This window comes from Streptomyces sp. MUSC 14 (assembly GCF_001866675.1).
In the GTDB taxonomy this organism is placed as follows: domain Bacteria; phylum Actinomycetota; class Actinomycetes; order Streptomycetales; family Streptomycetaceae; genus Streptomyces.
The window spans coordinates 1-56,886 of record NZ_MLYN01000034.1 but is presented as its reverse complement, the minus strand read 5'-3'; the positions used below and the strand labels follow the sequence as shown (position 1 = coordinate 56,886).

The following is a 56,886-nucleotide window of genomic DNA, read 5'->3' as shown; positions in this document are numbered from 1 at the left end:
ACTGGGCACCGGAGGACTCCCGTGGTCCGCCGCCCGCCTTCGACCGTTTCCTCGCTCTCTTCAGTTTCTTCCGTTGTTTCGAATCCCCTGCATCCGGGGCCTTGCTCTGCGCTCCGTCGTCCGGTGCGTCGGTACTCCGGGCCGCCGACTCCTCCATCACCGCGGCGTAGGTGTGGGAGTGGATCGAATCGCGGTAGCGAGCCGCCCAGTCCCGATCGGGATGAAGGTCGAAGGCCTGGAAGACATCCGCCCAGTCGTCGTAGCCGAAGAACTCCAACGCGTAGTGCGACGGGCCGAAATACGCGGTGCGGCCACCCGGAGCAAGGACCAACAGGCGATCGCACAGATGGAGGTTGGCGACGCTGTGCGTGACCACCGCGACGCGGCGGCCACCGTCCGCGAGACCGCGCAACATCTGCATGACCTGCCGGTCCAGCCCCGGGTCGAGGCCGGAAGTCGGCTCGTCGAGCAGCAGCAGCGCGGGTTTGGTCAGCAGTTCCATAGCGACCGAGACACGTTTGCGCTGCCCGCCGGAGAGCGCGGTGATCCGGGTGTCCAAACGGTCCGAGAGGCCCAGTTCCTCAAGCACCTCCTTGACGCGCTCTTCCCGGGCTGCCGCATCGGTGTCGCGCGGGAAACGCAGCCTGGCTCCGTAGCTCAGTGCTCTGCGTAGGGTGAGTTGCGGGTGGAGGACGTCGTCCTGCGGGACAAGAGCCACGCGCTGGCGGAGTTCCGCGAAGTGCGTATAGAGGTTGAGGCCGTCGTAGAGCACTTCGCCCTCGTCGGCGGGCTGGTAGCCCGTCAGCGCCCGCAGCAGCGTGGACTTACCACAGCCGGACGGGCCCACGATGCCCACCAGGGACTTCTCGGGGAGGTCGAGGCTGACCTGGCTGAGCAGTGTCTTCGCTTCACCGCGCTGACGCACCCGGACTGTCAGGTCCCGGGCGGTGAAAGAACCTGTGCCTGCGTCGGCGCGCACCAGCCGACCGTCGGTCAGATGAAGTCTGGAATGGCCGATCATCACGGCGTCGCGCGGGCCGAGCACGTGCCGGTCAACCTGATTGCCGTTGACATACGTGCCGTTGGAACTGTCGAGATCCGTTATTTCGGGCTCGCCCTCGACCGTCTGCCGCAGCACCGCATGGTACTTGGAAACCATGGGGTCCGGTACGACGAGGTCGTTGTCGGGTGCGCGGCCTATCCTGAGGACCCGCTCGGCGTTCGACGACGTCTTATCTGTCATTCCCTGAGCGCCAGTCCTGTTCAGCGGCATATAGAGGCGTGCATGGCGCGCGTCGATCAATCCGCGCCACCGGGACGCGTGACCGCCCACGGCGTCTGCGGCCGACAGAGTAGCCCTTCATCTGACAAGGAAAGTTCATAGATTTACTTACGCTTCACAATCCGGCGACATTTCCCAAAGCGGACATGTGGCGTGGACGCGGGCCTGCCCACCTGGGTGTCGCGGCCCGTACCATGCCGCGGACCGTGCGGCCGGAGAAGTCGCCGTCGCCTTCCTGCAGCTCCGGGGCACGTGGACGCCGCGCAGTGCATGCCCCTCAACTCACGTCATTCTCACCGACTGCCCACCCAAGATCCGACCGGTCCGGACCGAGGCATCGCTCGAAGCCCCGCTGACCGCCTCGCCTGTTGCGACTGCGCTTGGCGCAGTCCCGTTCCTCAAGGTTCGGCAATGGCTGGTGTGGCCGTTGAACACTCCGTGGGGTCCGGCACGTACCGCAGGTGGATCCGTCGTGCGCCCGCGCGACCGTAAGTCGCTCCCCACGGAGGGACACACAGTGAGGAGCAGCTCAGTGGCCCGCAAAGACTTGGCACAGCCGTCGCGACGGGAGCACGCCCGACGCTGGAAGCGGTCGAAGGTGTCGATCGCGCTGATCGGCGGGCCGGTGATCCTCGCCGTCGTCGCGGGTTCGGTGTTCGCGGCGGAAGGACGTGACCACCGCGGCCCGCGACAGAACCAGGCAGCCGCCGCGCAGCCCGTAGCGGCTGCCACACCCGATCCGAAGTGCACGCTGCTGGTGCCCGACAACCCGCTCACCGCCGGTGGCCTGGCCACGCCCTACAGACTCGTCGCGAGCGATCCGGCGCAGGGACCCTGCCGCGAGGCCAACCCCGATCAGTCGGCGTTCGTGGAAGCCGCGATCCTCACCCCGAACGGCAAGCTGAGCGTCTACAACCCGTTGGTCACCGACAAGGGAACGAGACCGGCCGCGCGCACCGCCCGGCCCTCGGTGCCGCGCGGGTCGACCGTGGGCATCTGGTTCGGTTTCAACAGCGCCGATCTGACCTTGCGAACAAGCGGCCGTGCCGACAGCCTCGCCCAGGGCAAGTGCGTCAACGGCCTGCCGGGGTCGGTCTTCGGTCAGTTCGCGTACTGCAATGCGCCGGCCTTCTTCCGGGCCGCCAACACCCAGATCGCCAGGGGGCACCTCAGGATTCCGGCGCTCGGGAGAGCCAGGGACGGCTTGCCGTGCCCGACCACGCGGGACTTCTCCGTCGTGGACCAGGACGGAAGCGACAACGTGGTGACCCACTACCTCGCCGACGCACACGGCCGTATCGCCCAGAACAACGCCGCGAGCAGGGCCGCCCTCAGGAAGGGCACTCGGCTCGCCAACCACGGCGACCGGCACCACCGGCACAACGGCAAGGCCGGATCGGCGACCCACGGCGGCCCCAAGGATCTGGCCAACGGCAGCGACAACCTGCTGCTGACCCAGTTCATGGACCCTGCTCTTGGCTGCAAGCCGTTCACCGCGCCCGACCAGTCCAGCGACGGCCATGCCACCTCCGCCCTCGCGCTCGACGAACTGTCCGCTGCCGCAGACCAGAAGACGCCGATCGCGCTGGTCCCGCAGAACGACCCGATGACGCTCGTCGACGGCCGCACCAGCGTCGCGAAGACCAACGCGTACCGCGCGGGAGTCGACATGCCCGCGGTCGGTGCCGGCGCCGACGGGGACGGAGCCGCCTTCTGCGCCACTCTCTTCCGCGACCCCGCCGGCATCCAGCGCGTCTTCAAGGACAAGACGCTCTTCGAGAAGGCGCCCTCGCCGGACCCGGCCATGGCACCGAACCTCTTCGGCTTCCTCGCTTCACGGGCCAACCAGACGTTCACCAACCTGGGCTGCGATCGGCTTCTGGGTGCCGCCGACCCCGTCATCCTCACCACGAACGCGAACGGCCTGGTCACCGACGCGGTGCTGACAGCGCTCAGCCGCACGCCTACCCCGGCCGGCACCTCCCCGTCCGCCTCGCCGAGCACCCCGTCGGCCGACACGGACACCAGTCCGGCCGCCGCCAAGGCCACCTCGCCGACCAGCGCCTCCGGCTCCCCGTCCCCGAAAGCACAGCAGCCCCATGGAGACCACCGTTACGGCTCCTGACTCTTGGTCTTCGCCGGTCCGGTCATCGGCGCGACGCCGGGGGCCGCATCGCGACCGCCACAAGCCACGAGCCGAACGCGCACGTGTCGCGGAGATCGTCCAGGCGGTCCACCGCGCGTATGAGCCTCTCCTGTACGGCGTGGGCCACGTCCGGGGGCCTGTCCAGGGCGCGGCCGACGATGTCGGGCTGAAGCGCCGGGCAGGCCGGGAAACCGCACGTCGGGAGGGAACCGCCGCCGGGAACCCGGTCACGGTGACGCCGGTCCCGGACTGGATGATCGTGCTGTTGTGGAGGGCGATCTTCGCGTATGCGGCGGTACTGGCGTCGCCGTCGAGGCTGACGTTGCTCAGGGTCAGCTCCAGCGGCTGTCCGGCGCTGTAGCCGTTGAAGACGGACCGGGTGTCGGACGGCGAGTTCACCACGCGCAGGCCCGGCACCGTGACGCCGGTGAAGGACGGGATGCGGGAGCCGCTGCCGTTCGCGTAGTGGGTGTCGAAGACGAGCGGGTACCGGGGTGCCGTAGAAGTGGTTGCCGGCGATGGCGACGTTGCGGACGGGGCTGCCGCCGTTGACGGCGATGCCGTCGTCGCCGTCCTGGATCCAGGAGTCCCTGATGGTGACGTCGGTCGCCCGACCCGGGTCGATGCCGTCGGTGTTACGCACGTCGGCCGGCGACTTGATGCGCACGCCCCAGACGGTGAAGCCGGTGCCGCCCCGGTAAGTGACGTGGAAGTCGGGAGAGTTGAGCAAGTCGATGTCGTGGAGCGTGAAGTCGTCCGCGTTCTTGACCTGGATCAGCCGTGGGTCCTGCTGGTTCCTGCCCTCCGTCTCTGGGCCTGCCTGGCCAGCGCCCACCAGGTGGTGGAGGTGCCCAGGATGTCCTGGTCGCCGCGGCCGTCGAGCCGTCCCTGGCTGCCGCTGGATGACCGTAGGCCCTCGATGCCCGCGTGGGCTCCGGAGACGGAGATCAGCGGTACGCAGCCGCCCTCGGCGGCGGACAGCGTGCCGCAGGCCGGCTTGCCCTGTGCCTGGTAGGAGGCCGGATTACGGGGGCCGTAGGGAGTGCCATCGCTGTCGATGGGCAGCACCTCGCCCTGGTGCACGGTCAACAGCCCGGTGCGGAAGGCGTTGTGCGAGCCGGATGCCGTCAGCTCCACGGCCACGGGGGCCGGGCGGTTTCCGGCGCAGGACGTACTCGCGCCGGAGCAGCAGGAGTTACTTCCGCCGGCGGACGCCCCGGGCTCTCGGGCGGGAGAGCCTGGTTGCACGCCTGTGGCCCGCGACCTGATCGAGGTGTATATATGCCCTTCTCCACCGAATCATCGACGGTGGCGTCATCCGCCGACGGCGGGGCGCTGCGGCGGCCGGGCCGCCGACTGTCTGTGCGGGTCCGTCACAGCGTGGTCGTCGTCCACGTGGTCGCCTCGGTCAGCTGGCTGGCCCTGATGCTGTGTCTGCTCACCCTCGGGACGACGGCACTGGCGACACACGATGCCGACACCGTGCGCACCGCCTACCGGGCGATGGGAATGCTGGGTGACGCGCTGATCATCCCGCTGAGCCTGCTCACGCTGGTCAGCGGGGTGGTTCTCGCGGTCGGCACACCGTGGGGACTGTTCCGGTTCTACTGGGTCGGCACCAAGTTATGGCTGACCCTGGTCGCGACGGTGGCTTCGGTCTTCGCCCTCACGGCCAGGCTCCACGACGCCGTACACGCGGTGGCTCTGCATCCCGCGGGCCCCGTCTCAGCCATGCATCTGGGGTTCATCCGCTACAACATGGTGATCGTCCCGGCCGTCGCGCTGCTGCTCTACCTCGCCAACGTCGTGTTGTCCGTCTTCAAGCCATGGGGCAGGCGGTCGGCCGGGGGAAGCGGAACCGGACAGCGGCGTCGCCGGGTTCGAGTGATTTCACGTGGTCGCCGACCCGGCCTCAGCCTGCGTCGCGTCCGTGGCGCGCGATGAGCCACGCGGCGCCTCGCTCGGCCAGCGCCTTCCGGCGGTCTCGGCGTGAACGCCGTGGGCGCACACGCGAAGCGCCCCGCCCCTGCCGCTCCCGGCCGGGCACGGCGGCGAGCACGGCGAGGCGCTCGGCGGCACGGAACAGTTCGGCACGGAGCGGCCGGCGCCGTCCGGGAGTTGTGGTCTTCAACAGGGCCGTGTGGAGCCCCTCGATCTCGGCCACGGCGGCTGCCAGTCGTAGATCCGCCTTGCGCCGTTGAACGTCGCCGTGCGTCATGAATGCCCTTCCTCCCCGAGGGCGCGCGACCCCAGGCAGACTTCGGTTGTGCTGCGCGGCAGCCTTCTCGCCGACCAGGACCGTCAGGTGCTGTCCGAGGTCGACAGGGCGATCCGGTCGGGGTCGTAGACCACCCACCGTGGCCTCGGGGCGCCGGACAGGCGCAGGTGGCACAGGATGGCGCCGTCGGGACCGGTCCACCAAGCGGTGATCGTGCCCGGTCGCGGCCACCCGGCCTGGTCGGTCACGATCACCGGCCGGTAGGTGAGCTGGACCAGGCCGTCCTGGGGAGGCGGTGGACATCCCTGCGCCAGCGCTTCCAGTAGGCGCTCCGCCACGGACGTGTCTCGCATGATCCGGCCCTCCCCTGGCTCTACCCCGACAACGATTTCATTATTGCGCAACTAATGAACAACATTCGAGGTCCGGTGCGGTGAAGGCGGTCGCGGCAAGAGAGGGCGAACCGACGTGGTGGCACACACGCCGATGTCTGCCGGCACGCGCGCCGAAGCCGGCTGCGATCGCCGACTACAGGGCCGCGCCCGAGACTCCCAGCCGATCCGGCTGCTCACCATGTGGATCCTGACCAAGGCGAGAGCGACGTCAGCCACCTCGCCGCCCGGGCGGGAGGAGCATCGTCGACGGTCAGCGGGCACCTGTCGAGGCGGAGACTCACGGGTCTCGTCCGTCCCGGCGCGAGGGACGCCGGCAGGTCCGTCGCGTCGACACCCCGGGCGGCTTCGTCGCTGTCATCCATGTGAGGGGGGCAGTTGGCCGGACGCACGGGCGAGACGTCGCCGCACCCGGGCTCGCGGCTGGAAAACGCCGTCGGGTGACCAGACGGGCGGCACATCGAGCGGCCCTCAGCTGCCCGAGGCACCATCCGAAGGCGCGCCCCACCCTCGGCAGCAGGTTTTCGAGCCGGTATCCGCCCCGCAGGGGCGGATCGGCCGAGAGGGGCCGCCGGCAGGAGCGCGCGTGAAGCGGGGGAACGGGGCACGGCGGCTGCCGTTTCCCGTCCCCCCGCCCATGCCGCCGGGGAAATCCGCGTCGCCTTCTGACGGCGGCTCCCCGTGACCCGAGGGGGAGGTCGTACGGTGCGGATCAGCCGGCGCTGAAGGCGCTGACGCCCTCGGGGGTACCCCAGCCGGTCGGACCGTCGTAGCCGGTGCCCGCGGTGCAGAAGTAGTCCGTGTCGCAGGTACCGTTGCTGCCGCTGGTCACGTCGTTCAGCGCCGATGTGCCGGCCTTGCCGTACGGGTACTGAGCCGGGTAGTCACCGGAGCCCGGCGAACCGGCGAGGGCGTAGACACCCGCGATGATCGGCGAGGACGCGCTGGTGCCGCCGTAGGTGTTCCAGCTGCTGCTGGTGCCGTACGTGTCATAGACCGAGACGCCGGTGGCCGGGTCGGCGACCGCGGAGACGTCGGCCTCCATGCGGTTGGAGCAGCCGGTGTCGGTCTGCCAGCTCGGCTTCGGGTCGTACGCGGAGCAGCCGGATCCGGTGCCCTCGGTGCTGGAGGTGTTCCACACGGACTCGCTCCAGCCGCGGCTGTCGGAGGACGTGGACAGGCTGGTGCCGCCCACGGCCGTCACGTACTGGGAGGTCGCCGGGTACTCGGCACCGTAGCCGCTGTCACCGGCGGAGACGGTGATGGCGACGCCCGGGTGGTTGAAGTACTCGGAGTCGTACGTCGTGTCGGTGGAGTCCTCCGAGCCTCCGTAGCTGTTGGAGACGGACGTGGCACCCAGGCTGACGGCCTCGTTCACGGCCGTGCCGAGGTCGTCCATCGAGGAGGAGTTGGCCTCGACGAGCGTGATGTTGCAGTTGGGGCAGATGGCGGAGGCCATGTCGAGGTCGAGCGAGATCTCGCCGGCCCAGCCGCTGTCGGCGGTCGGGAGGTTGGCGGAACCGTCCTGGGCGACCTTCGTGAAGCAGCCGTTGGACGACGTGCAGTCGGACAGGCCGTAGTTCGAGCGGTAGGCGGCCAGGTCCGACTCGGCGTTCGGGTCGTCGTAGGCGTCGACGATGGCGATGGTCCTGCCGGAGCCGCTGGAGGAGGCGGCGGAGGCCAGGCCGTAGGCCGACTGGAGATCGCTCGGGCCGTAGCCGGTGGGCGAGTCCGAGGCGGCGTTCGGCTTCACGGTCAGGGGCGCGACGCCCTTCTTCGCCGCCTGCTCCTCCTGGAAGGCGGTGGTGCCGCTGGTGACGCGCAGGGCGTGACAGGCCGCGTAGCCCTTCTTCGGGGTGTCGCCGCACTGTCGGGTGTACTGCACATGGGCCCTGGCGACGGCGGCGGCGATCGTCTTCGTGCTCACCGGCGTGGGGACCGTCGGGGTGACCGCGCTCGCGTGGGCCGCGGTGCCGAGTCCGGCGAGGGCGAGAGCGGCGACGGTGACGGCTGCGGAGCCGACGCGGCGCCATCTGCCGTGCGTATGGGGGGATTCGAGGGACGACGTACGCAAGGTAGAGCCTCCTGCTGGTGGGTGACAGAGGCGTGCACATGCGGGGTCCACCGGTGTGGTTCCTGGTGGGGGCGGCGGCCCGCGACGACGATGACTTGTTGAGTACGCGACAAACAAGGCGGGTTCCGGATTCCTGACTGCTGCGTTACCGAAGGAGGCGGCGGGCTTACCGGTCAATGGCCGTGCACTGGTCGACACTTGACCCTGGGCGCAGGCAAGGTGAGGCACGGGCAAGGTGAAGCGCGTACAGGAACAGGGGCGTGCGGGATCGCCGTAGGCCGTGCCACAAGGCACGGATCCGCGATCTGCGGAACAGTGCCCCGAGCCCCGGTCGGCACTGCGAACTGCGGCACAGCCGAAAGCCCCCATGGCGACACAAGGACGGCATCCGGCATGGCGTACCGCACGAGCGACTCCACGGACCACCCGGCGAGGCCGTCGGGTACACCGGCCGAACCGCACTCGTCCTCGGCCGCCGCGCCAGACACCCCCTCCAGCTACCCCCTGGACCAGCAGGCCACCGCCCGCACCTGACACACCTGGGCATGCGCTCCACCCGCTTCGGCTCCCCACCCGCCGAAAATCGCAGCCCGCCGCGCACCGACCGGTCTCGACCAGGACACCGGCGCCTCCTCGAAGGGGTCGCCCACGACTTCTCCGCTCGTCTCCCGTGCGGCATCTGCGGCCCCGTCGGAGGCTTCACCGTCGTCGACGACCTCACCGCCGACCTGCGTCACAGGCTCGGCATCTCCGCCGCCCGGACCAAAACCGGTCCGGAGCCCGAGTGGATCAGCCACTCCCCGACCGTCCGGACCGGCCGACTCCCGTCGGTGCGCACCACACCCGGCCCCGCCCTTCCCCGACGCCCGGAGAGTGGCGGGCGCACCCCACCGCCGTATCCGCGGACGGTTCGTCCCGCAGAGCCCGCTCGCCGCTCGGATCCACGACTGGGGTACGACCACTTGCGATTGCTCACTTGCGCAGTAGGTAAAGTATTTACACTTGCCCGTCTCGGAGGACCAGGAGGCTCTCCCCTTGCTCACCTCTCTCGCACGGACCCGGTACCTGGCCCGGCCGCTGGCCGCGCTCGCCGTGACAGCCGCGGTGACGCTCACGTTGCCGACAGCCGGCGCATCGGCCGCCGAAACCGGCCCCGCCGCCGTGGCGGACGCGTTCCGCAAAGGACCGGTGTACGTCGATCCCCGGGCCAGCGGTGAGTTGCCGAAAGCGGAGGCCGACCAGCTCGCCGAGAAGATCAAGAAGGCGGACAGGCCGGTCTTCGTCGCCGTACTGCCCGAGACCCCTGAGTATCCGCGGGCCACTGTACTGCGGGACCTGCGCTCCCTGACCGGCATCACGGGCGTGTACGCGGTCCGGCTCGGCGCCGGGTTCAACGCGGGTGCCGACCGCCAGGTGATGCCGAAGGCCGCGGTCGACAACCTCAAGGCCGCGGTCAGGCGTTCGTACGCCTCCGACGCCTCCGCCGAGGTGAACGCCTTCGCGGACCAGGCGCTCCGGCAGGCCAAGGGGCATGCCCCCGCGTCCTGGGAGGCATCGGGAGGCGGCGGTTCGGCCACCGGCATCCTGGTCGGCGGGCTGGTCGCGGTCGGTGCGGCCGGCGGCGGATACGCGCTGTACCGGCGATCACGGAAGAAGCAGGAGGAACGCGAGCGGGCTGAACTGGAGGCGCTGCGCGTGGTGGTGGACGAGGACATCACGGCATTCGGCGAGGAGTTGGACCGCCTCGGCTTCCAACCGTCCGAGCCGGGTGCCACGGACGCGATGCGTGACGACTACACCCGCGCCCTGGACGCCTACGACCGCGCCAAGCAGCACATGGCCGCGGCAACGCGCCCGCAGGAGGTGCAGCCGGTCACCGAGACCCTTGCCGAGGGCCGGTTCGCGCTGGCCGTCCTCGCCGCCCGGCGCACCGGTGCGCCGCTGCCCCAGCGGCGCGTCCCGTGCTTCTTCGATCCCCGCCACGGCCCGTCGGTCAGCGATGTGAACTGGTGCCCGCCGGGTGGAGTACTGCGCATGGTGCCCGCCTGCGCCGACGACGCGCTGCGGGTGAGCCAGGGCGGCCGGCCGCTGACCCGGATGGTGCCCACCGGCCAGGGCGCCCAGCCCTACTGGAGCGCGGGCCCGGCCTACGCCCCGTGGGCGGGCGGCTACTTCGGCGGCGCCGGCGGTGTGGTCGGCGGCCTGCTCGCCGGCACTCTGCTCGGCAGCGTGCTCAGCGCGCCCTCGGCCTTCGCCGACGGCGGCGACGGCTTCCCGGGTGCTGTCGAAATGCCGGAGGGCGGTGAGTTCTCCGGTGCGGACTTCAACGCCTCCGACTTCGGGGGCAGCTTCGGTGACTTCGGCTCCGACGGTGGGGGCGACTTCGGCGGTGGCGACTGGTGACCTCACACCACGCAGCGCCGGCCGAAGCGTCCCGTACATCACCGGAGTGTCCGGTGGTGTACCGCAAGGGTCTGTCGGCAATGGCGCCGCGCACGGCCCGCGGTGGGCCAGGTCCGCCTGGCGCCGACGAGGGGGAACGGACACGACTGCGCGACCTGACCCGCCTCGACGCACCGTCACGCCCGGATGGGCACGGCCGGCAGAGCGTCCCTTGACCGCCGTGCACAACACACCGCAAAGCACAGCGACTCGAAAGGCCACAGGTACATACGATGACCCATCCCCATGACATGGCCGCCCCGCTCCTGGCGGGCGACGGGCTCCGGATCATCCTCGTCGTCGCGATGGTGGGCATCGCGACGACGGTGGCTGTCCTGCTGCGCGCCTACCGCAAGTAGAACGGACATCTCCCGGGCCATGGTGACGGCGTGGGGGTGTGGATCGCGTCCCACGTATCGCCCAGCTTCTCCGCCGGCCGACGGTGGGCGGCGACGGCGAGCCCGGGAACTCGCCTCCGCGCCCCACGCCGCCGCGAGTCCTTCACCGAGGGTCTGTGACGGCAGGCGACGCGCTCGCCGAAGAGGCCCACCGACTGAAGACCGCATTCGCCCGGGGCCGCTGTGCGGAGTCGTACGACGACGTCGACAGCGCCGGACCGGTGTCGGCCCCCGAAGCCCGGAAAACGCCTGTCGACGAAAGCGGTCAGTGCCGCTCTCACTGGGCTCGGCGGTGGCGGTGCACCACCACCGCGATCACCACGAAGGTCGCGGTGACGGCCCCGAGCAGGGTGCCGACGGCGATCGGCCGGTCGGCGCGCGGGGCGGCGGCCGGCGCGGTCGGCTTCGGCACCGTCGGCAGCAGAACGCCGAGTACGGTGGCGCCCTCGCCGGTGTGCGAGTGGGGCAGGGGCCTCATCGGCGTTTTTCTTCCTGTCCGTCTTTCATCGTGGTCCGCCCGGTCAACGCGTGTCCAGGTCACGCATGCCCAGGAACTGCTGGACGCGGCCGTCGGGCGTGGCGAGCCGGCAACGACCCCGGGCGGCCGGCACCGGCGGCCTGGGAATCTCCCTCATGCCGAGCGCGCCGGTGCAGAGGGCGCGCGGAATCTCCTCGCTGTCGGGCGGGGCTGCGAGCCGGACGCGGTCGAGAGCGGCGAGCGACGGTGTGCCTCCCCTGTCCGGTACGCGACAGTGGATGGTTTTCGGGCTGTCCGGGGCACTGGGTGCGCGTACCCCGGACAGCGCGGGCTCAGTGGCCGAGGGCGACCTCGACGATCTTGATGACGACGAGGATCATGGCGATGAGCAGATAGGTCCGCAGGGCGCCCATGCCGATCTTGCGGGCGGTCGACATGGCAGGCCGGGTCAGGGTCTGCAGTGGCGGCATCCGCCAGTTGTCGCGGCCGGTGCGGTCGATCGGGTCTTCCTTGGTGCCGGTGCGGCGGCGGGTGAAGGCGTATCCGGCGGCGAGTACCCCGACGATGCCGCAGGCGGCCATGATGTCGAGGATCGCCTCGGAGGAGATGTCGGGGAAGAGGACCGAGGCGGTCAGGATGATCGACAGGGCGACCAGGACCCCGACGACGGCCGCCGTGAACGCGTTGGTCTTCGGTCCGTTCACCCAGGGGCCGAGGACGGCCTTGTCGTTGCACAGCAGGAGCAGGAACACGCTGGCGGAGGGAAGCAGGACCCCGGCCAGCGTCTGGACGCCTTCGGTGAGCAGGCCCAGCGGCGAACCCGGGATCAGGACGATGGCAGCGGCAGCCGCGACCAGGCCGGCGTAGACGGCGTAGAAGCCCTTGGCTCCCTTGACGCCTCGGTGGAGGGAGTGCCTGATGCCGAAGACGTCGCCGATGGCGTAGGCGGTGGACAGGGAGACGGCGAAGGCGCCGATGATGGAGGCGTCCAGCAGCGCGATGGCGAACAGCACGCCGGCGAGCTTGCCGGCCTTGTGCTCCAGGCCGGTGGCGATGGCGCCCGCGTCGGTGAAGTTGCCGAAGTCGTGGGTGCCGGCGAACGCGGCGGCGGTGAAGCCCATCATCGCGGCCGCGCCGATGACCACGACGGCGATGCCGATCCACAGGTCGATCTTCTCGTACTTCATGAAGCGCGGGGTGATCCGCTTGTCGATCACGTAGGACTGCTGGAAGAACAACTGCCACGGGGCGACTGTCGTGCCGACGATGCCGATGATCAGCAGCATGACGGTGGACAACTGGCCGGTGCCGCCGGGCATGTTCGGGACGACGAAGTCGCGGGCCGTCTGCGAGGCGCGCGGGTGGACCATGAAGTAGATGGGCACCAGCAGCAGCGAGGCCGCGCACAGTGCGATGGCGACCCGCTCGAAGCGGCGGAAGGAACCGGTGAAGGCCGAGGCGATGATGATCGCGGCGGCGAGCACCACGGAGGCGGCCTTGGGCAGGCCCAGGTAGCCGGTGGCCAGGGTGATGCCGATGAACTCGGTCACCAGGGTGAGCGCGTTGAGCAGGAACAGGTCGATGACGCTGAACGCGCCCCAGAACTTACCGAAGCGCTCCAGGATCAGGCGGGCGTGGCCGACGCCGGTGACCGCGCCGAGCCGCAGCACCATCTCCTGGTTGACGTACAGCACGGGCACGAGCAGGAGCAGGGTCCACAGCAGGTGGGTGCCGTAGTTCTGGCCGGCCTGGCCGTAGGTGGCGAACGCCCCGGCGTCGTTGTCACCGACCATCACGATCAGGCCCGGCCCGACTATGGCGAGGAGCGTCTTCAGCTTGGCGGACAGCCCGGCGCGGGGCGCGGTGTCGTCGAGCCTGATGGTGCCGAGCGCGCCCTGGATGTCGCCGACATGCGCGTCGTCCAGGACCGCGGAGCGCGGCGCCTCGGACACATGGGAAACGGTGGTCATGATGCACGTACCTCCCGAATCCCCCCAGAAGGGGGAGGTAGGGGGCACGCGTAAGCCATCCCCCCTGCGCGAGCGCGCAGGACGGCGACCCGTCACGGCGCAGGGCCGTACGGGGCTCAGGACGCGGCATGGATCCGCGCAGGGGAGGTGGTTACCGCGTGCCGGAAGAATGCGAGGACAAACGGTTCAGGGGCCGACTATGGCCCGGACTACTGCTGCTGCAGTCCATGTCTCTCGCCTCCTTCCGGCCGGGGACGCGACCTGTGCGCGTCGGCAACGACTCGGCATGGAGCGGACCGGCCCGCACCAGAGCGGCCGGTACACCCCAACTCGTCAGAGCTTTGGCACTCCACGGCGTAATCCCCTTGCCGGGGAAGCCACTTGGCCTCACCCCTTAGGCCGGGGAGAGGTGTCCTGACCCTGGGCGTCTCTCGACGTCGTGGGGTCAGTGGCCTGTGTCCGTGAAGACGCCTCACCGAACGAGGTGCCCTTTTCAAACCTCCGACAGCATAGCCTCATAGTTGCGAGATCACGCAACTGATTGACGAAGTCTTGACACGGGGCCGGTCTCATGCGTCCACCAGGATCACCGAGGAATCATGCGAGCCTGGACCAGGGTGCCCGGCGGCCGTATGGGGTTTCACAGGAAAATCTCCGTTAAGTCGGAGCGCGTGCGGCACCTTCGTGAGGCAGAGTGATCACTGATGGAGCGCATCTCACGCATCTTGGTCACCTCGCGTCCCGCGTTGCTCGCCGCTGTGGTGATGCTCACCCTGACCTCGTCCATGGCGGCCGCCGAGGTCAGGACCAGGCCCTCGCGGTCCGTGTCGCAAGTCCCGGCGTCCGGTGCATGCGATCACAAGGCGGAGGGGCACCCGGCAGCGCAGCGCGCGTGCGTGGAGGGCATCGCGGGGCAGGCGGGACCCCCGGCACAGGCCCTCGGAGCCACCGGCGACGTGGTCGCCGATCGACAGACGGCGCGGGTCGGCGCGCTGTTCGGCGCGGACCGGGCCGACGACCTGTCCGGTGGGCACGTCTGCACGGCCTCGGTCGTGCACAGTCCCCGGGGCGACCTCATCGTCACCGCCGCGCACTGCGTGAGCGACACCGGCACCGACCTGGTGTTCGTGCCGGGCTACCGGGACGGGCACGCGCCGTACGGGGCATGGAAGCTGGGGCACCGCTATCTGCCCGACGCATGGACCAGGGATCAGGACGAGGACAGCGACCTGGCCTTCGCCACCGTTGACGACCAGGACGGCAAGGCGATCGAGGAGGTGGTGGGAGCCAACCGGTTCACGCCCGGAACGACCACCGGCGCCACCGCCGTCACCGTCATCGGCTACCCCGGCTCCCGCGAGGCGCCCATCAGCTGCACCAACAAGGCGACGTCACACAGCAGCACCCAGCAGCGCATCGACTGCCCCGCCTTCACCCACGGCACCAGCGGCAGCCCCTGGATCAACGGCGAGGGCCAGGTCGTCGGCGTGCTCGGCGGCTATGACGCGGGCGGCGACACCGCGGACGTGTCCTACAGCGTGACACTGGGCAGCCAGGCGGCCGACCTGTACAAGGCCGCGATCAGCGAGCCGTGACCCGTGTGGTGTCCCGCACTTTCCGCGCCCGTCGCCTTCCGCGCGAACAGGGCCTGACCACACGGCCGCGGTCGTCAGCCCCGCGCCCCCGTCGCCGGTGACAGCGGTGGTTCCTGGTGGGAGCCGTAGCGCTCCATGCGCTGCCAGCGCAGGCGGCTGCCGGACAGGGCCGTGGCGACCGACTGGACCACCACGAGGTACATCAACTGGCGGTAGACGAACTGCTGGAACGGCAGGCTCCACAGCGGTCCGAGCCGTTCGCCGTCGAGACGGAACGCATAGGCTCCGGTGACGACCTGGACGAGCAGGAACGAGCACCACAGCAGCAGTACGTGGACGGGGTCGAGGAAGATCAGCCCGTACACGCTGAGCACGTCGACCAAGGGTGCGAACAACGGCAGCAGCACCTGGAAGAGCAGCAGGAACAGCAGCCCGCGACGGCCGAAGGTGCCGGCTGCGCCGCTCTGGCGGGCGGCGCCGCGGTGCTTCCACATCGCCTGCAGGGTGCCGTAGCACCAGCGGTAACGCTGCCGCCACAGTGCGCCGAGGGAAGCGGGAGCCTCGGTCCAGGCGATGGCCTTCTCCTCGTAGACCACGCGCCAGCCGTCACGCCAGATCGCCATGGTGAGGTCGGTGTCCTCGGCGAGTGTCGCCTCGGAGACGCCGCCGACACGCTCCAGCGCGGCCCGGCGCCAGGCACCGATCGCGCCCGGCACGGTGGGCATGCACCGGGCCAGGTCGAAGAGCCGCCGGTCCAGGTTGAAGCCGACGACGTACTCGATGTGCTGCCAACGGCCCAGCAGGCCACCCCGGTTGACGACCTTGGCGTTGCCGGAGACCGCTCCGATCCCCTGGTCGGAGAACGGCTGCACGAGATGGCGGACCGCGTCCGGCTCGAAGACCGTGTCGCCGTCCATCATCACCACGATCTCGTACGAGGCGGCGGCGATCCCTGTGTTGAGCGCGGCGGGCTTGCCCGCGTTGCGCTGGCGGATCACCCGCACGCCCGGCAGGCCGAGTGCCTCGACGATGTCGGCGGTGCCGTCGGTGGAGCCGTCGTCCACGACGATGATCTCGACCGGGTGGTCGGACGCGATCAAGGAACGGACAGTCGCCTCGATACCGGCCGACTCGTTGTAGGCCGGGACGATCACCGACACCGGTTCGGTGACCAGCGCTCCCCACGCCTTCCTGGCATGCCGCCGGTGCCTGGCCGCGGCGATCATGGAGATCACCGCGCGCAGGATGCCCAGGAATCCGGCGACGAGCAGCAGCAGGTCGAGTGCGTCGAGTCCCCAGACCGCTCCCTTGAGCAGCCATAGCAGCCCGAGGCCGAGCAGGTGCTCACTGGCGGAGGCGGGGCGGTTGGCACCGGTGAGGCGGAAGGCCTGGCTGACCGTCCGGAAGCGGTAGCCGCGTGCCTTGAGGCGCGGGATCAGTGTGTCCAGCGCGGCCACGGTCTGGGCGCGGTCACCGCCGGCGTCGTGGAAAAGGATCACCTGGCCGGAGGACCCGGAAGGGGTGGAGTTACGGACGATCCTCGGCACGCCCGGCCTCTGCCAGTCCTCGCTGTCCTGGGTGACGAGCACGCTCAGGTATCCCTGCCGGCCGAGCTGTCGCATCACGGCCCAGTCGGCGTTGCCCACCGCGTCGGCGCTGGACGAGTACGGCGGCCGGAAGAGGCTGCTGGTCACTCCCGAGGCGCCAGCCACCGCGAGCTGGTCCTCCCGCATCTCCAGCGTGCGCTGCCAGCCTGGCAGGGCGGGCAGGTACGGGTGGGTGAAGCTGTGCAGGCCGAGTTCGTCGTGGTCCTTCGCCATCCGCTCGACCAGCTCGGGGTGCGTGGTCACGCCGGTGCCCACGAGGAAGAAGGTCGCGGGCACGTGGTGCCGTTCCAGCGCCGCCAGGACCCTGGGGGTCCAGGTCGGGTCCGGGCCGTCGTCGAAGGTGAGGACCACGGTGCGTGCCGGTGGGGTGAGGGAGGTCGGTGTGGATCCGCTCGCCGAGATGACCGGGCCACCGCTCTCGACTGAGGGCGGCACCTGGTCGACGGGTCCCTGCGGTGGGTTCCCGCCGTCGTCCTGGAAGCCGAACATGTGCTGTGTGTAGCCCTCGATGAGCAGGGTGAGGGTGAGGGTCAGCACCATGGTCACCAGCAGCACCCAGTGGGTGCGCACCGGCGTTTCGCGGGCACTGCGGCCACGCCATGGGGAAAGGGTCACTTCGGGCATTTCTGGATGAGTGGCGGTTCTGGAACTGGAGTGCCGGGCGCGGCCCAGAGCGTGGGGCCCTGGAGGTCCGGGGCCGGCCGTCAGCCGAGCCCGAGCGGGGGCGCTGTAGAAGGCGTCGCGGTCGGAGTCCGCGTGGGGTGCGGGGACGGCTTGTGGCCCTTGGACCGCGTCGGACTCGGGGACGGCTTCGCAGTCGGGGATGGCTTCGGGGAGGACGTCGCGGTCGGGGACGACGTCGCGGCCAGGGACGGCTTCGCCGTCGCGGACGACTTCACATCGGCGGACGTGCGGTCGACGGTCTTCGCCCCGGCCGTCGTCGCCAGGCTCGGGATCCCCTGCCGCCGGGCGGTGCCGGCTGTCCGGGAGGTCCGGGCCCGCGGCGCCACGTGCGTGTGCGCGACGGCGGCGCCCGGCTTGGGCCGCAGAGGGTGCGGCAGCAGTGCCGGCAGGGTCGGGCCGCCCACGAGCGTACTGATGAGCAGGGCGACGTAGGCCGCTGCCGGAGTCACCAGCGCGGCCACCAGGATGCGCAGCCGCCTGCGGCGACCTCCTGATATGTCGACGAAGACGGGTTTGGGGGTGGGGTGTCGTATCGGCAGGCCACTCGGGCTCGGTATGTCGACGGCGGGCTCGGCCGGGCAACCAGCCACGGCAGGCCTCTGGGTCGGCTCCTGAACGGGGAGATGGGGAGACGTGGACGCGTCACGCGTCGCTTCGTCTCCGGCGGGCGCCTGGCCCTCCGGAATGATCTGCACGAGATCCGGACACTACTGGCTGAAAATCTACTGCAGTACTGGAGACGTTGAAGCGCGTGGAAAGAGTCCGCAAAGCAAACGAACAGGCCGGCCTGGGGTTGCGGTGAAGTACGTCAGTCCTGCGGCTTGTTGATGGTCAGCCCGAAGTCGGCGCCCACGGTCAGCGGAGCCTTCAGATCCCACTCGCCGCGGTCCGCGAGCTCCTGCAGAGCCTGCGACCGGTCGACCGCCTGCGGCCAGTCGCTTTCGCGGCCGGCGGTGCAGGGGTGTTTCATGTGTTTCCGGCGGACGGTGTTGAACCGGGCCAGCCACGTTGCCTCGTTAACACCAGAGGCCGGGTTGCCTCCAAGTGATGTGTCGGTCTCGTGGGCGATCTTCACCATGCCGTCGCAGTCGTCGGAAGTCTGGCCCATCATCAGGGCGGTGTCATAGAGGTTCTCCAGACCCAGCTCGCTCTTGAGCCCCTCCTGTGCGCTCAGCCTCATGGCGGGGGCGAGGTACGTGTCGTGTCCCACCTGGATCTGCAGCGACCGGAAGGCCGGGTCCAGGGCGGCCTTCTTCCAGTCGCGCACGAAGGCCCCGCCCAGCGCGCCGGTGTCGTCGCTGCCCGAGTCGGCCAGTCGCTGAAGGACGGTGGTGTACTTCGCGAGCGCGTTGCGCGGTGCGACGGCGTCGTACTTCCTGACCAGCCCGAGCATGTCGCCGCTCTGGGTGCAGAACCCGATCCACCCCGCGGTGTAGCCGCAGCCGTCGTGCAGATCGGTGACGTACGCGTACTGCGGGACTGTGGCGCTGTTCTCGAACACCGCGGTGATGTCATCCATCATCGGCATCGCCGCTGGAGCCGCGGCGGGCGTCGGCGGAGTACCGGCCGTACCGCCGGCATGACCGGCCTTGGCGGCCCTGCCAGCCGTACCTGACGTGCAGCCGCCCACGGTGAGCACCGTGCCGAGGACGACGAACAGGGTGCGACGTATCCCGGTCAACTCACGAACCTCTCCGGCCTGTTCCGTTCCGACTGAGCCGGCTCGCTGACGTGCCACCTGCTCGCGGAGAACCGTGAGCGGGAAGCCTGATCAAACATCGCTCACGTCTTCTCGCTCCGAGTCCTGCCGGGATCCTAGCGTGCCGGGTCTTTGCCGGTGAGGAGCGGAGGGCCGATGAGCCTGGTGGTCGTCGGTCATCTTCGGCCGCTGTCGAGCGGCCTCGGACTGCCCCTCAGGCGGCCCGGCCATGGGACACATGAACGGCGTCAGCCGGGCGTGCCGCACGGTCTGCGGCCGTCGCGGGCGCCCCGGAGACCCGGATCGGGGCGCTCGCCACTCTCGCGCGGGCGCGGTCCCTGGCCGGCGTACCGTCGGCGGCGGACGTCGCGCTGGAGGAGGCGCCCGCCCCGGCCGGGGGTGCCGAAGACGGTCAGCAGAGTTGGCGGCTGATCCGGATGCGGGCGATCCTGGCACTGGATTCCGACAGGGTGACCGAGGCCCGGGAGCAGGTCGTCGAACTCCTGGCAGCCATGGAGGAGTTCGCCGACGTCGAAGAAGTCATGGCCACCTTGGTGTCGCTGCCCCGGATCCAGGTGCGGTCCGGACACTGCCAGGAGGCACTGCACACCGCGGAGCGCTGCTCACACGTCATGGCCCGCACGGCTCCGGCGCTGTACGCGGCCGCGCTCGCGGCTGCCGCAGGCGGCACCGCCGAGGAAGCCCGGCAGCTGGCCGAGCAGTCGGCACGCGCCGCGGAAGCCGACGGTGACCAGCTGTTCCTGCTGCGCTCGCTGGCCGTGCTCGGACAGGCCGGACTGCTCGCCGGCGACCCGAGGGGCGGCCTTCGCGGTCGACGCGTTGCAGCGCGTCAGACAACTCGGCGCTGCCATGTGCGCCGCGGACCCGCCCTTGCTGCACTGGTACGGCGACCTGGCCGAAGCCCTGGTGTTCCTGGGTGAGACGGTGAGACGGAAGAGGGTGAGGCCGTCGTCCGCGAGGCTCGCGCCCATGTGTCCGGCGACACCCCTGGCAGCGTGCTGGCGGCTCTGGATCGGGCCGAGGGGCTTCGGGAGGCGGCGGTCGGCCGGGCGAAGGACGGGGCGGCGCGACTGCGCGCGGCGGTGGACCGGAGCGTGAACTGCCGTTGCCCATGGAGCTGGTGCGCACCCTGATCGCGCTCGGCGCGGTCGAGCGCCGCGCACGCCGCAGAAGCGCGGCGTGGGCGGTTCTCGGCGAAGCGCTGACACCGCCGAACGGATCGGTGCCGCCCCGCCGGCGACGCGGGCCAGGGACGAGCTGGCCCGGCTGGACGCCGTGGACCGCAGCGGTGGCGAGGCGGGCGCGGGCGGGCCCGGACTCACCCCCGCGGAAGCCAGGATCGCCAGGCTGGTCGGGGGCGGGGCCACCAACCGGGAAGTCGCCGCGGAGCTGTTCATCAGCGTCAAGTGGAAGGGGCCCTGTCGCGGGTCTACCGCAGGTTCGGGGTCCGCTCGCCCACGCGATGGCCGTCGCCGTCATCGCGTCCGGGGCGACGGTCGTCGACTCCGAGAACGCAGGCCAAGTGAACCCTGCGGGCGAGCTGATGACAGTCACTCAGCAAAGCGGTACCTGGCCCCGTCGCGCTCCCGGCGTATGCCGTTGGCTCGGCTTCTACGCGGCCTCCGGCGACAGTGGCTCCGACGACGCGGGCGACGGCGGCACCTCCGTCGGCTACCCGTGCGTCACCGGCGTCGGCGGCACCAGGCTGACGGTCACCTCGTCCAACGCCTGGAGCAAAGAGGTCGCCTGGTCCGACGGGGGTGGCGGCAAGTACCGGACGTCTCGGCCCACGCCGACCCGAGCGCCGGCGTCTCGATCTACTCGCAGGGCTCCTGGACCTCGGTCGGCGGCACCAGCCGCCGCGCCCGAGTGGGCGGCGTTCGCCGCGCTGTACAACCAGCAGGCCTCTGCGGCCGGCAAGCCCGACCGCGGCCTCGCCGACCCCGCCCTCTACTCGGCGAGCGGCACAGGCTTCCACGACATCACCAACGGCAGCAACGGCGCCTGCTCCGCCGCCACGGGCTGGGACTTCACCACCGGCTGGGGTTCGTACAACGCCTCGGCACTGGCGAGCAAGCCGCTCGGCTGACGACCCGGCGGCCGACGACCGAACAGGGCGCGGGCCGGGGTTGATCCCCGGCCCGCGCCATGGCGTGACGTGCCGACGCCGGGCGGCGAGCGGTCAGGTCAGGTCGAGCTCCAGTACGGTGACCGAGAGCGGAGGCACGGTACCGGTGAAGGACGCTGCCGTGCCGGTGACGGTGCTCGTCCTGGGTACCAACGCGTCCGGTTCCGTCAGTGTGTTGGTGCTGGTGCGCGAGGTGCCGGTCAGGACCGTCGCGGTGGCATGCCTCTTGACCCCCTTGGCCAGTCCCTTCAGCTCGACCGGCACGCTCACCTTCTCCGTCCCGCAGTTGACGACCGCGAGGTGGAGGCGGTTCCCGGAGCGCGTGGCCACGGTGGCGAGGCCGGGCAGCGCGCGTGCGGTGGCGGGCAGCACCGTGTCGCCGAGCCTGCTCGTCAGCATGTGCTGTGCCCAGTAGCTGGGCGACGCGTAGCTGGTGAGGTTGTCGTAGGCGATCAGGTTCGTGGCCCAGACGTTGTTCCTGACGTGTGAGAAGAGCGGCGCGTAGCACTCCATGAGGACCTGGTCCGAGTTGCGGATCAGCCCGGCCAGCCAAGCGGCGTCGCCGAGCGCCGCGTTGAGGTCGGGTGTGGGGCGGCCCTCCTGCGCTGCCCACTCCCCGACGAACACCTTCGTGGAATTGCGGTCCCGGTTGTCGTACTTGTGGGTGGCGGCCTGGGCGGCGGACGGCGCGAGGTAGTAGTGCTCGTCGATCAGATCCGGCGTGCGGCTCGTCACGGGCGTCGTGGCGATCAGCTTCAGATGCGGGTACTTCGCCTTGATCGCGTCGTGGAAGGCTGTGAACCGCTCGTCGTACGACCCCGAGGAGTCGAACCAGTCCTCGTTGCCGATCTCCACGAACTCCAGCGGGAACGGCTTCGGATGTCCGTCGGCGGCACGTCGTGCGCCCCAGGTGCTGGTGACGGGACCGGTGACATACTCGATCTCGTCGAGTGCGTCCTGGACGAACGGAACCAGCGCGTCGCCGGTGACGTGTTCGCCCTTGAGCGAGTAGCCGGCGTACACGGCGAGGACGGGCTGGGCGTGCATGTCCTCGACCCATTCCAGGTATTCGAGGAGTCCGAGGCCGTCCGTGGACCAGTAGCCCCAGGCGTCGTCCATGTGGCCCGGGCGCTCCCATACCGGGCCGATGGTCTTCTTCCAGTCGAACCGTGTCGCGATGGTGTTGCCCTCGACGAAGTTTCCGCCCGGGAAGCGCAGGAACTTCGGTTTCAGGGCGACCAGTTTGTCCATCAGGTCGATGCGCAGGCCGTTGGGCCGGTCGTTGTAGGTGGGCGGGAAGAGGGACACGTGCTGGAGCCACAGCGTCTCGCCCGCGGCGGCGGAGTCGGCCGTGGTGACGGTCAGCCGCGCGTCACCGACCACGGGGGTGCGTGAACCGGTCCGTAGGGTCAGCTCGAAAGGGCGGCCGGGAAAGGCGGTGCCGATCCGGGGCACATGGGCGGACGCGTACACCGTCCTGCCGTCCGCCGACTCGATGGCCACCGTGAGCGGGCCGATACGTCGCGACGCCTTGGCGAACAGCCGGGCGGTGTAGGCGGTTCCGGGCCGCACCGGTATGCCCCAGAAGCCGTCGTTGGCGACGCCGGCCCGGGCTTCGGGCCCCGTGCTGCTCGGCAGCACGACCTTGAGGGAACGGCTGAGCGCGGCGTTGAGCGGGTTGGCTGTGTCGAGTGCGAGGGTCACGCCTCCGACGGTGGACCAGTGGACGGGCGTGGTGTCGCCGGCCATCATCGAGCGGTTCTGCACCAGTTCGGCGTAGATGCCGCCCTCGCCGGAGTGGTTGATGTCCTCGAACATCAACCCGGGGAGGACGGGTGACACGGCGTGCGCGGGGTTACCGACGTCCACGCTCAGCAACGGCGTCGTGGTCTCCACCGGGACCCCGGCCAGCGCCGCGATCTGGTCGGGGGTGAGGACGGACGGGAACATCCACACGTCGTCGATCAGCCCGTGCCACTGGTCGACGTGTCCACCTCCGTAGAGCGCGCGGCCGATGGCGGTGTCGCCGCTGCCGGCCCAGCCTGCGCTGCAGGCGGTCTCCCCCTCCAGCACGCCGTTGACGTAGAGGCGGATGACGCCGGCGGTCGGGTCGCTGACGCCGACCAGGTGGGTCCAGGTGTCGGCGGTGGGCGCCGAAGCGGCAGCCGCCACCGCGGCGTTCTGCGTGGCGTCCGAGCCCAGCCGGGCGAAGGCGAAGGTGCCGGTGTCGTCGCGCAGCCCCAGGTAGAAGGCGCTGACTGCCTTGCCGTCGATACTGACGGCGGTCTGATAGCCGCCGAGTTGAGCGAGGTTGACCCATACACCCACGGAGAACGCCTTGGAGGTGTCGAGGGCGGGCCCGGACGCCGTGGCGTCACCGCCCGCCGTGAGGCTCAGGCTGTGGGCACCGACCTTGCCGGTGCCCCAGCCCGCCGCGCCCTGGAGCGTCGCGGTGTGACCGTTGCCGGAGGACTCGGCGGCGGAGGTGCCGGAGCCCTCGTCAAAGGTCCAGTGGGCGGCTGCGGCGGGGAGCTCCGCGGCAGTGGCGCCTGCGGTCGTGCCGGTGAGTTCGGCGGCCCCGGCGGGAGCGGCGGCGAACGTCGCCGCGAGGGGGGCGGCGCCCAGGACGGTGAGGACGGTTCTGCGGGGCACTCCGGCTTCTGAAGGCATGCGGCCCATTCCTTCGTTCGATATATCGTATGGCGGTCGACACTTCGAGCAGCAGGGATCTTAGGGTCTCGGCGAGCCCCGTCAACACCCCTTGTACGGCAATGCGTTGTCAGACCCCGTCGGCCCCGCGGCCCTCAAAAGCCAACGGCGTTCGAGGTCTTGCGCCACCCTCGCTGACCCGCGACACTCCTCACACCAACAGATTCGCACATAATTCAAACCCCTGAAGCCATGAGTTCTGGTGCAAGTGGTTGGTATTCGGGGGGCGATCAGCTTGCTGGAGGACCAGATGAAGGCTCATGGCCCGGGTCACCGGGCAGCCAGACGTCGCTTGTCGGTCGCTGCGACCCTCGCCCTGGTGTGCGGAGTCGGCGTCGGCGCGCAGCCCGCGGCGGGCGCCGTCCCGGCGTCCTCCGCCGCGTCCGTCGCGGCCTCGACCGCGGCACACTCGGTGACGTACGACGGCTACTCGTTCATGATCGACGGGAAGCGGACGTACCTGTGGTCGGGAGAGCTCCACTACTTCCGGCTGCCCAGCCAGGCCCTATGGCTCGACACACTGCAGAAGATGAAGGCGGCGGGCTTCAACGCGGTGTCGCTCTACTTCGACTGGGGATACCACTCCCCCGCGCCCGGCGTCTACGACTTCACCGGCGTCCGCGACGTGGACAAGCTCCTCGACATGGCCAACGACCTGGGTATCTATGTCATCGCCCGACCGGGTCCGTACATCAACGCCGAGGTCGACGGGGGCGGCTTCCCCGGCTGGCTGTCCACCAAGGCCGGCAACACCCGCACCTCCGATCCCGAGTACCTGAAGTACAGCGACGAGTGGCAGTCGCAGATCGACCGCATCATCAAGCGCCACCAGCTCACCGACGGCACCGGATCGGTCGTCGAGTACCAGGTGGAGAACGAGTACTACCACGGCTCGGCGGCCGGCCGTACCTACATGAAGCACCTGGAGGACAAGGCTAAGGCCGACGGCATCACCGTGCCGCTGGTCGGCAACAACAACGGCACTTTCAACTCCGGGGACGCCGCCCTGGACGTGGACGGCGCCGACTCCTATCCGCAGGGCTTCAACTGCTCGAATCCCACCAAGTGGAACGGCGTCCCCGACATCAGCTACGACCACGTGGCCGGAAAGCCGCTGGCAACCGCCGAGTTCCAGGGCGGCGCCTTCGACCCGTGGGGCGGCCCCGGCTACGACAAGTGCGCCCAGCTCATCAACGACCGGTTCGCCGACGTGTTCTACAAGCAGAACATCGCGGTCGGCGCGACCTCGCAGAGCTTCTACATGACCTACGGCGGCACCAACTGGGGCTGGCTGGGCATGCCGGAGAACTACACCTCCTACGACTACGGCGCCGCCATCCGCGAGACCCGCCAACTCGACCCCAAGTACGACCAGGACAAGCTGATCGGCTACTTCACCCACGCCGTCACCCCCCTGACCAAGACCGACGCGCTACCCGCCACACCCACCGACAACCCGAAGATCGTCGACACCGCGCGCGCCAACCCCGACACCGGAACGCAGTTCCACGTCCTGCGGCACGCCGACTCCACCGCCGCCAGCAGCGACAGCGCTCATGTGACGATCGACCTCGGCGCCCACCCCGGATACACCTACGACGACCCGGACCCGGCTCTCACCTACACCGGAGGCTGGTCGCACGTCGGCGCGGAGCAGAACTACACCGGCGGCGACTACCAGCACACCGAGTCGTTCTCGAACACGGCAGGCGACACCGTGTCCGTGCCGTTCACCGGCAGCGGCGTGAAGTGGATCAGCAACCTCGACACCAACCACGGCATCGCCGACGTCTACCTCGACGGCACCAAGGTCAAGACGGTCGACAGCTACGGCGCCTCCAAGCAGAACCAGTACGTGGCATACCGGGCGAGCGGCCTCGCCAAGGGGCCGCACACCCTGAAGATCGTGGTCACCGGCACCAAGGACGCCGCCGCCTCCGGCACTTTCGTGACGGTCGACGCCGTCGACGTGACCACCGGCTCCGCCTCCACGGCGCCCGTCTACACCGTCCCGCAGCAGCCCGGCACCGCTCTCACCCTGGACGGCCGCGAGTCCTCGATCGTCGTCGCGAACTACGACCTGGGCGGCAACCACCTCCAGTACTCCACCTCGCAGATCATGACCAACGCCACGATCGCCGGACGCGATGTCGCGGTGCTCTACGGCGACCACGGCTCGGACGGCGAAACGGTCCTTCACTACGCGTCCAGGCCGACGGTGACCTCCACAGGCGGCACCGTCGACTCCACCTGGGACCCGGCCACCGGCGACCTGCGGCTGAACTACCGGCACACCGGCCTGATCCGGGTCACCGTCACCGCGGGCTCCCACCCGCTGCTCCTGCTGCTCGCCGACACCGCGACCGCCAAGACCTTCTGGCGGCAGGACACCGCGGCCGGCCCGGTACTGGTCCGCGGCACCCACCTGCTGCGCGGAGCGCAATCCAGCGGTACGATCCTGCGCCTGACCGGCGACACCGGCAAGGACGGTTCGATCGAGGTCTTCGCCGACACCAACTCCCTTACCTGGAACGGCGAGCCGGTCCACACCACGGCCTCGGCGAGCGGCAGTCTCACCGGCAGCGTACCCACCGCCGCCCCCGTCACCCTGCCGGCCCTGACCGGCTGGAAGCACATGCAGGAATCCCCCGAGGCACAGCGGAACTTCGACGACTCCACCTGGCAGGTGGCCGACAGGACCGCCACCCACAGCACCACACAACCAGGCAGCCTCCCCGTGCTGTTCGCCGACGACTACGGCTTCCACACCGGCAGCACCTGGTACCGCGGCAGGTTCACCGGCACCGGCAAGGAGACCGGCATCACCCTGGCCACACAGAGCGGCGGCCGGGCCGCAGCCTCCTCGGTCTGGCTCAACGGCACCTTCCTCGGCAGCTCCACCGCCGACGGCCAGAAGACCTACGACTTCCCTGCCGGAGCGGTCAGGACCGGCGGCGACAACGTGATATCCGTGCTGACGGTCAACATGGGCCACGAGGAGGACTACGACGAGTCCAACGGCAACAAGGCCGCCCGCGGCCTGACCGGCGCCCTCCTGGACGGCAACCCGCTGAACACGGTCACCTGGCGGCTGCAGGGCGTCCGTGGCGGCGAAACCCCCGTCGACACCGTACGCGGCCCACTGGCCACCGGCGGCCTGTACGGCGAACGGGCCGGCTGGATGCTGCCCGGCTTCCCCACCGGCAGCTGGACCCCGACCGCCCTCCCCGCCACCGACACCACCCCGGGCGTCTCCTGGTACACCACCGACGCCGCCCTCGACCTGCCCAAGGGACAGGACACCTCGCTCGGCCTGACCATCACCGACGACCCGTCGCGCAAGTACCGCGCCGAGATCTACGTCAACGGCTGGGACATGGGCAACTACGTCAACTACCTCGGCCCGCAGCACAGTTTCCCCGTCCCCGACGGCATCCTGAACCCGAACGGGAACAACCGGATAGCCATCGCCGTATGGAACCTGGACGGCTCCACCGGCGGCCTCGGCAAGGTCACGCTGACCGACTACGGAAGCTACGCGTCCTCGCTGAGGGTCCCGCAGAACGACAGCCCTCGCTACGACCGGACGCGGTACGCCATGCCTGCCGCGCCAGGCGCGCGCCTCACCCTGAACGCGCCCGGGTCGGCCGGCGCCGGACAGCACCTCACCGCCACCGCGACCTTCCACGTACCTGCCGATGCACCCACGGCCTCCGGCGTGACGGCGCACCTCACCGCACCCAACGGCTGGACGGTCTCCCCGAAGCCCACGCCCACCGCTGCCCGGCGGATCGCCCCCGGCACCTCCGTGACCTTCAGCTGGGAGGTCACCACACCCGCCGGCATGGCGAAGACCAACGCGCTGAAAGCCGCCGCCACGTTCGTCCAGCGCCACCGGTCCGCCACCGCCGCCGACGAACGGATCGTCGCCACCGTCCCACCCCCGCCGCCCGCCGGGACCGACCAGATCAGCGACCTGCCGTTCCTGTCGGCCACCAATGGCTGGGGCCCGGTCGAGCGCGACCAGAGCGTCGGCGGCACCGCGGCGAACGACGGCACACCGCTCAAACTCGGCGGCACCGTCTACGCCAAGGGCCTGGGCACCAACTCCCCCAGCGACGTCCTGGTCTACCTCGCCGGACGGTGCAGCAGGTTCACCGCGACCGTGGGCGTCGACAACGGTGACCCCGGCACCATCACTTTCACCGTCCTCCTCGACGGCAAGGTGCTCACCACCACCCCTGTCCTCGACGGCAAGTCGGCGCCCCTCGCCCTCGACGTCCCTGTCACCGGCGGGCAGGTCCTCGACCTGTCCGTGGGGGACGGCGGCGACGGCAACGGCAACGACCACGGCGACTGGGCGAACCCGGTGCTGACCTGCGGATGACCCCGGGATGAAGTGGTGCGCCGGGTGCCGGCCAACCGGCGCACCACCGTGCCGCAGCCCCTACCGCCGCCACGCCCACCTGGTCGGCAAGGCCGCGCTCCGGCGCGCCGGCTCGCCAGAGGCCCAGCTGGTCAGGAGGCGGCACAGCGGGAGCGCGGACTGTTCATCGACGAGGACGCCGCCGACGGCTTCACCCGGTTCCTGGACATCGTCACCGCCGGTCCCCGGCTCGGCGACACCGTCGGTGTACAGGACTCCCGCTTCCGCGGAGTTCGCCGCACGTCCACGTCGCACGACTGCCGGGCCGGTGTCTGCGTGGTCAACTGCACTCCTACCGGATCTCGCCCTGCCCGTCCGGGTTCCCTTTCAAGTGCCGCCGGTGACCGGAGCCTCAGCCGCCGGCCGGGACGGCCGCTGAAGGGATCACTGGAAGGCGATCGACGCGACCGCTTTCACGCTCCGGACCGGAACGCGGTGGGCGCACCTGCGGGAGAGGTACGGAAGCTGGCGGAGCGTCTGCAACCGGCTGCGGACATGGGCCAGGAGAAAGCACAGTCGCTGACGGCACCAGCTGCCCCTCGCACACGTACGGCGTAGCCGTGGTTCATGGCGAAAGCCACATCCGACAATGGGCCGGACAAAAGCCATAGAAAGGGTCGGTGTTCTCGGTACGGTCCTGATCCAGTCGTCGGCCACGACAACGGCAATCGCTGTCACCGCCGTAGCGTCGGGTGCGTTGCCGATCCGGGGCGCGATCCCCATCATTCGGGGCGCGAACGTCGGCACCACCGTGACGACGGGTTTGGTCGCACTGACCTTCATCGGCGACCGCACAGAGTTCCGCAGGACGCTGGGCGCCTCGACCGTCCATGACTTCTACGACTGGCTCGCGCTGCTGGTCTTCTTCCCCGTGGAGCTGATCCGGCATCCGCTGGAACACATCAGCAGGACGCTGACCAACGCGCCGTACGGCACGGACTGACTGCCGAACCCGGCCCACTTCAGCCAAGGCATGGGAGTAGCCGTCGTCACCCAGTCCTCGACCATCGTCACGTCCGTGCTGGTCCCTTCGCCGGAGCAGGCATCCTGACACCGGCGCAGGTGTATCCCGTCGTCGGCTCCAACCTCGCCACATCACGGTGCACTTCGCGGCGTTCGCAGGTGTCGGACAGGACGCGCAGATCGGCCCGCAGGCAGCCTTCGTGCATCTGATCTGCAACCTCTTCGCGACCGTCGTGATCTACGTGAATCCGCTCCTGCGCCCCGTGCCGCTGCTCTGCGCCCAGAACCTCGCCCGCATCGCCTCTGCACACCGATGGGTCCTCGCCATCTGCCTCGGCACCGCCTTCATCTCGGAGAACTACTGAGAAGACGAGACCGCAGTGCGCCTGCCGGTCGAGTACTTCCGGGTCGCCCGCTGGGCGTCCGCCTCGTCGGTGACGACCGTGCGGATCTCCCCGTCCGCGAGGACCGCCAGGATGCGTCCGGCGGGAGCCTGGGCATCGAGCGGGAGGCAGGCGGCGCCGGCCCGCGCGATGCCCAGCATGGCGACGCTCGCTCAGACGAGGTGGCGTCCGCCGTCCACCATGAGCACCGCGCCCGTGGTGTAAGCGGCGTGGGCCACGGTGTAGACCGCCTCGGCGACGTCCTGGGGCGTGCCGACCCGGCGCTGCGGGGTGTTGGCGGTGATCCAGTCCCGCGAGCCCTCCCAGACCTCCTGGGCTTCGTCGTACCAGGGGGTGTCGACCAGGCCTGGCGCCACCGCGTTGACCCGGATGCCGGGGCCGAGGGTGGCGGCGAGCAGCCGGGTCATGTGGTCGACGGCGGCCTTGCTCACGGCATAGGGGATGGAACTGCCCATGGCTCGCGTGCCGGAGACCGACGAGATGTTGACGATCGAACCGGACCCGCTCGCCTTCAGGTGCGGGAGCGCTGCGGTGATCATCTGCCAGGTGCCGATGACGTTGACGTCGAAGATGTCGCGCCAGGCTGCGGCGTCGGCGGCCTCCAGATCACCGAGCGGGATGAACCGGGTACGGCCGGCGTTGTTGACCAGGATGTCGAGACGGCCAAACCGTTCGATCGCGGTGTCGACCAGTCCCGCGGCATCGGCCGGGTCGGAGATGTCGCCCTGGACGTAGACGGCGTCCGGAAGCGCGGCGGCGAGTTCCTCTCCGGCCTTCACCGAGGAGGCGGAGTTGACCACCACCCGCAGCCCGGCCGCCGCCATCCGACGTGCGACGGCCGCGCCGATACCCGTGGACGAACCGGTTATGAGGGCGACGCGTTCTTCACTCACACATACCTCCGCTCAACTGCCTTCACCAGAGGGGCCTTTACTCCGCGGCCGTCTTCCCGCGGTGCGCATGAGGGCACCTTGACGATCCGTGGAGCATTCCCCAGGGTAACAGCAAATGGAATTCCAATTCCATATTACGGAATACCGGAGGGCGAGGGCCTCTCTCCCGTATCGCGACGCCGCCGGACCCACCGCCGGGACCGCCGGCCCACTCATGGGCGGCACGCTCAACACCGCCTGCACCTCTGTGGCCATCCCGTGGCTCATGTTCGGCGCGGGCGGGTTCGCGCTCTACGCGCCCCCCGGCTGCACCGGGTCGCGGCCGGGCACGGCATGGTCACCGCCGTCGACTGCGTCCGCGCCCGGCACGGATCCCACGCCCTGGCCGCAGCCGCGCGCTCACCGGCACCCTCGCCACCATGCCGTACCTGGCGCTCCAGGTCATCGGCATGGGCATGGGCTCGCAATCGGGCGCACGGCCCGACGTCGGCCTGGACACCGTGCTGAGGACGGCCCGCGCCGAAGGTCTGTCCGACCCGGTGGAGATCGTGCCTCCTGCGGACTCCTCCTCCGCCTACGTCGTACGGCAGCTCCAGCACAGCCGGCCGGAGAAGCAGGACTCGATCGCCGTCGACCCGGCCACCGGAAAGGTCACCGACGTGTCGCGCTTCTCCGACTACCCGCTGTCGGCCAAACTGACCCGCTGGGGCATCGACGCCCACACCGGCACCCTGTTCGGCCTGACCAACCAGATCGCTCCGGCCGGCCTCGCCCTGGCCTTGATCCTCCTCATCCTCTGGGGCTACCGCATGCGGTGGCAGCGCGGCCGCGGCTCCGCCCTCGGCTACTGCCCCCCCCCTGCTCGGCATCCCCTCACCGCCTTCCTGGCCGTGGACATCCTCGTCGGCGCGGCTCGCGAGCACTACGCAGGCATCGACGTTGCGCAGCTGACTCAAAAGCCTTCGGTGCCTGACGTCCGAGCAGCCGCCCCCGCCGAACGGAACAACCCACTCATACCTGTGTGTTCGTGAGTCCAGCCTCGCACCTGGCCGGGAAACACCGTGCCCGGAGGGCAAGTTCCAGCCGGGCGTGCTCCGGAAGGCGCACATCAGTGGGCCGGGATCATGCCCGTGCGCCATGGGTGTCTACGCGTGGCACACGCCCTGATCGACCATCCGGGTGTGGCGTGCGACCACCGGGCGCGCGCTCTTGGCCAGGGATTTCACGAGCGGACTGGTGCCGGTTGCGATCTCCTTGTCGATGAGCGCAAGGGTCTGCACATGGGCGGGGTACTGGGCTTTGAGCCACGCGGGATCGTACGCGGGTGTCCCGGCAAGGGATTTGAGCGCGGCGGTCTGCCGTAGTTGCGCTGCCGTCTGCCCCGAGGGCAGTGCCACCCCGAGTTTTGCCGCGGTCTTGACGACACCGGTATCAAGTGCACGGTGATCGCGGACGAAGTCGGCGCCGACCCGCTTGACACAGTCGGTGGTCGCGGCGCTCTGCGCTTGCTGACCGGTCGCGATCTCCCACAGATTGCCCTGGTGAGCCGCGATCAGAAGCTGGCTGTCCAAGGGCGAGACCGCCGACGGCGAGGACGACGAAGCGAGGGCCGGGAGCGACGTGGCACCCATAGCGCACAGGGTGACGGCGCACACGACGACGGAACGGGTACGGGATCGAGTCGCGTACATGAGCCCTCCACAGGTCGCACGTGCAAGCCCTGACGAAAACCCATCCTCATCACTCGAAGGGTGAAAAACCGCACCTTGCCATGGTTCACCCCGTTGAGTTGCTCGGCAACCGAAGGCCCCGGTACCTGTTGCTCCAGTACGTTCCGGGCGCGGGCGGCCTACTTGTCGCCCTGCTCGGCCTCGCGTGCCAGGGCAGGGCGGTCGGCGGAGGCGGTGGCGAATTCCTGGGCGACGAAGAAGCCGGTGGCGGCCTGACAGGTGTTGCCGTCGTGGCTGGAGTCCGGCGCACAGGACGTGGCCTGCGCCGCGGTGATGAGCGGCGCTCCGGGACACACCCCGGGTCTGGTCGCCCTCGCCGCCGGCCTGCGCTTCCTGCCGCTCACCGTGCTCTTCCGCCAGCCACGGTTCCACCTGGCCGGCGCTCTGCGGGTCGCGGTCGGGGCGGCGGGTTGCGCCGTCGGTCTCACCACAGGGTCGGCCGACACCACCCGGATGATCGTCGACAGCGGTGCCTCGGCCGTCCTGCGGCGCGCGGCACCCGGCCGCCGCACCGTGAGGATCTGCCCGGGAGTGACCGCCGGGATGCTCTGGTCGGCGCGTCCCGGGCAAACCCTTCTTCTCAGACGTTGACCCCGAAGTCGGCCGCGATCCCGCGCAGGCCCGAGGCATAGCCCTGGCCGACCGCACGGAACTTCCATTCACCGCCGTGCCGGTACAGCTCGCCGAAGACCATCGCGGTCTCGGTCGAGGCGTCCTCGGACAGGTCGTAGCGGGCGATCTCCTGGCCGCCCGCCTGGTTGACCACCCGGATGTAGGCGTTTCCCACCTGGCCGAAGCTCTGCCCGCGCGCGTCCGCCTCGTGGATGGAGACCGGGAAGACGATCCTGTCCACGTCGACGGGTACGACGGCGAGGTTGACCTTGATCACCTCGTCGTCGCCCTCGCCCTCACCGGTGAGGTTGTCGCCGGTGTGCTCGACCGAGCCGTCCGGGCTGCGGAGGTTGTTGTAGAACACGAAGTGCTGGTCGGAGACCACTTTGCCGGACGCGTTCAGCAGCAGCGCGGACGCGTCCAGGTCGTAGTCCGCGCCCGTGGTGGTGCGTACGTCCCACCCCAGACCGATCTCCACCGCGGTCAGGCCAGGCGCTTCCTTGCTCAGTGACACGTTGCCGCCCTTGGCGAGGGAAACACCCACGACTCGTCCTCTCAGCTGTGAACTGCCCTTACGGTCACCGGGTTCAACGCGGAGCCTACCGCCACAGTTCCAATGATTGCGCAACCTATAAAGTGTCATCGGGACCCGCATCGGGCGGGTCGACCGGCGAAGGCGAGGACATCCGATGTTCCCGAACATCAGCTTCATGGATCTCCTGACGCTTGCGCTCCTCGGGGTGTTGCTCTTCGGCCCGGACAAGCTGCCCGAGGTCATCCAGAACGTGGCCGGGTTCGTGCGCAAGGTGAGGGCGTTCTCCGAGAGCGCCAAGCAGGAGGTCCGCTCCGAGCTGGGCCCGGAGTTCAAGGACTTCGAGTTCGAGGACCTTCACCCCAGGACGTTCGTCCGCAAGCACGTACTTGACGGCGAAGACCTCGGGATCGACGAGATCCGTCGCGCACTGGATCCGAGGGCGGAGCTCTCGGAAGTCACCGACGTGGTGCTCGGTGTGGCGAACGGCAGCCAGAACTCGGCCCCGACGGAGAGCCGAACGTCCCTGTCGAAGGAGGCGGTCGCCGACGCGGACACGCAGGAGGCCTTCGACCCTGACGCGACGTGAGCCGTCCAGCGGCGCGCACGTCGGGCAGCGTGCGTCTACCGCCGCGAGCCGGCCGCGGGTGACTCAGTGCGCCCTGTGCCCATCGGTGGCCGACCGCCCCGTAATGGTGTCATCGGGAACAGCCCGGAGAACCCGTTCGGCGGGGGCAGTCGCGTCGGGGGGCGTCGCCTCGGCCGAAGCGATGATGCGCTGCGCCCCGCTCTCGCCCTCGGTCGCCCCGCCCTCACCCTCTGTTGCCTCGGCCTCGCGCTTCCGGGTGCGTATCGACCTGCCCAGCGCTCGGGCCGTATCCGGCAGCCCCTTGGAACCGAGCAGCAAGATGATCACGATCGCCACGATCAGCAGCTGCCAGGGTTCCAGTCCGTTACCGAGCATCCGGCCCACCCCCATCCCATCGCCGAGGAGCTTCTCCGGGCGGCGGCGCAGAACAGGCGGGCCGGCGCACCCTCTGCCATAATTGCCACATTGCGCAACTGTACAACCATTGGGTAGAGCCAGTCGTCCCCTTTGTATGACGCGGACGGACGGGGGCGCCCAGATGACCACCACAAGGGACGGCAGCACAGCGCGGGGCCGCAAGCGCAGCCCGTGGCGAATAATGCTGCTCATCGCGCTGGTCGTCGTGATGCTCGGCGTGGTGGGCCTCGGCTGGATCTACCTGAAACTGAACAGCAGCATCCGCACCTTCGACGCGGGCGGTCTCTCCAGACACCGCCCCACGGCAGGTCCGTCCCAGAGCGAGAACGTCCTGGTCATCGGATCCGACGCGCGCAACGACGGCAACAGTTCACTGGGCGGCGGCGACACGAACGACATCGGCCGTTCCGACACCGCGTTCCTCCTGCACATCTACGCCGACCACCAGCACGCCCTCGCCGTCTCCATCCCCCGCGACACCCTGGTCACCATCCCGCCGTGCAGACTTCCCGACGGCTCCTGGACGAAGACACAGACCGACGCCATGTTCAACTCGGCGTTCTCCGTCGGACAGACGGACAAGGGCAATCCGGCCTGCACCCAGAACACCGTCGAACAGCTCACCGGCCTGCGCGTCGACCACACCGTGGTCGTGGACTTCAAGGGCTTCGCGGCGCTGACCGGCGTGGTCGGCGGGGTGCAGGTCTGCCTGCCGCAGGACGTCTACGAGAAGGACCTCGACCCCAACCGCGCCACCCGGGGCAGCCTGCTCTTCAAGAAGGGCGAGCAGACGGTGTCCGGTCAACGGGCCCTGGACTACGTCCGCATACGGCACGGTCTCGGTGACGGCTCCGACATAGGGCGGATCAAACGGCAGCAGGCCTTCCTCTCCAGCCTCATCAAGAAGGTCAAGAGCGAGGGGATCACTCCCACCAACCTGCTGCCGCTGGCCGACGCCGCCACGAAGTCGCTCATGGTCGACCCCGGACTGGGCACGGCGAACAAGCTGATCTCCTTCGCCATGTCACTGAACGACATCGACCTGCACAACACCAAGTTCGTCACCCTCCCCTGGCGGTACGCCGGCGAACGTGTCGCCGTCGTCGAGCCGGATGCCTCCCACCTGTGGGCGGCGCTCAAGGCGGACCGCACCATCGACGGCACGAACGCCAGCGGCAAGGAGCACAACCAGGGCGGTCCGTCCGCATCGCCCAACCCCACCCAGAGCGTCTCGGGCGCCGGTATCAACGTCGCCGTCTACGACGGCACCACCCAGCGCGGACTCACTTCCAAGGCCGTCTCGGCACTCACGGAACACGGGTTCACCGTCACGGGCACCGCCCGGGCGACCAGTCAGGACGACACCACCACCGTCATCGAGTACGGCGCCGGACTGAAGCCACAGGCCGAGAAGGTGGCCCAGCTCTTCCCCGGCGCCCGGCTCGACTTCATCGGCGGACCGGGCATCAACGTGGTCCTGGGCAGCTCCTACGCCTCGGATGGTTCCTCCGGCTCGGCGACCCCGACCGCCGTGCCCAGCTCGGTGACGGGCGACGCGCGCTCGGCGGACGACGACCCCTGCTCCGACCTCACGTACGGATCAGGTGGCTGACCATGCTGCATCGTCACCCGAGGGCGAACTGGGCCAGGCTGCCGAGGCCGGCGACGGAGCAGGAGATCGCCGAGCAGCGGGCCGCGCAGGCCCGTTCCCTGGGATCCGAGCAAAGGCGGCGAGCAGCGCGGCGCCGCCCACCACCGGCATGGCCGGCAGGAACGCGAAGCGCGCGGAGTCCTCATGCCCCAGGCCCTTGAAGACGCCCGCGCCGATGGTGGAGCCGGAGCAGCTGATGCCGGGGAAGAGGGCGAGGATCTGGGCCGCGCCGATCGCCAACGCGTGCCGTGTGGTCATGCGGGGTGATCCGCTGGTCCCGACAACTCGTCGACGCTCAGGTGCGCTTCCTCCGCCGTGGAGGAGGCACCGGCGCGCCTGCGTCCCGTGCCGCCGCGCTTCAGCTGCTCGGTGACGAAGAGGACGATGCCGTTGAGGCCAGGAAGATCGCGGTCGGAACGGGTTTGCCGAGCGTGGTGCGGAACACCTGGTCCAGGACCACACCGGCCACGGCGACCGGAATGCCGGCGGTGACGATCAGCCAGGCGAGCCGCTGGTCCACCGTCCCGATCCGCCGTGAGCTGATCGACGTGCCCAGCCCGCGCACGGAGACGCCCAGGTCGTGCTTCCGGTGTCCGCCCAGCAGAGCGGGGATCAGGATGCTGCTGTGCCCCAGGCTGGAGACGGGGAACAACTCGGTGACCCCTTGGAGCAGGCCTACGCCCACGGCTTCCGGATACGTCAGAACACACACTGACTGGCCTTTGACTCGAAGTACATGCGAGGCCGGCGCCGCAGGCACTGCTCACAGCAGCTCTGGCAGGCCGTAGCCACTACGCACGGGAAAGGCCAACATCAGGAACCGCCATCTCGGGCCTCTCTCCGAGTCCGGGCGGGCCTAGGCGCTGGTTCCGTGCAACTTCCGGACCGGCGCGGGCGATTCCCCGGCGCGCTGGGCGAGCTGTCCGACCATCAACTGGACGACGAGTACGACGCCGGGGTCGTCGATGTGGTAGATCTGCCGCCGGCCCTCGCGTCGGGAGCGGACGAGACCCGCGAGCTTCAGTTTCGACAGGTGCTGGCTCACGGCGGGCAGCGCACCGCCCACTCGGTCGGCGAGCCGGCTCACGTCGCTCTCTCCCAGGGACAGCGCCCACATGAGGTACAGCCTCGGCGTCGAGGCCAGCAGCCCGAAAGTGGCGGCTGCCTCCGCGAGCACCTCGACGGGCAGATCCTCGAAGCCGTCGACGATCTGCGCCACTGTCCTCACCCGTCCGTCTCGTCACAGTCACCGCACACGCGCGCACCCAGTGTAGGCGCCCATTGGCCGACCGAACCCTTGCGGCAGCAGGCGGAGCGGGGTCAGTCCTCGTCATAGTGGTTGACGGGACGAGGTCACCTGCGACACGCCAAGGTCTTGGCCAAGGTCTTGGCCGGGGTCGAAGGAGCACGTCGTGGATACGACGCCCGGGCGGGCGCGCCGTCACAGGGGGCTGTCTGGCAGTGATCACCGCACTCACGAAAGCGACCTACTGCACCCATTGATTGCTATATTGCGCAAATGGTGAACTTCCGGCCGGGATGAGCAATACCCTCCGCACACGACTCTTCCAAGTAACCGGTCCAGGAGGGCTCTCGCATGCCCATCAGCCACCAGGAGCCGACTCGGCGGAAGCCCGGCGAACGTGTAACCGTGCCTCCGCCGTCGCACCGCAGGCGCCCACGGAGCGGCGTACACAGGGGCAGGCGCGGCCAGCTTCGGAGACTGGCGGTGATCGGCTTCTCCCTGCTGGCCCTGACCACAGCGGGGTTCGGCTGGATCTACCTGACCCTGACCGGGAACATCGGCACCTTCGACGGTGCGGGCCTCTCCAGCAACCGCCCCAGAGCGACGGGCAGAGGGGAGAACGTCCTCGTCATCGGCTCCGACGGCCGTGTCGGCGGCAACAACGCGCTGGGCGGCGGAAGCAGGAACGACATCGGCCGCTCCGACACCGCGTTCCTCCTGCACGTCTACGCCAACCACCGGAACGCCCTCGCGGTGTCGATCCCGCGTGATGCGCTCGTCACGATCCCGCCCTGCCGACTCCCGGACGGATCCTGGACGCAAGCCCGCACCAACGCCATGTTCAACGCGGCCTATTCGATCGGCCAGACCGTCAGGGGCAACCCCGCCTGCACCCAGAACACCGTCGAACAGCTCACCGGCCTGCGCGTCGACCACACGGTCGTCGTCGATTTCAAGGGCTTCGCGCAGATGACCGAGGCGGTCGGCGGGGTGCCCGTGTGCGTACCGCAGGACGTCTACCAGAAGGACCTCAGCCCGGGTCGGCACACCCGTGGCCGCCTCCTCCTGCACAAGGGCGAACAGACCCTTTCCGGGAAGCAAGCCCTGGACTACGTGCGGATCCGACACGGCATCGGGGACGGCTCCGACATCGGACGCATCAAACGGCAGCAGGCGTTCGTCGCCGGCCTGGTCAAGAAGGTGAAGAGCGTCGGGCTCACTCCCGCCAACCTGCTGCCTTTGGCCGAGGCCGCCACCAAGTCGCTGATCGTCGACTCCGGTCTGGGAACGGCGGACAAGCTGATCTCCTTCACCATGTCGCTGAAAGACATCGACCTTCACCACACCAAGTTCGTCACCGTCCCCTGGCGCTACCACAGCGACCGTGTCGCTCTTGTCCATCCGGACGCCGACGAGTTGTGGGCAGCACTGAAGGCCGACCGCCCCATCGGCGCCGAGAAGGCCGGTCTCACCGGAGCCGAGGGTCGAGCAGCCACCGAGGCGCCGAGCACTGGGCCCACAGTCTCGGGGCACGGGATCACCCTGGCGGTCCACAACGCCACCCGCACCGGCGGACTCGCTGCCACCGCGGCGCGGATGCTGACCCGCCACGGCTTCACCGTCGCCGGCACCGGCAGCGTCACCCGCCGGGATCAGACCGCCACACTCATCCGGTACACCTCGCCCCTCAGGTTCCAGGCCGAGCAGGTCGCCCTGCTCTTCCCCGGAGCACAGCTCCAGCCCGTCACCGGGCGAGGCATCACCGTGGTCCTGGGAAAGGACTACGCCTCCTCCGCCTTCCCTGCCGCACCCCCACACACACCGGTGACCCCGGACACCCGCTCCGCCGATGACGCCCCCTGCTCCGACCTTTCGTACGGATGAGCGAGAGAAGCCGAACGGCACGAGAGGGTGACGGCCAGGCATCCGAGCCGAACCTCACGTCCAGGGCATGGACGAGGCGGAACCCTCGACGCCGCGCCGCACGTTGCCCCAGTGATCGGGCCAAGAGCCGTAGCGACCGACCGCCACGACGACAGAACGTGACCATGCACCTACACAGGGGCCTGCCGCCTGTGAATCGAGACCGGGCGGATGAGCAGCGGCACTTTGTTTGCTAGATTGCGCAACCACGCAATTGAAGTGCCGCCCCACTTCACCCGACGGACCGGCCGCAGAGCACTGGCCACCACCTGAGGGTCTACTGGGCTGATCATTCGTGGGAGTGGTAGATGAGTGACCTGCGGGACGGCTCTGCCGGCCGAGCCACACGCCGACGAACCGCCCAGGTGCCCCGCCAGCGCACGGACCAGCCTGCCGACGGGCGTGCACCAGGTGGCCGGGCGGCGGCACGGGCCGCGTCCCGGTCCTCCGGCCGTGGGAACTCGCGGCGCCGCGTCCGGCCGACGAGCCGGGGCAGGCGGGCACTGCGGATCGCCGGGGCGTGCGTGGCCTTCCTGGTCCTGGTGACGGCCGGCGCGGGATGGTGGTTCTACGAGCACCTGAACGGCAACATCAACAGCATCGCGCTCGACGGGAAGGGCGGCAGCGAGAAGGCCGACGCCTTCGGCCGCACCCCCATCAACCTCCTGGTGATCGGCTCGGACGGGCGCACCAGCGCGGCCGACTGCAAGCTGGGCGGCGGCTGTTCGCAGACCGGTGTGCAGTCCGGCAACGGGAACGCGGACGTGGAGATGGTCGTGCACATAGCTGCCGACCGCTCCAACGCCACCGTGATGAGCGTCCCCCGCGACACCATGGCCAACGTCCCGGCCTGCTCCGACCCCGCGTCGAAGCAGTCCACGCCCGGCTACTACGGACAGATCAACAGTGCCCTCTCGTACGGACCGGCCTGCCAGGTGGCCACCATCCACCAGCTCACCGGCATCCCGATCGATCACTTCGTCAAACTCGACTTCTCCGGCGTGGTCAGCATGTCCGACGCGGTGGGCGGCGTGGACGTGTGCGTCAGCGACAACGTCTACGACACCTACTCGCACCTGAAACTGTCCAAGGGCACCCACACCCTCAAGGGCGTCGGGGCCCTGGAGTTCGTCCGCTCCCGGCACGGCTTCGGCGACGGCAGCGACCTCGGCCGCACCGTCTCCCAGCACCTCTTCCTCGGCGCGATGATCCGCAAGTTCAAGAGCGCCGGCACGCTGACCGACCCCACCAAGGTCTACGACCTCGCCGACGCGGCCACCAAGGCGCTCACCGTCGACGACGGCCTCGGCAGCATCAGCAAACTGGTCGGCCTCGCCTCCGACCTGAACAAGGTCCCCTCCCACCGGATCACCTTCACCACCATGCAGACCGCCCCGGACCCCAACAACAAGGACCGCGTCGTACCGGGCGCCGGAGCGAAGTCGCTGTTCGCGAGCATCGCCAACGACCAGTCGCTGACCACCGATTCGGGTAAGAAATCCGCAGCGGCCTCCGCCACTGCCACCGCCCAAACCGTTGATCCCTCCCGGATCACCGTGACCGTCGAGAACGGCACCACCGTCAGCGGTCGAGCCTCCCAGGTGGCCACCGCTCTGACCGGCAAGGCCTTCAGTCAGGGCACCACCACGGCCAACGCTCCCACCAGCGCAGCCACCACCACTCTCACCTACGGCGCCGGGCAGAAACCCGAAGCCCAGGCAGTGGCCGGTGCCCTGGGCCTGCCCTCCTCGCACCTCAAGCAGGGCAACGGCAGCGGCCTGACCCTGGTCATCGGCGGCGACTGGCCCAGCGGCACCAGCTATCCCAGCACCAGCGGCAGCGGCGCCTCATCCCCCGCCCCCGCCGACACCCACGCCGCGGTCTCCGACGCCCATGCCCAGACGGCGGACCAGTCCAAGGGCTGCGCCCAGGTCAGCCCCTACAGGACGGTCTCCCTCAACGGCATCAGCATGACCCCCGCCCAGGCATACGCGGCCGCCCGCGACCAGCCCGACTCCGATTCCTGAACCACGCATCACGCCGAGTGTTCATATCGCCACCCTTAGCGAAAACATCGCCACTTGCGCAATAATGGAACTGTAGGCAGAGGTGATGGGGAGGGGCCTGGCCATGCGGGAGACGACCGCCGCGGAAGGCGTGCTCGACGAACTGGCGCAGGGATGTCCACTGCCGCCGGAGGACGAGGTGCAGGACGCCTATCAGCCCGTCGAGGTGCACGACGAGGCCGGGTGGCCGTGGCCGGGGTCCGCCACCGGATGGTGGACGGGCCCCGACGGCGTCACCGCCTGCCGGCTGCGGCTGTCTGGCGTGGCGACTGCGCGATGGGTCCTGTTCGACCCGGACCGGATCATCGCCCGGGTCCAGAGCGGCACGTAGACCGCCTGTCGGACGGCGGACCGGATCAGAGAGCGGGGTTCCCCCCTTGGTACGCGTCGCCCGCTTCCTCCAAGCACGCCAGCAGGAAGGGCATGGCACCACGCTCCAGCAGGGCCAGTTCCCGCTCGCCCCGCACCGGTGTCACCTCAGAGTCCGACCCGTCCAGTGCATCCCCCTGACCGCCCGTTCGATTGCGCGCCGCCGCGACAAGCACGGAGACGAAGTACCCGATCAAACCACCGGCGGTGACAGCTGCGGCGATCAGTCCGGCAGTGATCAGTCCGTCGCTGACGTAGAGGCGCCCCCTGAAGGCTCGCAGACCGCACCCGGTCAGGAGGAAGACGGCCGCCGAGACGGCCGCCAGGCTGGACACAAGCGCCGCCAGCACCCGGAGCAACCCTCCGCTGCCCGGCGTCCCGGCTCCCTCGGCACCACCGGCGCCCTCCTGCCCACTCCTCGCAACCGCCACTGCCCGGGCTCCGACGAAAGCGCGATATTTGACGGCCGCAGCGCCGGCGATCTCGTGGCGTGCCCGGAGCGCCGAGTACGTATCTGCTCGCGGTTGAGAACCCGACCGGACTGCTCCAGCGCGTCCAGGATTTCCGGCGAGTTCAGGGCCTTGTCCAGGACCCGCCCGAACGTCACCTCGATCTCTGCGCCAGAAGACCCAGGCCCCAGCGCCTGTTGTCCCCCGCGTGTCACAACGTCACTGTCCACAGCCTCCGCGGATCGACCACATCCACGTTCCAGTCGAAGAGTGGGCGTTTAATAGTTCCCCGATTGCGCAACTGTTAAAGGACTGGGGGCGTCCACTGCCGTTGATCTGGAGCCGCGATGCCGGAATCCCCGTCCCCCGAGCCACACAACACCCAGGGGTTTCGAGAGGCTGCCCGCCGTCGCGTGCTGCGCCTCGTGCGTCGACGCGCACCCCACGCCGTCCACAACCCGGCCTACGCCGTCGTCCGGCTCGCTGGAGAGATCACCTCCGAGAACGCCGACCGTGTAGCCGACGAGCTGCGCAATGCCCTCCGCCCGGCTGTCCGCACTCTGGAGATCGACCTCCAGCGGGTCACCTTCCTCGACAGCAACGGGGCCAGGGCCTTCCTCCCCGTGCTTCGCCCCGCGCAGCAACACGGCATCAGGTTGGTCGTCACCCATACGAGCTCCGAGGCGCGCAGCGCGTTCGACCGGCTGGGTGTGACCCATCTGCTCGACATCCACGAAGGGGCCATGCCGGACGTCGGGTGATGCCGGTGGACCTCCTGACAGCTCCTGCCAGGTTCCGGAAGCCACGGAGGGGCCGGCTTAACCGACAGAGGAATGCCGCATCGTCCGAGGACTCGGCCTGGTGACGGAGCACACCCCGGACCGGAGTACTCTCGGCGCACGCGAAGCGTAGAAGGACGCCCCAAACCTGAAAGGTCTCGGTGTATGCGATGAGCCAGCCCTACGACCTGGCCGCTCCGCTCCTGGCCGGCGGAGGACTCCGTATTGTCATCCTCGTCGTGGTGGTGGGTATCGGAACAACCGCCTGGCTGCTCTTGCGCGGTTACCGCAAGTGAAAGCCCGTCGCGGTGGAGACTGCTCACTCCGAGAGGAGCGAGCGAACGCCACGGGACCCCTGAGTCCCGGTCCCACCCGGGCCGCACATCCCGCCAGACTCCTCGCCTCCGACATCGCCGACGAACTCCACCTCGAACCCGGCAGCGACCAGAACGTCGTGAGAAACCTTCGCCGCGCCGTGGGCTCCGGCGCCGGATGCGCCGGAGCGGGAGCAGGGGTGGACCGGTACGAACTGGTCGACGCCCTCAGCACGGGCCGCCCGTCGGAGGCGTCCACCCACATTGCAATCACGCTGTTGGCGGACCCACAGCGCCTCGGACCGCTACAGGACTTCCTGCCCGGGTCGCTACCGGCCCCTCCGGCACAGCTGCCGTCGGCCGGGTCTCCTCCCGCATCGCCGGGCTGCTCACGCATGTTCACCCAGATGCGGCCGACCGGTACATCGCGACCGCCGAGGCGGTGTGGCGCACCGGCCTGGATGCCTCACTGCCCGCGGGAAGCCGAGCTGGTACGGGGGCCTTCGCGCGATGCCCGCACTGGCCGCCTCCTGGCTGGAGCTCACCGCAGCGTCCGCGGACGCCCCGCTCAAGTGTCCCGAGTTGGTCGCCCGCCCAGGCCTGGGCGCCTGGGCGGACATCGAGGTGCGCCGACACGCCGCCGATCTACTCAAGGCCAGTGGCGCCGATGTGCCAGAGGCCACGATGTTGCGCGACGCGCTGACCAACAGCGGTCTCATCGACGCCCAAGCCTGGCAGCCCGATGTCCGGGATGAGGGCCGGACGCGGCCGCCGGACGCTGTGCCGTGGCGGGCCGCTGCGAGGGCTGTGGGCACGCCTGCATTACTGGACGCGCTGACCGGCGCTGACGTCGTCATCCCGGGAGCACGAGAAGCACCTGGTGCCCGGCCTCGTACAACATCAAGGCCGGGCACTGCCTTTGAGCCCAGGACCCAAGAAATACACGCGCGGGGGGGGCACTCCGTTACGCGGCGCGGTGCCCGCGCTCGCGGGTGCCGAGTCCGTGGGTCCTCCGGTGGATGCTCTCCCCGAGCACCTACGCCCTCGGTCCCGGCGGCGAGCTGGTCAGGCGCGACCCCTTGTAGTCCACGGCTGCAACCGTGGCTGAGGCACCGGCCGCGCGCAGGTACCCGGCCCGCTCGCGTGCGGCAGCCTCTTTGAGCCGTTCGAACAACAGGACTAGCGGCGCGGCGGTGACGGTCTGCTTGGCGTGCCACAGCCCCAGGCCCGTCATGAGGCGGAACACCTTCGCGACCTCCAGAAGGCTCGGGCCGTCGTCAAGGAGCACCACCTGTACGGCGACATCCGTCAAGCCGCTCCGACCTGGAAGGAAGTCTGCGGGCGCTCGTCCATGTCGGGCTGGATCAACTCCACCTCGATGGGCGGCGCCTACAGCGGGGGCTTCTCGGGCAAGTACCGACTGCTGGACAAGGACCCGGACCGGGCGGACTCCCCCAGTTCGCCCACTGCGACGCCTCCAAGGCGACCGCAACCTGCCCCGTCCCGGAACCCTGACCGGCTGCTGACCACCGGTGGGGCACAGCACAAGACCTACGCTGCGCACCACCAGCTCCGCGTAACGAAGGAAAGCCAGAAGTGCCCGAAAGCCTTGCCTGCATCGCCGACGTCTGGAAAGGCGGTTGATCGTCGACTACTTCCGGTTCGAGGACAAGCGCACGATGCTCGTCGCCTTCGCCCTGGCCCGCTCGCAGAACCGGCCCCTGTCCACGAACGACTGCTGGAAGCCCCATGGACCGGTACAACCTGTGCTCACGTGCCTGGCGCACACCTTCAAACACGCGAGTGAGGGTGGCCCGCTTCCACCACTCGCCTCCATCGCCACCCGGTTTTTCGGCTCGAACCTGGCCAACGGCGAAACCTGTGGCTGAGCGCCCGGCTGCGCGACGACCACGGCGCACTCGACACCACCTCCCGTGATCCGGAGCCGGTGGTGTACCCGGCGGCCGGCCGGGACACGCCCTTACAAGCCCGGCGCGCTGAGAATGTGCTTTCCCGGGCGGAGATCAAGGTTTTGGGCGGGGTCCTCCAGCACCCCAGAACCCGACGCCGCACCACGCACTTGCACGCGCCGTACGCAACCACAAGAACCCGACAACATCACAAGCAGAATCATGCCCGTTCGTTGCTGACTGCTCTGTTTCAGGACCGTCCGCCCCTGACGCACCGGTTCATCGCCAGGTCTAGATCCGATCGGCGTACGGCCAGGCAGCCGTAAATCTCCATCTGCCCGGGAGCCAGTCCGGCGCCGAGCGCGGGAAGCTCGACCGGGACCGCGCCGCTGTGGATGCGAACGGTCCCGTCCCTCTCCTCGAACCGGCCGGGCGGTGAGCCGCGAGATCAACGCCGGCCACTGAGCAGAGAGAAGCAACGGCGGATGGTGGCCCAGCGGACCTTCGTCGATCAACTGGGAGAGCCCGTTCCATCTGACAGCCGGGAAGCTGAGATCACGGGTGTCGTTCGGAGCCAGAGCCCAACGCGGTTCGTCAGGTCCATGAGGAGGCGCCATGTCCCGGGAGTTCGTCAGGCCTGTTCAGGCTGTTCAGCAGGTCGCGCTCGGCCGGTGTGAACTGGGGGCGGTCAAGAGGCGTGCGGAGGGGACCGAGGAGGGCTGTCAGCAGCACGCTGGGTTTGACGAGTGTGGTGGGCGATGCCTGAAGGGCGAGCACGTCGGTCAGGGCCGTGGCGGCGTGAAAGGAACCTGTTGCGGTGTGTGACAGGCGACTGACGTAGCGGTGCAGGAGGCGGTCGGCGATGGTCGGGTTCTTGCCCTTCGTGGTGTCGAAGTGGATGTCCTGTCCTGTGGCGAGAGCCCACGCGCTGTCGACGTGGCGGGCGATGGCGCGCTGGGCGCGGCGGGCGAGTCCCGTCGTGTGGCCGTTGGAGAGCAGGTCTCGCAGGGCGACGGCGCCTTGCGCCGCCACCGATATGCCGTGCCCGTACACGGGGTTGAAGGCTGCGGTCGAGTCGCCCAGTGCGATGAGGCCCTCGGGCCAGTGGGTGAGCCGTTCGTAGTAGTAGCGCCGGTTGGCGGTGCTGCGGGTGACTCTGACGTCGGTGAGCGGTTCGGCGCGTGCCAGGAGGTCGGCTATGAGGGGGTGGCGCAGGGAGCGGGCGAAGGGTTCGAAGTCCTCCGGGTCCCGGGTGGGTTGCCTGCCGGGGGCACCCATCAGGCTGACGTGCCAGCGGTCGCCTTCGATCGGGAGGAGGCCGCCTGCGTTGCCTGGCCCGGGCAGTCGCGGGTCGGCCTGCACGCCGATCACGGGCCAGTTGTGGGTGGGTACGGGAGCGCGGTAGGTCCGGCTGGCGTAGACGAGCCCGGAGTCGATTTCGTCCTGTGCCAGGCCGGTGATGCCGAGCTGGGTGAGCCACTGGGGTGTGCGGGTGGATCGTCCGGAGGCGTCGATGACCAGGTCGGCGCTCAGTTCGTCCTCCGTACCGTCGGCGGCGCGGACGCGTACCCCTGTCACGGTGCGGTGGTCGCCGATCAGCCCGACGGCCCTGGTGTGCGTGCGCACGGCGACCTGGGGGTCTTTGAGTACCTGCTCGCGGATGATGAAGTCGGTCAGGTCCCGGCTGGCGGAAATGACGTAGTGGGTGGCGCGCCGCCAGCGGCGGTACCAACCCTCGGGGGAGCAGATGACCATGTTGGTGGTGACAGGGATGCGGTGCGCACCTGCGACCAGCAAGAGGTCGATGCTGCCGGGCAGAAGGGTCTCCATCGCCTCGGCGCCGCCCGTCTGCAGCAGGTGAATGTGAGCAGCCTGCGGGACACCGGTGCGCGGCCCGGGTCCTTCGGGCAGCTCGTGTGCCTCGATGATCTCGACGGTGTCGACGTGATCCTTGACGGCGGCCGCGGCGAGCATGCCGGCCATGCTGCCTCCGAGGACGACTACCCGGGCGGGGCCGCGGCGCGAGACCTCAATCATGATGGCCTGCTTTCGTTGGGGTACCGAGTTGGTTCAGGAGTTTCGGCAATACGGGCGAGGCGAGCGCCGGGGACAGGGGAACCAGGTCCTGCACGCGTCGAGTCGGTGTGTGCGGCGGGTCGTGCACCTGTCCGGGGTCGGTCTGTTGCTGGTCGCGTGCGATGAGGATCACGGCTGCGTCGGCGGTGACCCGCGGCGCAAGGCTCGTCGTCGCCGTTGCGCAGTGCCGCTTGGTAGGCGAACTCCCGGACGGCAGGGTCACCGGAAGGGGTCAGCGCGAGGATGGCTTCGTACAGGGCCGTTTGCGTTTGCGCCCTGTGAGGAGCACGGCCGGCGGCGTGCGCCACCAGGGCAGTGCCGCGCGGATCGCGCCCGGGGGTGGGCACGTGCTGGAGGGCCCGCCACAATGGAGTGAGCTGCCGCAACTGCTGTACGACCCGATCGGTCTCTGCCACGCGCGGGCCGGCGAGCGGAAGAGCGAAACCGATGGCGCCGAGAACAGCGACGGGAGCGGCAAACGGCACCGAGACTTCGTCGATGAAGTCGAGGTGTGAGCGTCGGGAGACACATCGGTGTCGGCCGCCGCGGACACAAGGGCCACGAGTTCCGCCAGTGCGCCTTCGGGCCCGGGCCCCCGTGCGTGATGCCGCAGCGCCGTGGCCGGCGCCGCTCCTGCCATGGCCCTGGAACATGTGCCACGCCTCGTGGCCGATGATCACGAGTTGGTGCTCCGGGTCGGTGTTCTCCTCGTGGACGATCAGGTCGTGGCCGGTGCGGTCCACCCATAACCCGCTCGCCGCTTTGCGCAGTCGGACCGGTCGGCCGCGTACCTGACTGAGGGATTGGACTATGGACATGACGACGTCCTCGTCCCCGGCCGCCGGCTGAAGATTTCCGACGAGTTCGGCACGGAGCTTCCGCATCGCTCGCGATCCCGTGTCCGTCAGTGCTCTTCGTCGTCGAGTTCCAGCAAGGCGTTCAGCGTTGCTGTGAGCACGTTCCACCGTTCCGGTGGCAGGTCGTGCGCCCGCCGCAGGGCGATGCCGCGAACGTCGTCGTACCGCGACAGTGCTGCGAACAGAGGATCAGTTACGCCTTCCGGGCTGTCTGGTGCCGACTGCAGCACGGCAAGAACAGGCAGCAGTTCGCGGTTGAGAGCCTCGGAGGCTGGAGCGGTGAAGAACGCCTCGCCTGACCTGATCCCGAAGTAGCCCACCAGGCCATGCAGGAGTTCGATGCTGGGAACCTTCTCTCCGGAACACACCTGCCGCGCCCAGAACGCGGAGACCCCCAACTGTTGGGAGATGCTGACGGCGAGGTCCGACATGCGCTTGCCGGTCTGCGTCAGGTAGGTGTCCGCCAGGGCCTTGATGCGGGTGCGAACCCGGTCGTTGACGGCGTCGTCCGGCGCTTCGCCACCTTCGAGCAGCGAGCGGACCACGGCTTCCGGCAGGGCCGTCCTGCCCGCCAGTTCCTTGGGGTTGAACAGCTCCGAGCGCTTCAGGCCTCGCTCTTGGATGAGCGCCTCGAGGCGCTCAAGCGTCACCGGAAGAGGCGGGACGGGATCCACGGCGTGCTCCCAGGGATGCACAGGCGATCAGATTGGCGTGTGCACGGCACCTTAACCGGTCCAACTCTCGGGTATCAACGATCGTTTAGCGCCAGATTGGCGATCGATGCCGGACCGTTCGGCCAGAACTCCGGGATGCCCCGACCTGGTGCAGCGTGCAGATACGTACGCGCCGTCGGTTTCAGGCCACGCTTCTCGTGGACGCACAGCACGATGCCGACGCTGCACCTGCGCGTTCCTGGACGCGTGACCCAGTCACCACCTCGTGACCCCGACGAGGAGCCCCAGTTCGCGCAACTCGGTGATGTGCCGCTCGGGGTGCGCCGACTGATGCCCGGGCGTTTGAACATGGCATCGCGGCAGTAGGCAACGTGCCCGTCGGTGTTCAGGCGGGCGGCGAGATCCTGGGCGACGCGCAGCGTGGTGTCGTCGGCTCTCCGGTGGAGACCAGCGCTAATGGCCCAGTTGGAAGCGCGCAGGAAGTCAGCGCGCGGGTGCGGCGGGATGCAGTCGTGCTGATGTCCTGAGCAACGCGGTCACGAAGCAGGATGAATGAGCGGTTCGCGGACATCCGCTGATGTGGGTGCGCCGGGTTCGGCTGTCAAGCAGGTTCCTGGACCGGCGGGTGGGCCCACGGCAGTGGGTCGGTTTTACGCAAGGAGAAGTAATCCGCCCCGGCACGGGCGGTGCTTCTCGGCTTTTTTGAACCGGACTTCGCCGTGCGAGCTGGACACTCGGACGGCGGTGATGTGGATGCGGCGGATGAGCTGCGTGGCTGGACACACCGTGCGGGGCGCCACCGCGGGGCGCCGCGAGCAGGCTTGCCCCGCGAGTCATTTATGCAGGCATGGAGCTCCTGAAGTGTGTACGCCCTACCGGCCTGTTACCCCATGTCTACACACCGTCGACGGGGGTCACGACAAGGCGATGTTTGATTGGCGCGGTCTGAGCAGCTCAGCCCTGGGGCGTCATGGCTGTCCCGCACATGGCGCCTGTGCGCGAGGAGTCAGGCACGTGGCTGTGCACAGACCTTGTGGTGCATGCTGGTCCACGACCGCCACGTGGTGATGAGCTCCGTCATCAGGCGATGAAATTCGGCCAAATCCGCCTGGGTGAAGTCGCTTTCAGTCACCCATTGCGCATCCCGCACCGCTGGCGTGCGCGTACCCAAATCTCCAAACGGCCGGAGCACTCAAGGCGGTTGACTACGGACTTCCCTGCCGGTGGGAAGTGATCACGTTGGCCAGCGTTCCTACTACCGCGCGACCTAGAACGTCAACTACCCCTTCCACTATGAGCAAAGGTAGTTACATTCTGGCTTGATGTTTCGGGGAGCGGATGCGCTCGACGGGATCCCCAGCGCGAACATTCACTCCGGCCCTTGGAGCAACTCGGTGGCAGCAGACGCCTACGCCCAACTGGCAGACACGCTTGAGCGCCTCGCTGGCATGGCCGGGTCCAGGAGACATCGGTCAACGACCGCGTGCGTCAGCGGATGTCCGTCCTGTGGGAGACGCGGCGCAGGAAGGACGGAAGGCGCCCTGGAGGCGCTGGGGCAGATCACCGGTGGGGTCACGCGTCAGACGATGTGGAAGTGGCGTGACAGCGGCGCGCGCCCAGCATCGCGGCGGCGGCCAGCTGCGACGGTTCTTCAATTTGCCGGCAGGCTTCAAGACCGCCGACGAGCCGGAAGCGCTGAACGAGGCGCTCCAGCCCCAGTTGAAGGAGTTCGAGGCGCAGCCTGATCCGTTGGCTCAGCTGCCGCCGGAGTTGCGTCGGCTGGCGTTGCGTTCTCCCGACGCCGCTGCGAAGACCATCAGTTTCATGGCGGCGTGGGCCATGGAGATCACGGAACCGGCCGTGGCGAACGAGGACGGCCCGCCGGCGGAGGGCGTCTGAGCCGTCGGCCTGTTGCCCCGCGAAGCATCCGAGCGCCTGCCATGTCGAGCAGCTCTTTTCGGCCAGCCGATCTGGGTACTGGAATCCCCTTGCGGTGGTACATCCGTTTTCTCCCTGGGCACGCGGAGCGCTGGATGGTGGCCCAAACGTCGGCGTCCTTGGCATATTGAGGTCATGTTGACCGCCAGGCGGTGCTTGGTGCGGCAACTGGCTCGTCCGCGGTTCCTCCCGACGGCAGACGTCCATGAGACTCGCGGGGAGAAGTGTGCGCACTAACGGAGAGAGGCACCAACTGGTGAACGTCCTGGTCGGAAAGGCGCGGACGAACAGGGAGATGCGCCGGCTGGCGACCGCGTTGATCGACCCCATCCGCGTTCCGGTCCCGGCCGACCCCGACGAGTTGCTGGACGCGCTCATCACGTCCGTCAACCGGTGGCGTGGCCGCCGGGTCCACGTGCACCAGAAGGCCTTTCCGGCGGCGCTGCGTGCAACGGGCATGTGGATGGAGCGGGCCGACCAGGACGGCACCATCGCCGACCACATCATCATCGAGGAGCACGCCGCCGCCTGGCACAAGCTCGTCATTTTCGGTCACGAGGTGTGGCACATGCACAAGGACGAGGCAATCGCCCCGTCCGCGTTGGTTGCTGCGACCCGCACCGACTTCGTCGAGGCTGCGGAGAAAGAGGCTGAAACGTTCGGTCTGCTGGTGGTCCAGCGTCTGCGGCCGTGGCTGGAGGCGGCTCCGGACTCTGTGTACGCAGCCAAGGGCGGCACCCATGACTTGGCCGGCCGCATCGGTGCCGCGTTGAACTACCGGGGGACCAAGCCATGACGGCCCTGATCAACTTTGTGAGCTGCGGTGTGCTGTGGCTCGGTCTCGGTCTTAAGCTCCGGGACCTCATAGGCCACAGGAGCGACCCTTTCCTCCGCACCATCACCGCGCTTCTGGCCTTGGCAAGCCTGTGCTTCCTCTTCGGCTCCCCGCCCACCGTGGGTGCCGTCAACCGGATCAGCGGGATCCCGAATCTGGCCGCTCCTCTGACCTACGCCGTCATCACGGCATACGGGGCGTCCTCCCTGGTGCTCGTGGTCTACTGGCGGGACGGCACCCGCGGGCGACGGACTGCCCGTCTCTGGATCATCAGCTACGCCGTCATCGTCACCGCGATCGGTGTGCTCTTCGCGCTCGGTACCACCCCGGTGGAGCGGCGGACCGACTTCGACACCTACTATGCGCGCACCCCGTACATCAGCGCGATGATCGTGCTGTATCTCGTGGCCCACCTCATCGCCGTTTCCATCACCTGCCTGTGGTCCCTGCGCTGGGCCATGGGCCGCACGGTCCACGGATGGGTGCAGGCCAGCCTGTTGGCCCTCGCCATCGGCACGCTGATGGGCGCCGGCTTCAGCATCACCAAGCTCACGTCCGTGATCGCCCTGTGGAGCGGCAACAACCTGAACTTCCTCTCGACGCGGCTGTCTCCCGGCTTCGCCGGGCTCGGCGCTTTCCTGACGGTCGTGGCCGTCCTCTTGCCGTTCCTCGGACACCATCTGACGCGCTGGTGGCACGAGCTGCGCCTGTACCGCCAGCTCGCGCCGCTGGACCGGCTGCTGAAAGGCTTCCTCAAGCGCCGGGCTCTGCGGCTGCGCCGGCCGCTGTCCCCGTCAGTATGGGTGACCTGGCGCCAGACGAGCATCAACAACGGACTGGCCGCCCTTCAGGACTACTTCAACCGGGACCTGTACGGGCAGACGCTTGAGCGCGAGCTGGATGCCACAGGCGATCGCCCAGCGGCAGAGACCGTTGCCCTGGCCACGACCATCGCGGCCGCGGCGCTCAGCGAGAACGCCGGACGGCCGACGCCGGGGTGGACAGGACAACCCGTTCTCCTGGATCCGCACCACATGGAGCTGCACACCTTGGTCCGCATCTCAGCTGCCCTGGCCGCGTCCGAGCGGGTCATGCCGCTCCGGGCGCGCGGCGACTCGGCTGCGAAGAGCCGTGCCTGATTCCGTCCCTCGGCAAGAGCGCCCTTCCCCCGCCCCCACGCGCGGGCCTGATTGGAGTCTGCAGGCATGAGCATCGTTGTGTATGTAGCGGCAGCCGGCCTTGCGGTCGCGGCTCTGCTGCTGCTTCCTGGGCCCCGGGTGTCCCGTCGTAACCCGCTCACGGTGTCGACCTGCATCTCTGCCGCTCTCGGAGCGGTCTGCTTCACGTGCTCGGCCCCCGCGACGCTCGCCAGGGTCAACGAGATGACGGGTGTCCCGAACTTCGGTGCCCCGCTGACGTACTCGTTCATCTCCGCGTACAGCGCCTCGGTGCTCATTCTGCTGATTCACTGGCGCGGCGGCCCGCAGGAACAGATCCGGGTGATGGTGACCCGGATCGTCATCGCCTACAGCATCTTGATCGTCGCCGTCATCACCCTGTTCCAGCTGGGCAGTACGCCGGTCGAGCGTCTGCAGGACCTCGACACGTACTACGCCCGTACCCCGTACATCGGGGAGATGATCATCTTCTACCTGGTCGGGCACGCGGTGTGCGCGGTGAGCATGATCGTGCTGAGTCTGCGGTGGTCCCGCACCGTCACCGGGCTGCTCCGGACCGGACTACGGCTGATCATGATCGGCCTGACACTGGACGCCTTCGGTTTCGTCCTCGCGAAAGTCGTCGCTGTCGCGGCACGCTGGAGCGGGCACGATCTCGACTGGCTTTCCACCGCCGTGGCCCCGCCGGCCGTGTCCCTCGGCGCTCTGATCACCAGTGCCGGATTCGTGTTGCCCCGGCTCCTTCCGACAACCCGTGACCAGTGGCAGAGCATGAGGGACTACCGGGCCCTGGCGCCCCTGTGGGAGCAGGTGAAGGGCGTGTCCACCGTACCCAAGCCCTCACCGTCGCGGTGGCGGCTGCCCAAGGGCCGGCTGCAGGTGCTCGAACTCGCCATCCACGACGCCCTGCTGCAACTGGCCCCCGCCTTCAACCAGGACCTGGGCAAGAGAGTCTATGTCCGCGCCCTCGACCACGGCAGCTCCCGCAGCGAAGCTCTCGCCGTCTCCGAAGCCGCCATGGTCGTGGATGCCGCAGCAGACGCAAGCTCCACAGACTCCTCCACGCCCCCGCAGGGCACGGCAGTCGAGGTGGACCGCTACCGTCTCCTCGCCACCACCGCCTCCGGCACGAGGGAACTCGTACAGCTCGCCCAGGCGCTGGAGCAACTGCCCGCCGTCCAGGAGCCCAAGCCTCGCACAAGGGTGCGGCGATGACTTCCACCCCTGACACAAGGAGTCCCATGTCCCGTACTGCTGTGGTCATCGGCGCGGGAGCTGCTGGCATTCTGGCCGCGGCCGCTCTCGCACCCGTGGTCGACCAGGTCGTCGTGCTGGAGCGCGACGCCCTCCCTGAGGGGCCCGAGAACCGCAAGGGAGTACCCCAGGGAAGGCACGCACACCTCATGATGGCCGGCGGCCTGGACGCCATGGACACGCTGATCCCCGGCATGGACATGCGCAAGCACCTCGTCGCCTCAGGCGCCTACGAGATATCCCTCTGCCGCGACATGGTCGTCTTCTCGTCAGAGGGATGGTTCCACCGGTGGCGTCACGCAGATCCCCTCATCGTCACATGCAGCCGGGCCCTGCTGGACTGGGCGATACGCACGGCCGTGCTGAAGTCACTCAACAACATCGAGATCCGACAGGCCAGGGCCCTCGACCTCCTCGGTGATTCTGAGCGCGTCCACGGCGTGCGCATCGCCACCGTCGACGCGGACACCCCGTTCGACGCCGACTTCACCGCCAAGTACGGGCTCCAGCTCTCCGCCGACCGTGGCGAAGCCGATCTGTACGCCGACTTCGTGGTGGACGCCAGTGGCCGCGGATCGCGGATCGTGAGCTGGCTCGGCAGTCTCGGGGTCAAGGACATCCAGGAGCGGACCCTGGACTCCGGGCTGGTCAACTCCACCCGTCTGTACCGCATCCCCGAGGGTGCCGAGACATGGCCGCTGACCATGATCCAGCCGAATCCCTTCACCGGAGGACCGGCCCGCAGCGGCATGATCGTGCCGATCGAGGGCCACCGATGGATGGTCAGTCTCGGCGGGTCGCGGGGCGGCGAGCCGCCGAAGGGCCCGGATGCGTTCCTGAAGTACGCGCTCGACCTGCCGCACCCGATCGTGGGCCAGCTCATCGCCGGCGCCGAGCCGCTCACGCAGGTCTTCACAAGCCACAGCACCAGCAATGCCCGACGCTATCTGGAAAAGGCGGCCATCTGGCCGGAGAACCTGGTGGTACTCGGAGACGCACTCGCCACGTTCAACCCGCTCTACGGCCAGGGCATGAGCGTCGCCGCCCTGGGTGCCCAGGCGTTGGCGAAGACCGTACGGCATCGCTGGGGTTCGCAAGGCCTTGCCCGCCGTGTACAGCGTGAGGTCGCCAAGTCGGTCGACGCTGCCTGGACGCTCGCCGTCAGTTCCGACGTGCTGTACCCCAACGTGATCGGCGGCGGGCCCACCACTACGGACCGTCTGGCCGCCCAGTACACGCGTCGGCTGACCAGGTCGGCGACGGGCTCGTACTCGGCTGCGTCAGCACTCTTCGACGTGACCAGCATGCGGAGCAGTGCGCTGCGGCTGATACAGCCCAGGCCGCTGCTCGCTGCGCTGAGCGGTCCGTCGTTGCCTTCCCTGTCCGGTCCCCCGCTCACGCCGGCTGAGCACGACACCCTGCGCGGCCTCATCCGTGCCGGGCAGACCGGCCAAGGCCCGCAGCCCTCGGCGTAGTACGCCCGCTCTGCCGATGCCCTCCCTGGAGCGGTTCCGGCAGAGCGAATGTCCTGCCGAGGGCGGGAGACGCGACAGCGGTCCCTGGAGGAACTTCCGGACCAGGGGCGCGGGGCATCATCGTCCGCATACGAGATGGCCGTGGCGCAATTGATTCTGGCCAGTACAGACCAAGGATGATCGAAGCGGCGCTCGATTCACTCAGCGCCTGTGTCACATCCCCTTTCTGCAGATCACGGTGCCCTGTAGCTGGGTGGTGATCGGGTTGGCCGTTCGGCTGGGCGTCGTTGGACACTGAACCGAACGTCAACTGCTGCGCCGCGACCTCCTGTACACCGCCGCTGCACTGCGCACCGAACTCGAAAACCCGGCCGGGCACTCCACCGCCCCCACCCGCGCATGTCATACGGCAGCTTCACCTTTCTGTTCGCCCTCGACCATCCCGCCCAGTGGTAGCCGCGTCGCGCGGTCATCTCCTCCGTCGCCCCGGTCATGACCCGGCGCGCCCGCGACCACACCCTGGTGCTCGTCCCGCCTGGCAGGCGCCCGCGACCTCTACCACGACATCACCACCCACACCCTCGACGCCGCCTTCCGTATCCTCTTCGGCCACCCGCCGGCCTTCAAAGACCTCCTCGCCCTGCGACCGGGCATCGACGACATCAACAACACCGTCAAGAACCGGGCTCTGCGTGCCGACCACGAGGCCCGACGCTGGACGTGGCAGCACACCGGCCGCCTCGTCGACGCCCACCTCGACATCCCCCGCTTCCTCCCCCACCAACACCCGGGCTTCACCGCCCTCAACCATGCAGCCCGCACCGACATCGTCGGAGCCGACCTGCTGCAGAGCATCACCGTCCAGGCTGCCGACCTCTTCGGCCACATGCTCTGGTACCACCACCACAACCCCGAAGAGTTCAACCGCGATGTGACCGCCTCCGTCCTGGAGACCCTGTGCCTCAACCCCGTCAGGGACTCCTTCTTCCGCACCCGTCTCCAGGGCACCCGTGGCTGGCCTCTTCGACGAGCAACTACCCCACACCGAACCGAAGCTGCGCGACGTCTTAGACGCCATCTCATTCGGCCTGTTGGATGGTCTGCTGGCGTGGGAATCGTTGAGCGGCTGGTGCCGGACGAGTTGTGGGAGCTGTTCCAGGGGGTGGTGCCGGAAGCGCCTGTCCGGCCGCAGGGAGGTGGCCGGTGTCGGCACGGCGACCGGGAGGTGCTGGCTGCGATCGTGTTCGTGGCCACGTCGGGCTGCACGTGGCAGCAGTTGCCGTCCGCGTCGTTCGGGCCGTCGGGAGCGACGGCTCACCGGCGCTTCGCCGAGTGGACGAGGGTCAGGGTCTGGGCCAAGCTCCACCGCCTGGTCCTCGATGAGCTCGGTGCCCGCGGTGGGCTGGACTGGTCCCGCTGCGCGATCGACTCGGTGAACATGCGGGCCCTGAAAAGGGGGACCTGACAGGCCCGAATCCTGTCG

At 69.1% G+C, this 56,886-nt stretch carries 52 protein-coding genes, 5 pseudogenes and 1 riboswitch (1 of these 58 only partly in view); of the genes and pseudogenes, 31 read left to right on the top strand and 26 right to left on the bottom strand.

Going from position 1 to position 56,886, the window contains the following annotated elements:
• Positions 1–1,303 carry the 5' portion of an ATP-binding cassette domain-containing protein gene (locus tag BIV25_RS51225; protein ID WP_177235369.1) on the bottom strand. Its footprint begins 887 nt before the window's first position, so only the first 1,303 of its 2,190 coding nucleotides appear in the window; it begins with the start codon at positions 1,301–1,303; its stop codon lies beyond the left edge, outside the window.
• A 511-nt stretch (positions 1,304–1,814) separates the two neighbouring features.
• Between BIV25_RS51225 and BIV25_RS21730 the strand changes: the two genes are divergently transcribed.
• Both BIV25_RS21730 and BIV25_RS53035 read left to right on the top strand, forming a co-directional pair.
• A complete protein-coding gene (locus BIV25_RS21730) occupies positions 1,815–3,407 on the top strand; it encodes a hypothetical protein (protein ID WP_143076685.1) in 1,593 nt (530 codons plus the stop codon).
• Positions 3,382–3,789 carry a hypothetical protein gene (locus BIV25_RS53035; protein ID WP_256255975.1) on the top strand — a complete coding sequence of 136 codons (408 nt, stop codon included), beginning with the start codon at positions 3,382–3,384 and terminating at the stop codon, positions 3,787–3,789. The genes BIV25_RS21730 and BIV25_RS53035 overlap by 26 nt, the downstream gene beginning before the upstream one ends.
• 198 nt (positions 3,790–3,987) lie before the next feature.
• Here BIV25_RS53035 and BIV25_RS54495 read toward each other — a convergent pair.
• Positions 3,988–4,263 (bottom strand): annotated as a pseudogene (locus BIV25_RS54495) (glycosyl hydrolase family 28 protein); the annotation flags it as partial.
• Entirely contained in the window at positions 4,203–4,571 is a 369-nt protein-coding gene (locus BIV25_RS51220) for a hypothetical protein (protein ID WP_071374041.1), read from the bottom strand. The pseudogene BIV25_RS54495 and the gene BIV25_RS51220, both read right to left, overlap by 61 nt.
• A gap of 138 nt (positions 4,572–4,709) precedes the next feature.
• Between BIV25_RS51220 and BIV25_RS21710 the strand changes: the two genes are divergently transcribed.
• The gene (locus BIV25_RS21710; protein ID WP_071374040.1) at positions 4,710–5,372 is read left to right on the top strand and encodes a hypothetical protein; all 663 of its coding nucleotides are present in this window, start codon (positions 4,710–4,712) and stop codon (positions 5,370–5,372) included.
• On the opposite strand, the gene BIV25_RS21705 is transcribed toward BIV25_RS21710, so the two are convergent.
• The 3 genes from BIV25_RS21705 to BIV25_RS21695 form a co-directional block, all read right to left on the bottom strand.
• Positions 5,341–5,646: a hypothetical protein gene (locus BIV25_RS21705; protein WP_071374039.1), complete on the bottom strand. Its 306-nt coding sequence runs from the start codon at positions 5,644–5,646 to the stop codon at positions 5,341–5,343. The two genes, BIV25_RS21710 and BIV25_RS21705, sit on opposite strands and share 32 nt — an antisense overlap.
• 83 nt (positions 5,647–5,729) lie before the next feature.
• Positions 5,730–5,999 (bottom strand): hypothetical protein, encoded by a 270-nt coding sequence (locus tag BIV25_RS21700; protein WP_071374038.1) that lies wholly within the window; start codon positions 5,997–5,999, stop codon positions 5,730–5,732.
• Positions 6,000–6,750: 751 nt separating this feature from the next.
• Positions 6,751–8,112: a S53 family peptidase gene (locus BIV25_RS21695; RefSeq protein WP_071374037.1), complete on the bottom strand. Its 1,362-nt coding sequence runs from the start codon at positions 8,110–8,112 to the stop codon at positions 6,751–6,753.
• A gap of 393 nt (positions 8,113–8,505) precedes the next feature.
• On the opposite strand from BIV25_RS21695, the gene BIV25_RS51215 reads away from it, so the two are divergent.
• From BIV25_RS51215 to BIV25_RS53025, 3 genes are all read left to right on the top strand, one after another.
• Positions 8,506–8,646, top strand: coding sequence for a hypothetical protein (locus tag BIV25_RS51215; protein WP_177235367.1), 141 nt, complete (start codon positions 8,506–8,508; stop codon positions 8,644–8,646).
• Positions 8,647–9,147: 501 nt separating this feature from the next.
• Entirely contained in the window at positions 9,148–10,515 is a 1,368-nt protein-coding gene (locus tag BIV25_RS21690) for a hypothetical protein (protein ID WP_071374036.1), read from the top strand.
• Between the two features lie 272 nt (positions 10,516–10,787).
• Entirely contained in the window at positions 10,788–10,913 is a 126-nt protein-coding gene (locus BIV25_RS53025) for a hypothetical protein (RefSeq protein ID WP_256255974.1), read from the top strand.
• Positions 10,914–11,229: 316 nt separating this feature from the next.
• Here BIV25_RS53025 and BIV25_RS21685 read toward each other — a convergent pair whose 3' ends face one another.
• Positions 11,230–11,430, bottom strand: a complete 201-nt coding sequence (locus BIV25_RS21685; RefSeq protein WP_071374035.1) for a hypothetical protein — start codon at positions 11,428–11,430, stop codon at positions 11,230–11,232.
• 332 nt (positions 11,431–11,762) lie between these two features.
• Positions 11,763–13,400, bottom strand: coding sequence for an Nramp family divalent metal transporter (locus tag BIV25_RS21680; protein ID WP_071374034.1), 1,638 nt, complete (start codon positions 13,398–13,400; stop codon positions 11,763–11,765).
• Between the two features lie 317 nt (positions 13,401–13,717).
• Positions 13,718–13,891, bottom strand: a riboswitch (M-box (ykoK) riboswitch).
• A 213-nt stretch (positions 13,892–14,104) separates the two neighbouring features.
• Between BIV25_RS21680 and BIV25_RS21675 the strand changes: the two genes are divergently transcribed.
• Positions 14,105–14,995 carry a serine protease gene (locus BIV25_RS21675; protein WP_256255973.1) on the top strand — a complete coding sequence of 297 codons (891 nt, stop codon included), beginning with the start codon at positions 14,105–14,107 and terminating at the stop codon, positions 14,993–14,995.
• 74 nt (positions 14,996–15,069) lie between these two features.
• On the opposite strand, the gene BIV25_RS21670 is transcribed toward BIV25_RS21675, so the two are convergent.
• From BIV25_RS21670 to BIV25_RS21660, 3 genes are all read right to left on the bottom strand, one after another.
• Positions 15,070–17,226, bottom strand: coding sequence for a bifunctional polysaccharide deacetylase/glycosyltransferase family 2 protein (locus tag BIV25_RS21670; protein ID WP_071374033.1), 2,157 nt, complete (start codon positions 17,224–17,226; stop codon positions 15,070–15,072).
• Positions 17,227–17,306: 80 nt separating this feature from the next.
• Positions 17,307–17,876, bottom strand: a complete 570-nt coding sequence (locus BIV25_RS50430; protein ID WP_143076684.1) for a hypothetical protein — start codon at positions 17,874–17,876, stop codon at positions 17,307–17,309.
• A gap of 218 nt (positions 17,877–18,094) precedes the next feature.
• Complete coding sequence (locus tag BIV25_RS21660) at positions 18,095–18,967, bottom strand: chitosanase (protein WP_071374031.1); 873 nt, start codon at positions 18,965–18,967, stop codon at positions 18,095–18,097.
• Between the two features lie 488 nt (positions 18,968–19,455).
• On the opposite strand from BIV25_RS21660, the gene BIV25_RS53020 reads away from it, so the two are divergent.
• Positions 19,456–19,926 (top strand): hypothetical protein, encoded by a 471-nt coding sequence (locus BIV25_RS53020; RefSeq protein ID WP_143076683.1) that lies wholly within the window; start codon positions 19,456–19,458, stop codon positions 19,924–19,926.
• Between the two features lie 542 nt (positions 19,927–20,468).
• On the top strand, positions 20,469–21,095 hold the full coding sequence (locus BIV25_RS49425; RefSeq protein WP_071374029.1) for a hypothetical protein: 627 nt from the start codon (positions 20,469–20,471) through the stop codon (positions 21,093–21,095).
• A gap of 93 nt (positions 21,096–21,188) precedes the next feature.
• On the opposite strand, the gene BIV25_RS21645 is transcribed toward BIV25_RS49425, so the two are convergent.
• Entirely contained in the window at positions 21,189–23,804 is a 2,616-nt protein-coding gene (locus BIV25_RS21645; RefSeq protein WP_079176802.1) for a LamG-like jellyroll fold domain-containing protein, read from the bottom strand.
• A gap of 331 nt (positions 23,805–24,135) precedes the next feature.
• Here BIV25_RS21645 and BIV25_RS21640 point away from each other — a divergent pair, with 331 nt between their 5' ends.
• The 5 genes and pseudogenes from BIV25_RS21640 (at position 24,136) to BIV25_RS21625 (ending at position 29,597) form a co-directional block, all read left to right on the top strand.
• A complete protein-coding gene (locus BIV25_RS21640) occupies positions 24,136–28,230 on the top strand; it encodes a beta-galactosidase (RefSeq protein WP_256255971.1) in 4,095 nt (1,364 codons plus the stop codon).
• Between the two features lie 433 nt (positions 28,231–28,663).
• Positions 28,664–28,792, top strand: a pseudogene (locus BIV25_RS54490) (transposase); the annotation flags it as partial.
• Between the two features lie 66 nt (positions 28,793–28,858).
• Positions 28,859–28,987 (top strand): annotated as a pseudogene (locus BIV25_RS54485) (hypothetical protein); the annotation flags it as partial.
• Between the two features lie 33 nt (positions 28,988–29,020).
• Entirely contained in the window at positions 29,021–29,212 is a 192-nt protein-coding gene (locus tag BIV25_RS54480; protein ID WP_371273054.1) for a hypothetical protein, read from the top strand.
• A gap of 157 nt (positions 29,213–29,369) precedes the next feature.
• Positions 29,370–29,597, top strand: a complete 228-nt coding sequence (locus BIV25_RS21625; protein ID WP_071374025.1) for a hypothetical protein — start codon at positions 29,370–29,372, stop codon at positions 29,595–29,597.
• On the opposite strand, the gene BIV25_RS21620 is transcribed toward BIV25_RS21625, so the two are convergent.
• Both BIV25_RS21620 and BIV25_RS21615 read right to left on the bottom strand, forming a co-directional pair.
• Complete coding sequence (locus BIV25_RS21620) at positions 29,591–29,776, bottom strand: AMP-binding protein (RefSeq protein WP_071374024.1); 186 nt, start codon at positions 29,774–29,776, stop codon at positions 29,591–29,593. The two genes, BIV25_RS21625 and BIV25_RS21620, sit on opposite strands and share 7 nt — an antisense overlap.
• A gap of 12 nt (positions 29,777–29,788) precedes the next feature.
• Positions 29,789–30,529 carry an SDR family NAD(P)-dependent oxidoreductase gene (locus tag BIV25_RS21615; RefSeq protein WP_071374023.1) on the bottom strand — a complete coding sequence of 247 codons (741 nt, stop codon included), beginning with the start codon at positions 30,527–30,529 and terminating at the stop codon, positions 29,789–29,791.
• 446 nt (positions 30,530–30,975) lie between these two features.
• On the opposite strand from BIV25_RS21615, the pseudogene BIV25_RS21610 reads away from it, so the two are divergent.
• Positions 30,976–31,437: pseudogene (locus tag BIV25_RS21610) on the top strand (PepSY domain-containing protein); the annotation flags it as partial.
• A gap of 237 nt (positions 31,438–31,674) precedes the next feature.
• On the opposite strand, the gene BIV25_RS21605 reads toward BIV25_RS21610, so the two are convergent.
• Positions 31,675–32,160, bottom strand: a complete 486-nt coding sequence (locus tag BIV25_RS21605; protein ID WP_177235366.1) for a DUF4142 domain-containing protein — start codon at positions 32,158–32,160, stop codon at positions 31,675–31,677.
• Positions 32,161–32,378: 218 nt separating this feature from the next.
• Entirely contained in the window at positions 32,379–32,555 is a 177-nt protein-coding gene (locus BIV25_RS51205; protein ID WP_177235363.1) for a hypothetical protein, read from the bottom strand.
• Between BIV25_RS51205 and BIV25_RS21600 the strand changes: the two genes are divergently transcribed.
• On the top strand, positions 32,533–32,850 hold the full coding sequence (locus BIV25_RS21600; RefSeq protein WP_071374020.1) for a hypothetical protein: 318 nt from the start codon (positions 32,533–32,535) through the stop codon (positions 32,848–32,850). The two genes, BIV25_RS51205 and BIV25_RS21600, sit on opposite strands and share 23 nt — an antisense overlap.
• On the opposite strand, the gene BIV25_RS21595 is transcribed toward BIV25_RS21600, so the two are convergent.
• Positions 32,840–33,415: a TerD family protein gene (locus BIV25_RS21595; protein WP_071374019.1), complete on the bottom strand. Its 576-nt coding sequence runs from the start codon at positions 33,413–33,415 to the stop codon at positions 32,840–32,842. The genes BIV25_RS21600 and BIV25_RS21595 overlap by 11 nt on opposite strands.
• A 145-nt stretch (positions 33,416–33,560) precedes the next feature.
• On the opposite strand from BIV25_RS21595, the gene BIV25_RS21590 reads away from it, so the two are divergent.
• Positions 33,561–33,992, top strand: a complete 432-nt coding sequence (locus BIV25_RS21590; protein ID WP_071374018.1) for a sec-independent translocase — start codon at positions 33,561–33,563, stop codon at positions 33,990–33,992.
• A gap of 63 nt (positions 33,993–34,055) precedes the next feature.
• Here the strand turns inward: BIV25_RS21590 and BIV25_RS21585 are convergent, their stop codons facing one another.
• Positions 34,056–34,367, bottom strand: coding sequence for a twin-arginine translocase TatA/TatE family subunit (locus BIV25_RS21585; protein ID WP_071374086.1), 312 nt, complete (start codon positions 34,365–34,367; stop codon positions 34,056–34,058).
• Positions 34,368–34,503: 136 nt separating this feature from the next.
• Between BIV25_RS21585 and BIV25_RS21580 the strand changes: the two genes are divergently transcribed.
• A complete protein-coding gene (locus BIV25_RS21580; protein WP_071374017.1) occupies positions 34,504–36,021 on the top strand; it encodes an LCP family protein in 1,518 nt (505 codons plus the stop codon).
• Here the strand turns inward: BIV25_RS21580 and BIV25_RS49420 are convergent.
• From BIV25_RS49420 to BIV25_RS21570, 3 genes are all read right to left on the bottom strand, one after another.
• The gene (locus tag BIV25_RS49420; RefSeq protein ID WP_107486230.1) at positions 36,010–36,318 is read right to left on the bottom strand and encodes an undecaprenyl-diphosphate phosphatase; all 309 of its coding nucleotides are present in this window, start codon (positions 36,316–36,318) and stop codon (positions 36,010–36,012) included. The genes BIV25_RS21580 and BIV25_RS49420 overlap by 12 nt on opposite strands.
• Before the next feature lie 100 nt (positions 36,319–36,418).
• On the bottom strand, positions 36,419–36,745 hold the full coding sequence (locus tag BIV25_RS47335; RefSeq protein WP_071374016.1) for an undecaprenyl-diphosphate phosphatase: 327 nt from the start codon (positions 36,743–36,745) through the stop codon (positions 36,419–36,421).
• Positions 36,746–36,916: 171 nt separating this feature from the next.
• Complete coding sequence (locus BIV25_RS21570; RefSeq protein WP_071374015.1) at positions 36,917–37,279, bottom strand: metalloregulator ArsR/SmtB family transcription factor; 363 nt, start codon at positions 37,277–37,279, stop codon at positions 36,917–36,919.
• Positions 37,280–37,657: 378 nt separating this feature from the next.
• On the opposite strand from BIV25_RS21570, the gene BIV25_RS21565 reads away from it, so the two are divergent.
• The 3 genes from BIV25_RS21565 (at position 37,658) to BIV25_RS21555 (ending at position 41,626) form a co-directional block, all read left to right on the top strand.
• Complete coding sequence (locus BIV25_RS21565) at positions 37,658–39,190, top strand: LCP family protein (protein ID WP_071374014.1); 1,533 nt, start codon at positions 37,658–37,660, stop codon at positions 39,188–39,190.
• 347 nt (positions 39,191–39,537) lie between these two features.
• Positions 39,538–41,256, top strand: coding sequence for an LCP family protein (locus tag BIV25_RS21560; protein ID WP_177235365.1), 1,719 nt, complete (start codon positions 39,538–39,540; stop codon positions 41,254–41,256).
• A gap of 103 nt (positions 41,257–41,359) precedes the next feature.
• Complete coding sequence (locus BIV25_RS21555; protein WP_071374013.1) at positions 41,360–41,626, top strand: hypothetical protein; 267 nt, start codon at positions 41,360–41,362, stop codon at positions 41,624–41,626.
• A 25-nt stretch (positions 41,627–41,651) separates the two neighbouring features.
• On the opposite strand, the gene BIV25_RS21550 is transcribed toward BIV25_RS21555, so the two are convergent.
• A complete protein-coding gene (locus BIV25_RS21550; protein WP_143076682.1) occupies positions 41,652–42,014 on the bottom strand; it encodes a hypothetical protein in 363 nt (120 codons plus the stop codon).
• A 524-nt stretch (positions 42,015–42,538) separates the two neighbouring features.
• Between BIV25_RS21550 and BIV25_RS21545 the strand changes: the two genes are divergently transcribed.
• Both BIV25_RS21545 and BIV25_RS53015 read left to right on the top strand, forming a co-directional pair.
• The gene (locus BIV25_RS21545; RefSeq protein WP_177235364.1) at positions 42,539–42,874 is read left to right on the top strand and encodes an STAS domain-containing protein; all 336 of its coding nucleotides are present in this window, start codon (positions 42,539–42,541) and stop codon (positions 42,872–42,874) included.
• Positions 42,875–43,062: 188 nt separating this feature from the next.
• A complete protein-coding gene (locus tag BIV25_RS53015) occupies positions 43,063–43,188 on the top strand; it encodes a hypothetical protein (RefSeq protein ID WP_256255969.1) in 126 nt (41 codons plus the stop codon).
• A 1,054-nt stretch (positions 43,189–44,242) separates the two neighbouring features.
• Here BIV25_RS53015 and BIV25_RS51200 read toward each other — a convergent pair.
• Positions 44,243–44,518 (bottom strand): ribosomal protein L7/L12, encoded by a 276-nt coding sequence (locus BIV25_RS51200; RefSeq protein ID WP_071374010.1) that lies wholly within the window; start codon positions 44,516–44,518, stop codon positions 44,243–44,245.
• 328 nt (positions 44,519–44,846) lie between these two features.
• Here BIV25_RS51200 and BIV25_RS21535 point away from each other — a divergent pair, with 328 nt between their 5' ends.
• Entirely contained in the window at positions 44,847–45,095 is a 249-nt protein-coding gene (locus BIV25_RS21535) for a hypothetical protein (RefSeq protein WP_071374009.1), read from the top strand.
• A 615-nt stretch (positions 45,096–45,710) separates the two neighbouring features.
• Here BIV25_RS21535 and BIV25_RS21530 read toward each other — a convergent pair.
• Positions 45,711–47,153: an NAD(P)/FAD-dependent oxidoreductase gene (locus BIV25_RS21530; RefSeq protein WP_071374008.1), complete on the bottom strand. Its 1,443-nt coding sequence runs from the start codon at positions 47,151–47,153 to the stop codon at positions 45,711–45,713.
• A gap of 161 nt (positions 47,154–47,314) precedes the next feature.
• Between BIV25_RS21530 and BIV25_RS21525 the strand changes: the two genes are divergently transcribed.
• On the top strand, positions 47,315–47,707 hold the full coding sequence (locus BIV25_RS21525) for a hypothetical protein (RefSeq protein WP_071374007.1): 393 nt from the start codon (positions 47,315–47,317) through the stop codon (positions 47,705–47,707).
• Between the two features lie 389 nt (positions 47,708–48,096).
• Here the strand turns inward: BIV25_RS21525 and BIV25_RS21520 are convergent, their stop codons facing one another.
• Positions 48,097–48,723, bottom strand: a complete 627-nt coding sequence (locus BIV25_RS21520) for a hypothetical protein (RefSeq protein ID WP_071374006.1) — start codon at positions 48,721–48,723, stop codon at positions 48,097–48,099.
• Between the two features lie 1,599 nt (positions 48,724–50,322).
• Here BIV25_RS21520 and BIV25_RS53010 point away from each other — a divergent pair.
• From BIV25_RS53010 to BIV25_RS21495, 5 genes are all read left to right on the top strand, one after another.
• Entirely contained in the window at positions 50,323–50,622 is a 300-nt protein-coding gene (locus tag BIV25_RS53010) for a hypothetical protein (RefSeq protein WP_071374005.1), read from the top strand.
• 334 nt (positions 50,623–50,956) lie between these two features.
• A complete protein-coding gene (locus BIV25_RS21510; RefSeq protein ID WP_071374084.1) occupies positions 50,957–51,457 on the top strand; it encodes a toxin in 501 nt (166 codons plus the stop codon).
• Positions 51,454–52,635, top strand: coding sequence for an MAB_1171c family putative transporter (locus BIV25_RS21505; RefSeq protein WP_071374004.1), 1,182 nt, complete (start codon positions 51,454–51,456; stop codon positions 52,633–52,635). Before BIV25_RS21510 ends, BIV25_RS21505 begins: the two co-directional genes overlap by 4 nt.
• 66 nt (positions 52,636–52,701) lie before the next feature.
• A complete protein-coding gene (locus BIV25_RS21500; RefSeq protein WP_071374003.1) occupies positions 52,702–53,889 on the top strand; it encodes an MAB_1171c family putative transporter in 1,188 nt (395 codons plus the stop codon).
• Positions 53,890–53,915: 26 nt separating this feature from the next.
• Positions 53,916–55,403 (top strand): NAD(P)/FAD-dependent oxidoreductase, encoded by a 1,488-nt coding sequence (locus BIV25_RS21495; protein WP_071374002.1) that lies wholly within the window; start codon positions 53,916–53,918, stop codon positions 55,401–55,403.
• Between the two features lie 490 nt (positions 55,404–55,893).
• On the opposite strand, the gene BIV25_RS21490 is transcribed toward BIV25_RS21495, so the two are convergent.
• Positions 55,894–56,481 (bottom strand): hypothetical protein, encoded by a 588-nt coding sequence (locus tag BIV25_RS21490; RefSeq protein WP_143076681.1) that lies wholly within the window; start codon positions 56,479–56,481, stop codon positions 55,894–55,896.
• A 30-nt stretch (positions 56,482–56,511) separates the two neighbouring features.
• Between BIV25_RS21490 and BIV25_RS21485 the strand changes: the two are divergent.
• Positions 56,512–56,886: pseudogene (locus BIV25_RS21485) on the top strand (transposase); the annotation flags it as partial.

Coding starts and splice junctions, on each gene's coding strand:
- BIV25_RS21580 (WP_071374017.1), top strand. CDS start 34,504: ATGACGCGGACGGACGGGGGCGCCCAGATGACCACCACAAGGGACGGC.
- BIV25_RS21525 (WP_071374007.1), top strand. CDS start 47,315: ATGAGGATCACGGCTGCGTCGGCGGTGACCCGCGGCGCAAGGCTCGTC.
- BIV25_RS49425 (WP_071374029.1), top strand. CDS start 20,469: ATGGCCGTCGCCGTCATCGCGTCCGGGGCGACGGTCGTCGACTCCGAG.
- BIV25_RS21605 (WP_177235366.1), bottom strand. CDS start 32,160: ATGGGTGCCACGTCGCTCCCGGCCCTCGCTTCGTCGTCCTCGCCGTCG.
- BIV25_RS21590 (WP_071374018.1), top strand. CDS start 33,561: ATGTTCCCGAACATCAGCTTCATGGATCTCCTGACGCTTGCGCTCCTC.
- BIV25_RS21530 (WP_071374008.1), bottom strand. CDS start 47,153: ATGATTGAGGTCTCGCGCCGCGGCCCCGCCCGGGTAGTCGTCCTCGGA.
- BIV25_RS21675 (WP_256255973.1), top strand. CDS start 14,105: ATGGAGCGCATCTCACGCATCTTGGTCACCTCGCGTCCCGCGTTGCTC.
- BIV25_RS21700 (WP_071374038.1), bottom strand. CDS start 5,999: ATGCGAGACACGTCCGTGGCGGAGCGCCTACTGGAAGCGCTGGCGCAG.
- BIV25_RS49420 (WP_107486230.1), bottom strand. CDS start 36,318: ATGACCACACGGCACGCGTTGGCGATCGGCGCGGCCCAGATCCTCGCC.
- BIV25_RS21500 (WP_071374003.1), top strand. CDS start 52,702: ATGAGCATCGTTGTGTATGTAGCGGCAGCCGGCCTTGCGGTCGCGGCT.
- BIV25_RS21705 (WP_071374039.1), bottom strand. CDS start 5,646: ATGACGCACGGCGACGTTCAACGGCGCAAGGCGGATCTACGACTGGCA.
- BIV25_RS21560 (WP_177235365.1), top strand. CDS start 39,538: ATGAGTGACCTGCGGGACGGCTCTGCCGGCCGAGCCACACGCCGACGA.
- BIV25_RS21505 (WP_071374004.1), top strand. CDS start 51,454: ATGACGGCCCTGATCAACTTTGTGAGCTGCGGTGTGCTGTGGCTCGGT.
- BIV25_RS21685 (WP_071374035.1), bottom strand. CDS start 11,430: ATGAGGCCCCTGCCCCACTCGCACACCGGCGAGGGCGCCACCGTACTC.
- BIV25_RS21495 (WP_071374002.1), top strand. CDS start 53,916: ATGTCCCGTACTGCTGTGGTCATCGGCGCGGGAGCTGCTGGCATTCTG.
- BIV25_RS21510 (WP_071374084.1), top strand. CDS start 50,957: ATGCGCCGGCTGGCGACCGCGTTGATCGACCCCATCCGCGTTCCGGTC.
- BIV25_RS53015 (WP_256255969.1), top strand. CDS start 43,063: ATGAGCCAGCCCTACGACCTGGCCGCTCCGCTCCTGGCCGGCGGAGGA.
- BIV25_RS21710 (WP_071374040.1), top strand. CDS start 4,710: ATGCCCTTCTCCACCGAATCATCGACGGTGGCGTCATCCGCCGACGGC.
- BIV25_RS21490 (WP_143076681.1), bottom strand. CDS start 56,481: ATGGCGTCTAAGACGTCGCGCAGCTTCGGTTCGGTGTGGGGTAGTTGC.
- BIV25_RS21620 (WP_071374024.1), bottom strand. CDS start 29,776: ATGCTGGGCATCGCGCGGGCCGGCGCCGCCTGCCTCCCGCTCGATGCC.
- BIV25_RS21600 (WP_071374020.1), top strand. CDS start 32,533: ATGAGCGGCGCTCCGGGACACACCCCGGGTCTGGTCGCCCTCGCCGCC.
- BIV25_RS21645 (WP_079176802.1), bottom strand. CDS start 23,804: ATGCCTTCAGAAGCCGGAGTGCCCCGCAGAACCGTCCTCACCGTCCTG.
- BIV25_RS21670 (WP_071374033.1), bottom strand. CDS start 17,226: ATGCCCGAAGTGACCCTTTCCCCATGGCGTGGCCGCAGTGCCCGCGAA.
- BIV25_RS21585 (WP_071374086.1), bottom strand. CDS start 34,367: ATGCTCGGTAACGGACTGGAACCCTGGCAGCTGCTGATCGTGGCGATC.
- BIV25_RS53035 (WP_256255975.1), top strand. CDS start 3,382: ATGGAGACCACCGTTACGGCTCCTGACTCTTGGTCTTCGCCGGTCCGG.
- BIV25_RS21680 (WP_071374034.1), bottom strand. CDS start 13,400: ATGACCACCGTTTCCCATGTGTCCGAGGCGCCGCGCTCCGCGGTCCTG.
- BIV25_RS21555 (WP_071374013.1), top strand. CDS start 41,360: ATGCGGGAGACGACCGCCGCGGAAGGCGTGCTCGACGAACTGGCGCAG.
- BIV25_RS53025 (WP_256255974.1), top strand. CDS start 10,788: ATGACCCATCCCCATGACATGGCCGCCCCGCTCCTGGCGGGCGACGGG.
- BIV25_RS21565 (WP_071374014.1), top strand. CDS start 37,658: ATGCCCATCAGCCACCAGGAGCCGACTCGGCGGAAGCCCGGCGAACGT.
- BIV25_RS51215 (WP_177235367.1), top strand. CDS start 8,506: ATGGCGTACCGCACGAGCGACTCCACGGACCACCCGGCGAGGCCGTCG.